Origin of the sequence: Tateyamaria sp. ANG-S1 (assembly GCF_000814025.1) — a bacterium.
Taxonomy (GTDB): Bacteria; Pseudomonadota; Alphaproteobacteria; order Rhodobacterales; family Rhodobacteraceae; genus Tateyamaria.
Map to the genome: position 1 here is coordinate 1 of NZ_JWLL01000022.1, position 41902 is coordinate 41902.

Annotated in this window: 33 protein-coding genes and 1 tRNA gene; 9 read left to right on the forward strand and 25 right to left on the reverse strand. The window is 59.7% G+C overall.

From position 1 onward, the window contains the following. Positions 1-128 precede the first annotated feature (128 nt). Genes fusA through rpsL form a run of 3 tightly spaced genes read right to left on the reverse strand, consistent with a single transcriptional unit; the run spans position 129 to position 3127 of the window. On the reverse strand, positions 129-2246 hold the full coding sequence (gene fusA, locus RA29_RS20885; protein WP_039689752.1) for an elongation factor G: 2118 nt from the start codon (positions 2244-2246) through the stop codon (positions 129-131). Between the two features lie 26 nt (positions 2247-2272). Continuing rightward, positions 2273-2743, reverse strand: coding sequence for a 30S ribosomal protein S7 (gene rpsG, locus RA29_RS20890; RefSeq protein ID WP_039689754.1), 471 nt, complete (start codon positions 2741-2743; stop codon positions 2273-2275). A gap of 12 nt (positions 2744-2755) precedes the next feature. Then, positions 2756-3127, reverse strand: a complete 372-nt coding sequence (gene rpsL, locus RA29_RS20895; protein ID WP_024809820.1) for a 30S ribosomal protein S12 — start codon at positions 3125-3127, stop codon at positions 2756-2758. Positions 3128-3464: 337 nt separating this feature from the next. Between rpsL and RA29_RS20900 the strand changes: the two genes are divergently transcribed. Beyond that, positions 3465-4271 (forward strand): putative rhamnosyl transferase, encoded by an 807-nt coding sequence (locus tag RA29_RS20900; RefSeq protein ID WP_039689757.1) that lies wholly within the window; start codon positions 3465-3467, stop codon positions 4269-4271. Here RA29_RS20900 and RA29_RS20905 read toward each other — a convergent pair. Then, on the reverse strand, positions 4260-5126 hold the full coding sequence (locus tag RA29_RS20905; RefSeq protein WP_039689795.1) for a DMT family transporter: 867 nt from the start codon (positions 5124-5126) through the stop codon (positions 4260-4262). The two genes, RA29_RS20900 and RA29_RS20905, sit on opposite strands and share 12 nt — an antisense overlap. Positions 5127-5265: 139 nt before the next feature. Between RA29_RS20905 and RA29_RS20910 the strand changes: the two genes are divergently transcribed. The 3 genes from RA29_RS20910 (at position 5266) to RA29_RS23720 (ending at position 8635) form a co-directional block, all read left to right on the forward strand. Further along, positions 5266-6531, forward strand: a complete 1266-nt coding sequence (locus tag RA29_RS20910; protein ID WP_039689797.1) for an MFS transporter — start codon at positions 5266-5268, stop codon at positions 6529-6531. A 203-nt stretch (positions 6532-6734) separates the two neighbouring features. Then, positions 6735-7532, forward strand: a complete 798-nt coding sequence (locus RA29_RS20915; RefSeq protein WP_193743613.1) for a tripartite tricarboxylate transporter permease — start codon at positions 6735-6737, stop codon at positions 7530-7532. Positions 7533-7696: 164 nt separating this feature from the next. Beyond that, positions 7697-8635 carry an NAD(P)-dependent oxidoreductase gene (locus tag RA29_RS23720; protein ID WP_193743612.1) on the forward strand — a complete coding sequence of 313 codons (939 nt, stop codon included), beginning with the start codon at positions 7697-7699 and terminating at the stop codon, positions 8633-8635. Here the strand turns inward: RA29_RS23720 and RA29_RS20930 are convergent. Further along, positions 8632-9633 carry a LacI family DNA-binding transcriptional regulator gene (locus RA29_RS20930; RefSeq protein ID WP_052249857.1) on the reverse strand — a complete coding sequence of 334 codons (1002 nt, stop codon included), beginning with the start codon at positions 9631-9633 and terminating at the stop codon, positions 8632-8634. The genes RA29_RS23720 and RA29_RS20930 overlap by 4 nt on opposite strands. Before the next feature lie 116 nt (positions 9634-9749). On the opposite strand from RA29_RS20930, the gene RA29_RS20935 reads away from it, so the two are divergent. From RA29_RS20935 to RA29_RS20950, 4 genes are read left to right on the forward strand one after another with little or no spacing between them, the layout of a single operon-like run. Then, a complete protein-coding gene (locus tag RA29_RS20935; protein WP_039689759.1) occupies positions 9750-12074 on the forward strand; it encodes an aminomethyltransferase family protein in 2325 nt (774 codons plus the stop codon). Further along, positions 12071-13129 carry a betaine/proline/choline family ABC transporter ATP-binding protein gene (locus tag RA29_RS20940; protein WP_241462684.1) on the forward strand — a complete coding sequence of 353 codons (1059 nt, stop codon included), beginning with the start codon at positions 12071-12073 and terminating at the stop codon, positions 13127-13129. The genes RA29_RS20935 and RA29_RS20940 overlap by 4 nt, the downstream gene beginning before the upstream one ends. A 1-nt stretch (position 13130) precedes the next feature. Further along, complete coding sequence (locus tag RA29_RS22205) at positions 13131-14717, forward strand: ABC transporter permease subunit (RefSeq protein ID WP_052249858.1); 1587 nt, start codon at positions 13131-13133, stop codon at positions 14715-14717. Between the two features lie 30 nt (positions 14718-14747). Continuing rightward, positions 14748-15698 carry a glycine betaine ABC transporter substrate-binding protein gene (locus tag RA29_RS20950; RefSeq protein WP_039689761.1) on the forward strand — a complete coding sequence of 317 codons (951 nt, stop codon included), beginning with the start codon at positions 14748-14750 and terminating at the stop codon, positions 15696-15698. Between the two features lie 170 nt (positions 15699-15868). Here the strand turns inward: RA29_RS20950 and RA29_RS20955 are convergent, their stop codons facing one another. The 11 genes from RA29_RS20955 to RA29_RS21005 all read right to left on the reverse strand — a co-directional run bounded on the left by RA29_RS20955 (position 15869) and on the right by RA29_RS21005 (position 33315). Further along, on the reverse strand, positions 15869-17275 hold the full coding sequence (locus tag RA29_RS20955; RefSeq protein ID WP_152613111.1) for a hypothetical protein: 1407 nt from the start codon (positions 17273-17275) through the stop codon (positions 15869-15871). Between the two features lie 665 nt (positions 17276-17940). Further along, positions 17941-22185, reverse strand: a complete 4245-nt coding sequence (gene rpoC, locus RA29_RS20960; protein ID WP_039689765.1) for a DNA-directed RNA polymerase subunit beta' — start codon at positions 22183-22185, stop codon at positions 17941-17943. An 86-nt stretch (positions 22186-22271) separates the two neighbouring features. Next, positions 22272-26408 carry a DNA-directed RNA polymerase subunit beta gene (gene rpoB, locus RA29_RS20965; protein ID WP_039689808.1) on the reverse strand — a complete coding sequence of 1379 codons (4137 nt, stop codon included), beginning with the start codon at positions 26406-26408 and terminating at the stop codon, positions 22272-22274. Between the two features lie 396 nt (positions 26409-26804). Continuing rightward, positions 26805-27182 (reverse strand): 50S ribosomal protein L7/L12, encoded by a 378-nt coding sequence (gene rplL, locus RA29_RS20970; RefSeq protein ID WP_039689767.1) that lies wholly within the window; start codon positions 27180-27182, stop codon positions 26805-26807. A gap of 69 nt (positions 27183-27251) precedes the next feature. Further along, positions 27252-27764 carry a 50S ribosomal protein L10 gene (gene rplJ / locus RA29_RS20975; RefSeq protein ID WP_039689769.1) on the reverse strand — a complete coding sequence of 171 codons (513 nt, stop codon included), beginning with the start codon at positions 27762-27764 and terminating at the stop codon, positions 27252-27254. Positions 27765-28201: 437 nt separating this feature from the next. After that, positions 28202-29125, reverse strand: coding sequence for a hypothetical protein (locus tag RA29_RS20980; protein WP_039689771.1), 924 nt, complete (start codon positions 29123-29125; stop codon positions 28202-28204). A 392-nt stretch (positions 29126-29517) separates the two neighbouring features. Next, complete coding sequence (locus RA29_RS20985; RefSeq protein WP_039689773.1) at positions 29518-30102, reverse strand: hypothetical protein; 585 nt, start codon at positions 30100-30102, stop codon at positions 29518-29520. Positions 30103-30293: 191 nt separating this feature from the next. Next, positions 30294-30992 carry a 50S ribosomal protein L1 gene (gene rplA / locus RA29_RS20990; RefSeq protein WP_039689775.1) on the reverse strand — a complete coding sequence of 233 codons (699 nt, stop codon included), beginning with the start codon at positions 30990-30992 and terminating at the stop codon, positions 30294-30296. Between the two features lies 1 nt (position 30993). Further along, positions 30994-31419, reverse strand: coding sequence for a 50S ribosomal protein L11 (gene rplK, locus RA29_RS20995; protein ID WP_039689777.1), 426 nt, complete (start codon positions 31417-31419; stop codon positions 30994-30996). 179 nt (positions 31420-31598) lie between these two features. Continuing rightward, complete coding sequence (locus RA29_RS22210) at positions 31599-32771, reverse strand: OmpA family protein (RefSeq protein ID WP_052249859.1); 1173 nt, start codon at positions 32769-32771, stop codon at positions 31599-31601. Positions 32772-33111: 340 nt separating this feature from the next. Beyond that, positions 33112-33315, reverse strand: a complete 204-nt coding sequence (locus RA29_RS21005) for a hypothetical protein (RefSeq protein WP_039689779.1) — start codon at positions 33313-33315, stop codon at positions 33112-33114. A gap of 508 nt (positions 33316-33823) precedes the next feature. On the opposite strand from RA29_RS21005, the gene RA29_RS22670 reads away from it, so the two are divergent. Next, complete coding sequence (locus tag RA29_RS22670; protein ID WP_241462685.1) at positions 33824-34483, forward strand: GDSL-type esterase/lipase family protein; 660 nt, start codon at positions 33824-33826, stop codon at positions 34481-34483. A gap of 249 nt (positions 34484-34732) precedes the next feature. On the opposite strand, the gene nusG is transcribed toward RA29_RS22670, so the two are convergent. The 9 genes from nusG to RA29_RS21055 form a co-directional block, all read right to left on the reverse strand. After that, a complete protein-coding gene (nusG, locus tag RA29_RS21015; RefSeq protein WP_039689781.1) occupies positions 34733-35266 on the reverse strand; it encodes a transcription termination/antitermination protein NusG in 534 nt (177 codons plus the stop codon). Positions 35267-35437: 171 nt separating this feature from the next. Then, positions 35438-35635: a preprotein translocase subunit SecE gene (gene secE / locus RA29_RS21020; RefSeq protein ID WP_039689783.1), complete on the reverse strand. Its 198-nt coding sequence runs from the start codon at positions 35633-35635 to the stop codon at positions 35438-35440. Between the two features lie 100 nt (positions 35636-35735). Further along, positions 35736-36422 (reverse strand): hypothetical protein, encoded by a 687-nt coding sequence (locus RA29_RS21025; RefSeq protein WP_039689785.1) that lies wholly within the window; start codon positions 36420-36422, stop codon positions 35736-35738. Between the two features lie 491 nt (positions 36423-36913). Next, positions 36914-37189, reverse strand: coding sequence for an amphi-Trp domain-containing protein (locus RA29_RS21030; protein WP_039689787.1), 276 nt, complete (start codon positions 37187-37189; stop codon positions 36914-36916). 700 nt (positions 37190-37889) lie between these two features. Then, positions 37890-38267 carry a hypothetical protein gene (locus RA29_RS21035; RefSeq protein ID WP_039689789.1) on the reverse strand — a complete coding sequence of 126 codons (378 nt, stop codon included), beginning with the start codon at positions 38265-38267 and terminating at the stop codon, positions 37890-37892. A 70-nt stretch (positions 38268-38337) separates the two neighbouring features. Then, the gene (locus tag RA29_RS21040; RefSeq protein ID WP_039689814.1) at positions 38338-39036 is read right to left on the reverse strand and encodes a hypothetical protein; all 699 of its coding nucleotides are present in this window, start codon (positions 39034-39036) and stop codon (positions 38338-38340) included. 115 nt (positions 39037-39151) lie between these two features. Next, positions 39152-39227: transfer RNA gene (locus RA29_RS21045), tRNA-Trp, on the reverse strand. 49 nt (positions 39228-39276) lie between these two features. Continuing rightward, positions 39277-40515, reverse strand: coding sequence for a CoA transferase (locus tag RA29_RS21050; RefSeq protein WP_039689791.1), 1239 nt, complete (start codon positions 40513-40515; stop codon positions 39277-39279). After that, entirely contained in the window at positions 40512-41351 is an 840-nt protein-coding gene (locus RA29_RS21055; RefSeq protein ID WP_039689793.1) for a MaoC family dehydratase N-terminal domain-containing protein, read from the reverse strand. Before RA29_RS21055 ends, RA29_RS21050 begins: the two co-directional genes overlap by 4 nt. Positions 41352-41902 lie beyond the last annotated feature (551 nt).

Below are 41902 nucleotides of genomic sequence, written 5' to 3' on the forward strand. Positions count from 1 at the left end.
TCAAACTTTTCCTTTGCCATTGCAAAGCTCCTTCTTTGTCTCAAGGGTGGCGGGGTGAACCCCGCCCTACGGTGGGTGGTAGGGCGGGGTTCACCCCGCCTTCCCAGTGGTCGGGAAACCCGACCTTATTAAGCGTATTTCGCCTGGATCTCGTCGCTGATGTTCTGCGGCACGGGATCATAGTGGTCGAACTGCATGGTGAACTGGGCACGGCCCGACGACATCGAACGCAGGGTGTTGATGTAGCCGAACATGTTGGCCAGCGGCACCATTGCGTCGATGGCGATGGCGTTGCCGCGGTTCTCCTGGCCCGACACCTGACCCCGACGCGATGTCAGGTCACCGATGATGCCACCGGTATATTCTTCAGGCGTGATGACCTCGACCTTCATGATGGGCTCCAGAAGCTTGGCGCCGGCTTTCTTCATGCCTTCGCGCATGCCCATACGGGCCGCGATTTCGAAGGCCAGAACGCTGGAGTCCACGTCGTGGAATTTACCGTCGATCAGAGCCACCTTGAAGTCGATGACCGGGAAGCCAGCAAGCGGACCGGAGTCCATGACCGACTGGATGCCCTTTTCAACGCCCGGGATGTATTCCTTGGGCACGGCACCACCAACGATGCGGCTCTCGAAGGAGTAGCCTTCGCCTGCTTCTGTCGGCGAGATGATCATCTTCACCTCGGCAAACTGACCCGAACCACCCGACTGTTTCTTGTGGGTGTAGGTGTGCTCGACCTCGTGACCGATGGTCTCGCGATAGGCCACCTGCGGGGCACCGATGTTGGCTTCGACCTTGAACTCACGCTTCAGGCGATCAACCAGAATGTCGAGGTGCAGTTCGCCCATGCCCTTCATGATGGTCTGACCGGATTCCAGATCAGTTTCCACACGGAAGGACGGGTCTTCTGCCGCCAGACGCGCCAGACCCTGGCTCATCTTCTCCTGGTCGCCCTTGGTTTTGGGCTCAACCGCGATCTCGATCACCGGGTCGGGGAAGGTCATCGTTTCCAGAACAACCGGCTCTTTTTCCGAGCACAGCGTGTCACCGGTGGTGGTGTCCTTCAGACCCGCCAGCGCGATGATGTCGCCTGCAAACGCTTCCTCGATCTCCTCGCGGTTGTTCGAGTGCATCATCATCATACGACCAACGCGCTCTTTCTTGCCTTTGGTCGAGTTCAGCATCGAGCCACCCTTGTTCAGGACGCCCGAGTAGATGCGGGTGAAGGTCAGCGAGCCCACGAAGGGGTCGTTCATGATTTTGAACGCGAGGCCGGAGAACGCCATGTCGTCGTCCGCACGGCGGGCGATGTTACGCTCTTCCGTTTCGTCACCGGGGGCAAAGCCCATGTAGTCAACCACGTCCAGCGGGCTGGGCAGGTAGTCGATCACGGCGTTCAGCAGCGGTTGGACACCTTTGTTCTTGAAGGCCGAGCCACCCAGAACCGGAACGAAGTCCAGCGCCAGCGTGCCCTTGCGCAGCAGCTTGCGCAGCGTGGGAACGTCAGGTTCGTTGCCTTCGAGGTAGGCTTCCATCGCGTCGTCGTCTTGCTCGACGGCGGCTTCGATCATCTTCTCGCGCCACTCGGCGGCCATGTCGGCCAGCTCGGCACGGATGGGTGCCTTGATCCAGGATGCACCCAGATCTTCGCCCTGCCACAGCCACTCTTCCATGGTGACCAGATCAACCAGGCCTTCCAGCTCGGTCTCTGCACCGATCGGGATACCGACGGGCACGGCGCGGGCGCCGGTGCGGTCTTCGATCATGCTCACGCAGTTGAAGAAGTCGGCGCCGATCTTGTCCATCTTGTTGACGAAGACCATGCGCGGCACCTTGTAGCGATCTGCCTGACGCCACACGGTTTCGGTCTGAGGCTCAACACCGGCGTTGGCGTCCAGAACACAGACAGCACCGTCGAGAACCGCCAGCGAACGCTCAACTTCGATGGTGAAGTCCACGTGGCCGGGGGTGTCGATGATATTCAGGCGGTGCTTTTCAGTTTCGGCCGTTTGGCCGTCCTCGGTCCGCTCCCAGAACGTGGTGGTCGCAGCCGACGTGATGGTGATCCCGCGTTCCTGCTCTTGCTCCATCCAGTCCATGGTGGCCGCACCATCGTGCACCTCACCGATGTTGTGGGACTTGCCTGTGTAGTACAGGATGCGTTCCGAACATGTGGTCTTGCCAGCATCGATGTGAGCCATGATGCCGAAGTTGCGGTAGCGGTCGAGCGGATATTCGCGTGCCATGGGGCTGCTTCCTCAGGGTGTCTGGATTACCAACGGTAATGGCTGAACGCTTTGTTGGCGTCGGCCATCTTGTGCGTGTCTTCACGCTTCTTCACGGCAGTACCGCGCGACTGTACGGCGTCGAGCAGTTCACCGGCGAGGCGTTCTTCCATCGTGTTTTCGTTGCGGCCGCGGCTGGCTGTGATCAACCAGCGGATGGCCAGCGCTTCGCGGCGCTCGGGACGCACTTCAACCGGCACCTGGTAGGTGGCACCACCGACGCGGCGCGAACGCACTTCGACGGACGGTTTGATGTTGTCCAGCGCTTCGTGGAACACTTCCACGGGGGCGCGCTTGATCTTGCCTTCAACACGGTCCAGCGCGTTGTAGACGATGCGTTCTGCGGTCGATTTCTTACCATCCAGCATCAGGTTGTTCATGAACTTGGTCAGAACCTTATCGCCATACTTGGCGTCGGGCAGGACTTCGCGTTTCTCGGCGGCGTGACGACGTGACATCTGCTGCTCTCCTTATTTGGGGCGCTTGGCGCCGTATTTCGAACGGCGTTGCTTACGATCTTTGACGCCTTGCGTGTCCAGAACACCGCGCAGGATGTGATAGCGCACACCGGGAAGGTCTTTGACACGGCCGCCGCGGATCAACACAACCGAGTGCTCTTGCAGGTTGTGGCTCTCGCCGGGGATGTAGCTGATGACCTCGAACCCGTTGGTCAGGCGCACCTTGGCAACCTTCCGCATGGCCGAGTTCGGCTTTTTCGGTGTGGTGGTGTACACGCGGGTGCACACGCCACGCTTCTGAGGGTTGCCCTCAAGGTGAAGCGACTTCGAGCGTTTTACTTTGGGCTGCCGCGGCTTGCGGATCAGCTGTTGGATCGTTGGCATTGCAGGTTCTTTCCCCGTCTCATCAACATATGTCGTGCGGGACTGCCCCGCGGTTTCAATCTCATCGCTTGCTGTGCGTCCACAACAGCGCAAAAACCGCAATCGCTCCGGTGGACGGCGCGACGCGGTGGGTTTCCAGAGGATCGGGCCAATGCAGGGGCCGGATCGTGTCCACTTAAGTTTTGATTTCGGTGCCGGGACTGACCCCTTGCCGAGATAGCGGGCGTATAGGGGGAGTCGGGGGTACTGTCAACAGCCACACCCGACTTGCATGGGCCGTATCCGATAGGGCACAGTCCACCGCAATACGAGCAGAAAAACAAGGGGCTTGGCCACCATGCAGATCATCGGGCTCTGCCGCTTTTCCTATCCCGCCATCGGGGGGTTCCAGGTCGGTCACGAAACGACCCGCGAACGCATGGATTACCTCTGGGCCCATGACCGGATCGAAGAGCGGTTTCGCCTGCTCGAAACCATGGCCCTGCCCTGCCTGCGCGCCCAGACGGACGAGGATTTCGACCTCCTGATCCTCATCGGCGATCAGTTCCCCAAGCAGCATCGCGACCGCCTGCACGACCTGACGGCGGGCATGAAACAGGTCAAGATCATCGCCGAACCCCCGGCCCCCAGCCGCGAGATGTCCAAGGCGCTTTTGAACAATGCCCGCCGCGACCCGTCCAAACCCTGCATCCAGTTCCGCCACGATGACGACGACGCCTGCGCCGTCGACTTCATCGAAAAGCTGCGTGAGGCGGCCAAGGATGCCCGCCCCCTGACCAAGAAGCACAAGACCGTCGGGCTCGACTGGAACCAGGGGTACATCGCCGAAGTGGGCGCGCACGGTATCTCGGCCACCCAGATCTACCGCGCCTTCTATGTCTCCGCCCTCGGCATGCACATCCAGGGCGATTGCGCGATGACGATCCACAACTTCATGCACGAACGCATCCCACAATTCATGCCCTGCGTGACGTACTCAGACCGCGACATGTTCGTCCGCACCCACAACGGCTACAACGACAGCCGCCAGAAAAAGGTAAAGGACTGGCCGGTCGAGCCGCTGACACCCAAGCAGGAGCGCCTCTTCCGCAACCGCTTCGCCGTGGACGTGGACGCCGTGAAGCGAATCTTCTCAGCCCCCTGACACCTGCCGCTCGCGATACAGCGTAAAGAGCCCCGTCGCCACGACAATGGCAGCTCCGAGGAGCGTCAGCGACGAGGGCCAGTCGCCAAAAACCAGCCAGCCCAACACCAGCGCCCAGATCAACCCGGTATAGCGGAACGGCGCGATAAAGCTGATCTCACCCACACGCATCACCTGCACCGAAAAGAAGTAACCGCCGATGATAAAGACGGACGCGCCACCGATCAGCAGCGCAAGCCGCAGATCAATCGGCACCCACGCCGACCCGGAACCACTCACGCCAGCAAACAGCGTCACGGTCAGCGCCGCGACAAGGGTCACCGTCATCGACGGCACCTCCTCCGACAACCGCCGCGTCGCCAGATCGCGCACCGTCACGCAAGCCACCGCGATCAACGCATACACCGACCAGACCGAAAACCCCTCCGCCCCTGGGCGCACGATCAGCAGCATACCCATGAAGCCGATCAGAATAGCCGACATACGCCGCCAGCCCAACGGCTCGCGCAGAAACAGCGCAGCCCCCACGGCCACAGTCAAGGGCAACACCTGCAAGATGGCCGTCACATTGGCGAGCGGCATGTTCAAAAGCGCTGTGATAAAGAAATACGCCGCCCCCACCTCGGCCCCCGACCGCACGGCAATCAGACCCCAATCGCGCCGCGCAATGCGAAAGTGAATGGCACCCAGCCAGCGCGCCATCACCACGATCAGAACGGACGAGATCACACCGCGAATGACCAGCAACTGCATAAGCGGCACCGCCCCATCCGTCATCTTGATCAGCGTGTCGTTCAGCGTGAACGACGCCATCGACGCCATCATCAAAAGCGCACCAATCGTGTTGGGAGACATGGGGAAACCAATCCTGAGCTTGCCTGGCGACGCTATCTTCATCGTTTCGCAGTGACCAGAGACACAGGTCGGAATTATTCCTTGACCTCAAGTGGACTTGACCTCGTAGGCCGTGAAAAACTCTGACACGAAAGACCCAATGGCAGACCGCTCCCTCCTCCCCCGTTTCATCGCAGCAAGTGGCATGACCAACCTGGCCGACGGCATCGCCGTCGTGGTCTGGGCCTGGATCGCGTCCCTCCTGACCCGCGATCCCGTGCTGATTGCGCTCATGCCCATCGCCTTGCGCTTGCCGTGGTTCCTCTTTGCGCTGCCTGCGGGCGTGGTGACGGACCGCGTGGACCGGCGTCTTCTGATCCTCGGCATGGATGTCCTGCGCGCCGCCGCCTTTGCCGCGGCGGGGCTCTGTGTATGGCTCTCGATGCCGCTGGCGTCTGCACCCGACGCAGGCACCGCCAACCCGGCATTGTTCTACGCGCTTCTGTCCTGCGCCTTGTTCGTGGGCACGGCAGAGGTGTTTCGCGACAACGCCGCCCAGACAATCCTGCCCGCACTCGTCCCGCACGCGCAGCTCGAACAGGCCAATGGCCGGTTGTGGAGCGTCGAGCTGGTCGGAAACTCCTTGCTCGGTCCCGCGCTCGGCGCCTTCCTGATTGCCGCCGTGCTCTGGACCCCGTTCGCCCTGAACGCCGCCATGTTCGCGCTCGCCGCACTGCTGGTCCTGTCGCTCAGCGGGCCGTTCAAGCCGACACGGACGGAACACGGATCATGGCGCAGCGATCTGGCCGAAGGCTGGCGCTTTCTGCGTGGCCACCCGTTCCTGATGGTGCTGGCGGTGATCACAGGGATCTGGAACCTGCTGCACCAGATGGTCGTCATCGCCCTGATCCTGCACGTACAGGAAAACCTCGGGATCGGGGCACAGGGCTACGGCCTCATCCTCGCTGCGGGAGCGGTCGGGGGCATCGCGGGCGGCATCGTCGCGGCGCGCGTGGTCAAACTGATGGGCCAAAACGCCGCCGCGCAATGGATGACACTCGCCTCTGCCGTGGCCTTTGCCATTATGCCCTTTGCGCCCAACGGCTATGTGCTGGCACTGGTGCTGGCGATGTTCGAATTCACTGGCCTCATCTGGAACACAGTCTCCGTATCCTACCGCCAACGCTCCATCCCTGACGCGCTCTTGGGCCGGGTCAACAGCATCTACCGGCTGCTCGCATGGGGCATGATGCCCATCGGGCTGCTCCTGTCCGGTCTGGTTGTGCGCTGGTCTGAAGGAGTTGTGACCCGCGACCTCGCCCTCATCACGCCTTTCGTCCTTGCGGCGCTGGGGGCCACAGCGCTCACAGCGCTGGCATGGCGCCCTCTGGGCCGGGGGTTCAAACCGATCGGCGCGCCTCAGTAGGCTTAAGTCATTCCGCAGCCAGCGGCAATTCCAGAACGATCGAGGCCCCCCGCGCCCGTTACGACTACCCCTACCTCACCGACGGGCTGAAGCTGGTGATCGTAGGCTTGGGCATCTTCGCCATCCCGGAAATCATCTAACTGCTCCGCCAGGACCGCGCCATTGCCAAGGAACAATCGCTTGGCGGCAGCTGGCTGGACGGCGTGCGCGACTGGTTTGCCAACATCTGGCTGTCGGTGCGCTGCTCGATCATTGGCGTGGTCGTGGGTGTGATCCCCGGCCTTGGCGGCTCCGTTGTCGACTGGATCGCCTACGGTCACTCCGTTCAATCGACCAAGGACAAATCGAACTTCGGCAAGGGCGAAGTGCGCGGCGTGATCGGCCCCGAAAGCTCGAACAACGCCAAGGAAGGCGGCGGGCTGGTCCCCACCCTCCTCTTCGGCATCCCCGGCTCAGGCTCTATGGCGATTTTCATTGGCGCCATCGCCCTTCTGGGCTCCGGCCAGATCGAGGTCGGCCCAGCCATGCTGAAAAACAACCTCGACATCACCTACTCCATCGTGTGGCTCCTCGCGCTGGCCAACGTCGTGGGCACCATCATCTGCATCGCGGCGTCCGGCGGGATCGCCAAGCTCACAACGATCCGCTTCGCGCTCCTCGCCCCGTTCCTGTTCATGATCATCAGCTTCGCCGCCTGCCAGTCCTGCCAGAACCTGATCGATCTTGTCGCCCTTTTTGCCATCGGTTTCCTGAGCATCCTCATGCGCCGCTTCGACTGGTCGCGCCCGGCCTTCCTGATCGGTTTCGTGCTCAGCGATCCGGCCGAAACCTACGCCAACCAGGCCCTGCAAATCGCCCAATCCCGCTTCCGCCGCGGCTTTGAAGAGGGGCTCGATTACATCTTCTCCCCCATCGTGATCGTCCTGATCATCATCACCGTCCTGTCGGTGGTCATCGGCCTGCGCCAATCGAAAAACATCATGGCCGAGGACGACGTGTAGTCCTGCTCCAAACGCGCGCCCTTCCTCTTCCTGATCGCGATCACCGCCTACATCGCCTACGCCTTATACGACGCCGCCTCGATCCCGTCGTTCAGCCGCGACCGCACCTTCCCCATGTTCTTGGCGGGCGTCTGCCTCGCGGGTTGCGCGGTACGATCATCCGCATGATGCTGAGGCCTGAGACCGACACAATCTTCGCCGACCGCGAGCGTGAAATCCCGGAACAAGTCGCCTCGATCCGAGCAGGCCACTGGCAATCCGGCGTCGGGCGCACACTGCGGGGCCGCACACTCGGGCTCTACGGCTACGGACGCATCGCCCAAGCGGTTGCCACCTATGCAAAAGCCATCGGCATGAATGTCCAATGGTGGGCCTCGGACGATGGACGCGCACGGGCACAAGCGGATGGTGAAACGGTCGCCCCTTCACGCAACGCCTTCTTCGCAACCTCCGACATCGTCAGCATCCACGTCCGGCTCAAACCCACCACGCGGGGCATCATCACCGCCGACGACCTTGCCGCCATGACGCCGCGCAGCCTCTTCGTGAACACCTCGCGCGCGGGTCTCGTCGCCCCCGGCGCACTCGAAGCGGAAGTGGCCCACTTCGCATGGCAGACCTTTGACGCCAAGGTGCTGGACCTGCTCTACGGCGAGTACCACTTCCACGACGCGCATTATGTCGAGGCGGACACACTCGACGCCCTGATCCCGATGCTGGACGGGGTCGATCACGCGCAGGCTGCCCAAACGCTCAACGCCTACAACGCCGCCGTGGACGACGGCACGCCCTTCGACCCGACAATCCTCGACGGCAAAGCCACCCAAGGGCTTCCGCTCGCCAAATCGAACTGGGCGCAACGGCTCGAACAGGGGCCTTTCCGCGCCTACCCGGTCACGGGTGGGATCACCTTTACCTATGGCGGGCTCAAGGTGGACCAAACTGGCGCCGTGTTGACGGGCACCAACGCCCCCATCCCCGGCCTCTACGCCTGTGGCGAGCTTGTGGGCAGCGTGTTCTTCAACGGCTACCCCGGCGGCTCAGGCCTGACCTCGGGTGCCGTCTTCGGACGATGCGCAGGCTACGGCGCAGCCTCGATCTAGGTCAGGTCAGCCACCGATCCGCGTTCAATGATCCCCGCCGTCAGCAACTCATTTTGCAGCGGCGCGCCATCCTCAAGATAGGCCACGATCCGCTGCGCCACCATCTCGCCCATGCCCACGGCGGGCAGATCAATGGTGGTCAGCGGCGGCACAATGTCGCGGGACCAATCGAGGTTGTCAAAACCCATGACAGAAATGTCCTGCGGGATGCGCTTACCCGCCTCGGCACAGGCAAAATACGCGCCCAGCGCCAGCACGTCGGTCGAACACAGATAGGCGGTGAAATCCCGCGGATCCTCCAGCGCGGCAGCAACGCACGCCTTGCCGCCCGCCACATCCAATGGCGCCTCGAAAAACGCCAGATGCTCGAACCGGTCGCCCACAGAGGCCGCACCAGAGCGGCGGGAACGGGTCCGGTCGCTTTCGCCCAAGGGCCCATGCACAACAGCCACGCGCCGATGCCCCCGGTCCGCCAGATGCTGCATGGCGCGCTCCGCCAGCAGCGCATTGTCATAGCCAATGGCCGGCCGCGCGCTGCGGTCGTCCCAGGCAGAGGTAAAGACATATGGAACCGCCCGGCGTTCCAGCATCTCCAACAACAGGTCACTGTGATCCAGCCCACTCAGGATCAAGGCGTCAGCCCCCATACCCAACAGCTTGCGGGCCGCGGCCAGTTCCTCTGCCTCGTCCGCCTTCGCGATTGCCATGATCAGGGAGTACCCGCGCTCCCCCAATGTCCGCTCGACGGCGGCAATAAACTTGGCAAAAACCGAATGCTCGATGGTCGGGATGATGGCCGCCACAGCCTTCGACCTGCGGGTAGACAACGCACGCGCCGCCGGGTTCGGCAGGTAATCGAGCCGCGCACAGGCCTCCAGCACCCGCTGCCGTGTCTCGTCGCTCACCTTGCTGCCGCCATTGACCACGCGCGAGATGGTCGCCGTGGACAAGCCCGTTTCGCGGGCAACATCGCGGATACTGACGCCAATCTTGTTCACAAACCGCCCCCTTCCCGTCCCACACTCTTGACCGAAGCGATTCGCGGGTGTTGAAATGTAACCGGTTACACCGCACCTACGTCAATGATGTGGAAACCGAACAGGGAAATAGGCTCGTGTTACAACGAAGCGACAGCATTGCACCGCAGCGGGTGCGCTACCAGGGTCTGAAGGACACGTCGACCCTGCGCCGGGACGTGCGGTATGGACGCATGGAACAGGTCCGCGTGCGGGCCGGATCCGTCATCTCGCTGACCACGACGGACGGCGGATGCGATGTGTGGATCGCCGCGCGGACGGACACCGCGCGCACCTTCGACACCAGCGCGTTCGAGGGCGTGACAACAGCCGGCGACGCCCTGCCAACCACCGGCTACGATGCACGGCCCCTGCACGCCATGGCACAGGGGCGCGACAGCACGCTCGACGCAGCGCGCGGCCTGCACATCTTCGGACCCGAAGATGCACCGGGCGAAACCCATATCGGCAAGGTCACACAGGACGCCGACCTGATTTGCATCCTGCCCGCACAGGACGGCTTCATCGAAACGGGCGCTGGGGGCAGCGTGACGCTGACGATCCAGCCCCCGGCAGGCAACGGCTTTGACCTGGCGCTGCCCGACCCACTCGGACACGTGGTCGATGAATGGCGCGTCAGCCGCGGCACCGCCCACGCCTATACGCTCAAAAAGGGACAATTCGTCCAGATCATCGATGTCGAAGGGCAGCAATGCTCCGACTTCATGGCGATGCGGGCCGATGCACTGGACAGCGGGCTGGAACGCTATATCGACAGCACCGTCTCGCGCACCATGGCGCGCGGCGCCTACCCCACACCCGGCCTGCACGACAAGTTTTTTGATCAGGACATGGTGCCCCTGCTGGCACTGCGCCAGGACACAGTGGGCCGCCACGACACCTTTGCACTGGCCTGCACCGCCCGCGGCTACGAAGAGCGCGGCTTTCCCGGCCACATCAACTGCTCCGACAACATCTCGGGCGCCTTCGCCCCCTACGGCATCGGCAACCGCCGCGCCTGGCCTGCCATCAACTTCTTCTTCAACTCGTGGATCGACTGGCAAGGCCATCATATCGAAGCGGACGAGGCATGGTCCCGCCCCGGCGATCACGTAACCATGCAGGCGCTGACCGACCTCGTCTGCGTCTCAACCGCCTGTCCCGACGACGTGGACCCAATCAATGGATGGAACCCAACAGATGTGCATGTCCGCATCTACGACGAAAACAGCCGGATACAGCACGCCGTCGCATGGCGCGCCAACCCCGAGGACGCAGCGCAAATGACCGCCCATTCCGCCTTCCATCCGCGCATCTCCAAACTGACCAGCAGCTACCAGGTGGCTCGGCAGCTTTGGATGCCCACGCAATACGATGCGACCGGGGCCATCGCCGAATACTGGGCCTGCAAGAACGCGGCCACGCTGCAGGACATGTCGGGCCTGCGCAAATTCGACATCATCGGCCCCGATGCCGAGGAGCTGCTGCAAATCTGCCTGACCCGCAACGCGGCCAAGCTGTCGCAACATCGCGGCTTCTACGCGCTGGTCTGCGACGCGCGCGGGTCGGTGCTGGACGACGGCACGCTCTTTAGGCTCGAAGACACCGCCTTCCGCTGGTGCTGCGGCTCGGACAACTCCGGCCTGCACCTGCGCGAACAGGCAGCCGCCCACGGGTTGAACGTCCGGGTGCTCAGCTACGGCGACAAGATCCAGAACCTCGCCCTTCAGGGGCCCAAATCCCGCGACATCCTGCGCAAGATCGTCTTCACACAGCCCTCGCGCCCGTCGCTCGACAACCTCAAATGGTTCGGCTTCACCATCGCCCGTCTGCACGACCGGGATGGACCGATGTTCATGCTTTGCCGCACTGGCTTCACAGGGGAACTCGGCTACGAAATCTTCTGCGACAGCGCCGACGCGGTCACCATCTGGGACGCACTCATGGAGGCAGGCGCGCCCGACGGGCTGGTGCCCATGGGCGGCAACGCCCTCGAAATGCTGCGGATCGAAGCGGGTCTGATGATCTCAGGCGCCGAGTTCGGGCCAGAGGCGGACGCCTTTGAATCGGGCCTCGGCTTTGCCGTCGATCTGAAAAAGGAAAACTTCATCGGGCGCACCGCCCTTGAACGCAACAACACGGCTCCGCGGCGCAAGCTCGTGGGCCTGCACATGGCCGGCAATGAGGTGCCCGTCCATGGCGATGGCATCTTTGTGGGACGCGAGCAGGTGGGCACCATCACCAGTGCCTGCCACTCCCCCGCACTCGGACATGCAATCTGCATGGCCCGGGTCGCCGTCGAAAACGCCGCACCCGGCACGGAACTGGAAGTGGGCAAACTGGACGGACATATGAAGCGCCTCGGCGCAACGCTTGTCGACCTGCCCTTCCTCGACCCAAAAAGAGAAAAGGCACGCGCTTGAACGACAACAGGGAAGAAGGGGTGGTCGTCACCCGCAACGTTTGGAAAATCTTTGGCAGCCGCGCAGACGAAGCGATGGAAGCCGTACGCAGGGACAACCTGTCCAAGGCCGAGGTGCTGGAACAATTCGGCGCTGTCGTGGGGGTCAAGGATGTCTCGATCTCCGTCGGTGAGGGTGAGATTTTCTGCATCATGGGCCTGTCCGGCTCGGGCAAATCCACCCTCGTGCGGCACATCAACCGCCTGATCGAACCCACGGGCGGCGACATCCTGATCAACGGGGCCAATGTCGGCCAACTCAACGCCGAAGAGCTTCGCGCCATGCGCGCCGACAAGATCGGCATGGTGTTCCAGAACATGGCGCTTCTGCCCCACCGCACGGTGCGCGACAACGTCGCCCTGTCGCTGGAGCTGCGCAATGTCGATGCCTACACCCGTGCGCAAGTGGCCGACCGGGTGATCGAACTGGTCAGCCTGCAAGGCTACGGCGATCGCCTGCCCTCGGAGCTGTCGGGCGGGATGCAGCAGCGCGTGGGCCTCGCCCGCGCCATGGCTGCCGACCCGGACATCCTCTTGATGGACGAACCCTTCTCGGCCCTCGACCCGCTGATCCGGCGCGTGCTTCAGGACGAATTCCTCGACCTGTCGAAATCGATGAACAAGACGACGCTCTTCATCACCCACGACCTGGATGAGGCGATCCGCATGGGCAACCGCATCGCCATCATGAAGGATGGCGAGATCGTGCAGGTCGGCACACCCGAAGACATCGTGACCAAGCCCGCCGACGACTACGTGGCGGACTTCGTGGCTGGCATCTCGAAGCTGAAGCTGCTCTATGCACACACAGTCATGGAACCGCTTGAAGCCTACGAACAACGCAAGGGGCCCATCCCGCAGGCCGAGGCCCCCGTGGCCGAACCCGACGACGACCTCGACAAGCTGATCGCGCTCAGCGTCAACCAGGACCACCCGGTGCTGATCAAGTCGGACGGCAACGTCGTGGGCGTGGTGTCCAAAGATGCAATCCTGCACGGCGTCCAGGGGGAGGCGTAACATGACCGACACAACACCCGATCAAATGGGCGGCGCACCCGCCGCTGCAACGGACGAAACCAAACCCTTCGCCGAATTTGCGGATAAATCCGGCGGCTACTTCGCCGAAACCTTCCTGTCGATCCAAAAGGCCAAGCTGCCCGCCACCCACGTCAACTGGATGGCGGCCATCGCAGGCTTCCCATGGGCCGCGATCCGCGCCAACAAGATGCTGTTCTGGATCGGCTTCCTGATCGACCTCGTGGCAGCGGTCTATCTCATGCAGGTCTGGAAGTTCTCGCGCGCCGCCGAACAGGCCGTCATCGACAACAAGGACTTCCTGGTCGAACGGTTCGAAAACTGGACCACGTCCAGCCTTTGGGCCGCCGTGATCATCTTCATCCTCGGCCGCGTCATCTTCGGCTGGCTGGCTGACCGGCTCTACTTCCGCCAGTACAACACATGGCGCGTCGACCATTCCAAGCCTTCGGGCTGGGACATGAAACGGCTCGTCTGGGCGACACTGATCGTCGCCATGATCGCGCCGCTCATGCTCTACCGCGCCTCGCAATTCCCGCCCGAAGAACGGACCTGCATCAAACAGGCCCGCTCTATCGCCGCGGGCGAAGAGGTCGCGTTCAAGGACCAGTTCGACTGCATGATCATCGGGGAATTCCCCACCATCGTCTGGCTGGAACGGCGCGACACAGTCACCTACCCGCGCGACGACAACGGCGACCGCTTTGTCCGCCGCGAAGCCCCGCGCGAGGGTCTGCCACCGGTCAACCTCAACAGCTACACGGCACAGCTCATCGACGATGGCATCGGCTACCTGACGGCGTTCTATGGCTTCTTCTTCGACGGGATCACGACCTTCCTGCGGTCGATGCTGTCAGCGATCACGGCGGTCTTTGTGGGCACGCCATGGATCATCGCCATGGGGGCCATCATGGCAATCAGTTACACGATGGCCGGGGCCCGAATAACCATATTCGTGGCCGCATCGCTCTGTTACCTCGCCCTCTTCGGCTTCTGGCAAACAGCGATGGACACGATGAGCCTCGTGGTCGCGGCCTCGATCATCTGCATCGTCTTCGGCCTGCCCCTGGGCATCTGGGTCGGCAAATCGAAACGGGGGCAGGCAATCATCACGCCCATCCTCGACATCATGCAGACGATCCCCTCCTTCGTGTACCTGCTGCCTGCGGTCGCCTTCTTCTCCATCGGCAAACCGCCGGGCATCCTGGCGACGGTGATCTTCGCCATGCCGCCCATGGTACGCCTCACGGCGCTCGGCATCCGCCACGTGCCTGAGAACACCAAGGAAGCAGCGCTGGCCTTCGGCGCCAACCCACGGCAGCTATTGATGAAGGTCGAACTGCCCCAGGCCCTGCCGTCTATCATGGCAGGGGTCAACCAGGTGGTGATGATGGCATTGTCCATGGTCGTCGTGGCCGCGCTGATCGGCGCGGGCGGCATGGGCTTTATCGTGACGGAGGCGCTCGCCAACACTCGCACGGGCGCAGGCATCCTGGCAGGCATCGGCATCGCGCTTCTGGCGATGATGATCGACCGCGTTGTCCAGAAGGCCAACACCGTCAAACACTAACCAAGAATGAGTTCAATAAGGGAGACACATATGAAACTCATCACAACCCTCACCGCTGCCGGGGCGCTTTCCGTCGCAGCAGTCGGTGCCTCAGCTCAGGAAAAGGTCGCCATCTCCGACCTCAACTGGACCGGCGCCAAGGCCATCGCCCACGTGATCAAGACAGTGATCGAAGGGCCGCTGAACTCCGAGGCGGAAATCGTCGAAGGCCTGTCCGACCAGGCGATCATCGCCACCGGCATGGACAAGGGCGACGGCTCTGCCGACGTCTGGACCGACATGTGGATGCCCAACCAGCAAGGCCCATGGGACCGCTTCATCGAAGATGCAGGCACAGTGGCGCACAACCAGCCCTACGCCGGCACCCAGCAGATGTATGTGCCCAGCTACATGTCGGACAGGATCACGTCCTTCGAGGACCTGAAAGATCCGGCGATTGCCGCCATGTTCGACAAGGACGGCAACGGCAAGGGTGAATACTGGGCCGGTGACGCCTCGTGGAAATCCACGAAGATCTGGCAGGTCAAGATGAAGTCCTATGGCCTCTCCGAACTGTGGGAGCCGGAAATCATCTCGGATGCGACGTTCAAGGCGCAACTGAAAACGTCCTACGGCAACCAGAAGCCGATCCTGTTCTACTACTGGACGCCGGAATGGATTCACGCCGCCTATGACATCACACCGCTGGCTGAGCCCGAGCACACCGAAGGCTGCCTGAACCTGCAGCTCGACGGCGAAGACTGGCTGGAAGTGTCCGAAGCAGGTTGTAAAACGCCCGACGCGCAGATCTTCGTCAGCTACTCCAAGTCGCTGGAAGAGCGTAACCCGCCCGCGGCCAAGTTCCTCAGCCAGATCCAACTGGACCCCAACACGGTGAACGAGTGGATCCTCGCCATCGGCCGGGATGAGATGGACCCGCAAGACGTGGCCGAAGCATGGGTCGCTGAAAACATGGACATCGTCGAAGGCTGGATCAACTAAATAGCCCCGACCGTTCAACAGACCCGGCGCAAGCACTGGCTTGCGCCGGTTTTTTTGTTGGGGGAGTGCCGCTGTGCGGAGTGAAGCGGATATTTTAGCGTGCAGCCGAACGACCGCTCTGGGCCCAAGGCGACCTAGGGCGCCCACTGGCGCACCCTAAAATACCTTGTTTACACCAAATAGTCGTAACTGTTTATGGTCGGCGGATTATTTACATCGTAATCTGTCATTACGACATCAAGAAGATAGTCGTTCTGCGTGACCTCAGCCGTTTGTGTAACATCGAAATGGTTGGCCTTGCCTGCAGCTGCGTTTGTGATTTTGTAGGAATGCGTGAGCTCCTCGTTATATGTTAAATCACCCTTAACCGCATGCATACCATATGAGATTAAGGTGCCTTTTTCGTAACTGCCGGCTGTGACGGTATGCTCTTGGCGCACTTCGCTCCCGAAAGAAAAAGCAGAAGTGGTTGTGCTACTCTGACCTGTATCAGTGGATTGAGACGCCCCAAGCTTCAGTTCGAGACCAGCGCCAAAGACTTTTCCTGATATACTCACATCTGCGCGCAACTCTACTTTGTTATTAACAGATACTGTTTCCGCGGTTGAAATCGTCTCATCCTTCTTGGCAACCCATGTCGTTTTTGAATCGCCTGCACCCATCAGAAACTTGGCAGATTTGCTCGTTGGTACAAACCCCACGTTTTCCAATTTGGTGCCAGTATGAGACTGAGCTGCAAAGTGAGGGCTAAACCCAAGATACTCATAGGTATCCGCTATACCATCGCCATTAAGATCCAGATTGGCGGTGTTGCTTATTTTCATAGAGGTGCTGTAGTCGATACCGGAGGTTTCTGAATAGGAAATCAATCCTACTTTCGAGTAGAGATTTTGAAGCATTATTTGCCCGCCTTGCCCACTCATTACCTGTCCACCCTGCGCGACAAGCATATCGGTAAACGCATTTTTTTGACTGGCAAGTTCTCTTTGAACATCTTGCATGACCAGGTCGAAGATGTACGCGTAGTTCTTTTCAATCGAACTCGCCTGCCCGTTTCCAAACTCGGTCTGGACTGTGTCATTCGTAACATCAGTCGACAATTGCGCCAAGTACTCTGCGGACGCATTCCCTTCGATCCGGGCTTCGGTCTCAGCCCCGAAATCACCGGCTGAGCTGCGATTGAACGCCTCGTAAAAAGCCGATTCAGCCAATTCCTCAATCAACGTGTCGCGCAGCGCTTGTCCTGTCAGCGCACTGTCCAAAATGATCTTGCCGTCCTCGGTCGCAACACCATTCAATCGTTCACCGTTGAGTGTGCTCAGATTGTCCACAGCTTCAATGTCGGCATCAAAGGCGAGCAGATCGCGCGCCTCTTCAACCGTCGACACATCGGACGCCAAGACCTTGTCGATCTGCATAGCGGCATCGACGAAAGCCTTGTTCTGCGCGTGTGTCAGAGTTGAGGTGTCGATGCCCCGCGCTTGAAGCGCGGCATCAAAGGCGGTTGTCGACGCAATGGGACCAGTTTTGAATTCAAACATATCGTCCGTCTGAAGTGCGAGATCGTGTACGGTCATGGAGACTTCCTTCAAGGATTAACTAAGAAACCGGATTCAACAAAAATGAAACCAGACGTCTCATAATTTTAGTTTTGAGAAATTCTTGAGCAATAGAAGTACTATACGCAGGCGAAGCTCTGCGATCCGAAGCCTGGAACGCGGCGAGATCTTGCGACTGCCAAGTCGTCAACAGAGTAAATTACGTTTCTTTTCAACCTATTGCATGAAATAGGCGCTTGGCTGATAACCGTATTTGACACGTGGCTATTTTGGGCGTTGAGGCCGGCCCGGTCAGCGCACTGAACCAACGCCCGCCATATCAGTAACACCACCGGTCCCACGTTCGGAAACGGATCCGCCGGGCACTGCACCGCGATCCTTACCCAAAAGTTATTCTCCGCGCCAAAGCGTTAACGCAGGCCAAAAGTAAACGTGGTCTAAACAACGACCTGCGCCTCAAAACACGCAGTTTCACAGGCAAAATGTGCAGTTTACGTCAGAGCCCCAAAACCACCCGTTTGATGACACAGCAAAACACGCAGTTTCGCCCCCAAAACCTCGCAGTTTCCCGGAAATTTACCACCCATTAACCACCGCACGCCCCATTAACCCACATCCCCGCAAATGCAAAAACCCCCACCCTTTCGGGCGGGGGTTCTAAATCTTAAACCGAAAGATCGGGATCAGTCGCGGCTGTCTTCCGAATGGTCGATGACCGTGTCGAACACGTCACCACCCACCACATCGTCGGCGGTCGGAGCCGCCAGGGCCGCGGCCGCTTCGGCCTCTTCCCGACGCGCTTCGATAACCACGTTGTCGCGATCCGATGCAATCTTGCGCACAGCCTGTGTCGCACCGCCGGTCCCGGCAGGGATCAGGCGACCCACAATCACGTTCTCTTTTAGACCAACCAGCTTGTCCTTCTTGCCCTGTACCGACGCCTCAGTGAGCACGCGGGTGGTTTCCTGGAAGGACGCAGCCGAGATAAACGACCGGGTCTGCAGCGAAGCCTTTGTAATCCCAAGCAGAATTGGACCACCCTGCGCCGGACGACCACCTTTCGACAGCGCCTTCTCATTGGCCGCGTCGAACTCCTGCTTGTCCACATGCTCGCCTTTCAGCAGCGTGGTGTCGCCCGAGTCCTCAATCTCCCACTTCTGGAGCATCTGACGCACGATGACCTCGATGTGCTTGTCGTTGATCTTCACGCCTTGCAGTCGGTAAACCTCCTGCACCTCGTTGATCATGTAGTCGGCCAAGGCCTCCACACCCATGATGGCAAGGATGTCATGGGGGGCTGGGTTGCCGTCCATGATATAATCACCCTTCTGGATGAAGTCGCCTTCGGCCACCGGAATGTGCTTGCCCTTGGGCACCATGTACTCGACCTTTTCCATGGTCTCGTCGCTGGGCTCAATCGCAATGCGGCGCTTGTTTTTGTAGTCTTTTCCGAACCTTACGTAACCATCGATCTCCGCGATGATCGCGTGATCCTTGGGACGACGGGCTTCGAACAACTCGGCCACACGGGGCAGACCACCGGTGATGTCCTTGGTCTTGGCGCCCTCGCGCGGGATCCGGGCGACAACGTCACCGGCTTCCACGGTCTGGCCATCCTCGACCGACAGAACCGCATCCACGGACATCGGATAGGTCACCGGGTTGCCCGCGTCATTGCGGACCGGCTCGCCATCTTCGCCCACCAGAATGATCTCCGGCTTCAGCTCGTTGCCCTTGGGTGCGGCACGCCAATCGATCACGATTTTCTGTGTCATACCAGTGGCATCGTCGGTCTCGTCGCGCACGGCCAAGCCGCTGACAAGGTCGACATACTTCGCCGTACCCGCCTTCTCCGCGATGATCGGCAGCGTGTAGGGGTCCCATTCGAACAGCTTGTCGCCGCGCTTCACATCCTGACCATCGGTCACGAACAATGCCGTACCGTAGCCCAGCTTGTGGCTGGCGCGCTCGTCGCCGTTCTCGTCCACGATGGCCATCTTCATGTTCCGGCCCATGACCAGAACCTGACCGGCTGCGTTGGTCAGCGTCTGCGGGTTCTCAAAGACGATCTTGCCTTCCTGGCTTGCTTCCAGGAACGACTGTTGACCACCTTGAGCAACCCCACCGATGTGGAAGGTCCGCATCGTCAGCTGGGTACCAGGTTCACCGATGGACTGCGCCGCGATGATGCCGACAGCCTCGCCCGTGTTGACCATGGTGCCGCGGGCCAAGTCACGACCGTAACACATGGTACACACACCCTCTTCGCTTTCGCAGGTCAGGGGCGAGCGGATGCGCATGGACTGAACACCCATCTCTTCGATGGTGTCGGACATGCGCTCGTCGATCAACGTACCAGCGGCCACGATCACCTCGTCAGTGCCCGGCTTCAGAACGTCGTCAGCAGCCACACGGCCCAGCACACGTTCGGCCAGCGATGCAACCACCTCACCGTCATTCACGGCCGCTTCGGCAGTGATGGCGTTTTCGGTGCCGCAGTCGATGTCGCGCACAATGCAGTCCTGCGCCACGTCCACCAGACGACGGGTCAGATAGCCCGAGTTCGCCGTTTTCAGAGCGGTGTCAGACAGACCTTTCCGCGCGCCGTGGGTCGAGTTGAAGTATTCAAGAACGGTCAGACCTTCCTTGAAGTTCGAGATGATCGGCGTCTCGATGATGTCGCCATTCGGCTTCGCCATCAGGCCGCGCATCCCGCCCAGCTGCTTCATCTGCGTGACCGAGCCACGGGCACCGGAGTGCGCCATCATGTAGACCGAGTTCGGCTCCATTTCGGCGCCCGCCTCGTCCGTACGTTCAGCCGAGATCGACCCCATCATGGCGTCGGTGACCTTGTCGTTACACTTCGACCAGGCATCGACGACCTTGTTGTACTTCTCGCCCTGAGTGATCAGGCCGTCCATGTACTGCTGTTCAAAGTCCTTCACCTGCTCGCGGGTGTCGTCGACGATGGTCCACTTGGTGTCGGGGATCAGCATGTCGTCCTTGCCGAACGAGATGCCCGCCTTGAACGCTTCCTTAAAGCCCATGGACATGATCTGGTCGCAGAAGATAACCGACTCTTTCTGACCGCAATACCGGTAGACGGTGTCGATGACCTGCTGCACTTCCTTCTTCCGCAACAGACGGTTGACCAGCTCAAACGGCGCTTTGTTGTTCAGCGGCAGAAGCGCGCCCAACCGGACACGGCCCGGCGTGGTTTCAAAGCGCATCATGACCTCTTGGCCGGTCGCGTCGATCTGCGGGATCCGCGCAGTAACTTTGGCGTGCAGGTGCACTTCACCGGAATCGAGGGCGTGTTGCACTTCCTCGATCGAGCCAAAGACCATGCCTTCGCCCTTCATACCCGCGCGTTCCAGCGTGGTGTAGTACAGGCCCAGGATCATGTCCTGCGACGGAACGATGATCGGCGCGCCGTTCGCAGGCGACAGCACGTTGTTCGTGGACATCATCAGCACGCGCGCTTCCAACTGGGCTTCCAGCGAAAGCGGTACGTGCACAGCCATCTGGTCGCCGTCAAAGTCGGCGTTGAAGGCCGAACAGACCAGCGGGTGCAGCTGGATCGCTTTACCTTCGATCAGCACAGGCTCAAACGCCTGAATGCCCAGACGGTGCAGCGTCGGCGCACGGTTCAGCATGACAGGGTGTTCGCGGATGACCTCATCCAGAATGTCCCAAACCTCGGGACGTTCCTTCTCCACCAGCTTCTTGGCTTGCTTGACGGTCGAGGACAGACCTTTGGCTTCAAGCCGCGAGTAGATGAACGGCTTGAACAGTTCGAGCGCCATCTTCTTCGGCAGACCACATTGGTGCAGCTTCAACTCCGGCCCGGTCACGATGACCGAACGGCCCGAGAAGTCCACGCGCTTACCAAGAAGGTTCTGACGGAAGCGACCCTGCTTACCTTTCAGCATGTCCGACAGCGATTTCAGCGGGCGCTTGTTGGCACCCGTGATCACGCGGCCACGACGGCCGTTGTCGAACAGAGCGTCGACGGATTCCTGCAGCATCCGCTTTTCGTTGCGGACGATGATGTCGGGCGCGCGCAGTTCGATCAGACGCTTCAGACGGTTGTTCCGGTTGATCACCCGGCGGTACAGGTCGTTCAGGTCGGATGTCGCGAAACGGCCACCATCCAGCGGCACCAGCGGGCGCAGTTCCGGCGGGATCACCGGGATCACGGTCAGAACCATCCACTCGGGGCGGTTGCCGGATTCGAGGAAGCTCTCCACCACTTTCAGACGCTTGATGATCTTCTTGGGCTTCAGCTCACCTGTCGCCTCTTTCAGATCGGCACGCAGGTTCTCGGCCTCGGCTTCCAGGTCGATCTGGCTCAGCATCTCGCGGATGGCTTCGGCACCGATATTGGCGGTGAAGGCGTCCATGCCAAACGCATCCTGCGCGTCCATGTACTCTTCTTCCGACAGCATCTGGCCATAGGACAGATCGGTCAGACCCGGCTCGGTCACCACGTAGTTTTCGAAATACAGAACGCGTTCCAGATCACGCAGCGTCATGTCCAGCATCAGACCGATGCGGGAGGGCAGCGATTTCAGGAACCAGATGTGGGCCACGGGGGCCGCCAGTTCGATATGGCCCATCCGCTCGCGGCGGACCTTTTGCAGCGTGACTTCCACACCGCATTTCTCGCAGACAACGCCGCGATACTTCATGCGCTTGTACTTGCCGCACAGGCATTCGTAATCCTTGATCGGGCCAAAGATACGCGCACAGAACAGGCCGTCACGCTCGGGCTTGAACGTCCGGTAGTTGATGGTCTCGGGCTTCTTGATCTCGCCAAACGACCACGAGAGGATGCGTTCGGGCGACGCCAGGCTCACCTTGATCTCATCAAAGACCTTGGGCGGCGTCAGCGGGTTGAACGGGTTGTTTGTCAGTTCCTGGTTCATTCTTTTTCCTCACAAATCAGAGGGTGCGGGGGAGAAGGTGCGCAGTAAATGCGCACCCTACGTAGGGTGTGCCTTTAGGCGCACCGCTACTCTTCTTCCTCCGCATCCAGGAGTTCCATGTTGAGGCCCAGACCGCGGACCTCTTTGACCAGAACGTTGAACGATTCCGGCACGCCGGCTTCGAAATTGTCCTCGCCCTTGACGATGCTCTCATAGACCTTGGTCCGGCCCGCCACGTCGTCCGACTTCACCGTCAGCATCTCTTGCAGGGTGTAGGCGGCGCCGTAGGCTTCCAGGGCCCAGACCTCCATCTCACCAAAGCGCTGACCACCGAACTGCGCCTTACCACCCAGCGGCTGCTGCGTGACGAGGCTGTACGGACCGGTCGAACGGGCGTGGATCTTGTCGTCCACAAGGTGGTGCAGCTTCAGCAGGTACTTGATGCCCACCGTCACCGGACGCGAGAACTGCTCACCAGTCCGCCCATCAAACAAGATCGACTGACCGGACTCGCTGAACCCAGCACGCACCAGCGCGTCGTTCACATCACCTTCCTTGGCGCCGTCAAACACCGGCGTGGCGATCGGCACACCGCGGGTCACGTTGCCCGCCGCCTCGATCAGGTGCTCTTCATCCATCCCGGTGAAGCCCTCATCATAGACGTCGTCGCCATAAGCGATCTTGAGCGCCTCACGCACCGGGGTCAGATCACCCGACCGGCGATACTCCTGCATCGCGTCGTCGATCTGCAGACCCAGACCGCGCGCGGCCCAGCCCATGTGGGTTTCAAGGATTTGCCCCACGTTCATACGCGACGGCACGCCCAGCGGGTTCAGACAGAAATCAACCGGGGTCCCGTCGGCGAGGAACGGCATGTCCTCCATCGGCACCACTTTCGAAATCACACCCTTGTTGCCGTGACGACCAGCCATCTTGTCGCCCGGTTGCAGCTTGCGCTTCACCGCCACGAACACCTTGACCATCTTCATCACGCCCGGGGGCAGATCGTCACCACGGCGGACCTTCTCGACCTTGTCCTCGAAACGGGCATCCAGGGCACGTTTCTGCGCCTCGTACTGCTCGTTCAGGGCCTCGACCACCTGTGCCGATTGCTCGTCTTTCAGGGCAATCTGCCACCACGCGGAACGCGGGAACGCTTCCAGCAGGTCGGCGTCCACGTTCGACCCCGCCTTGACACCTTTCGGCCCCTTGGCGATTTCTTTGCCCAACAGCATGTCGCCCAGACGGGCATAGATGTTGCGGTCCAGAATGGTCAGCTCGTCGTCGCGGTCACGGGCAAGGCGTTCAACTTCCTCACGCTCGATCTGCAGGGCACGTTCGTCCTTCTCCACACCATGGCGGTTGAACACACGCACTTCCACGACGGTGCCAAAGTCACCCGGCTTCACACGCAACGAGGTGTCACGCACGTCCGACGCTTTCTCACCAAAGATGGCGCGCAGCAGCTTCTCTTCCGGCGTCATCGGGCTTTCGCCCTTCGGGGTGATCTTGCCCACCAGAATGTCGCCCGGCTCCACGTCCGCACCGATATACACAATGCCCGCTTCGTCGAGGTTGCGCAGCGCTTCCTCACCGACGTTCGGGATGTCGCGGGTGATCTCTTCCGGACCCAGCTTGGTGTCACGGGCGGCGACTTCAAACTCCTCGATGTGGATCGAGGTAAAGACGTCATCACGCGACACGCGCTCGGAGATCAGGATCGAGTCCTCGTAGTTGTAGCCGTTCCACGGCATGAACGCGACGACCACGTTCTTACCCAGCGCCAGTTCACCCATATCGGTGGACGGACCATCGGCAATGACCTCACCCTTCTGAACCGTGTCACCCACCTTCACCAGCGGACGCTGGTTGATGCAGGTGTTCTGGTTCGACCGCTGGAACTTGCGCATGCGGTAGATGTCCACACCGGCATCGCCCAGCTCAAGGTCATGGGTCGCACGGATCACGATACGGGTGGCGTCCACCTGGTCAATGATACCGGCACGTTTCGCCATGATGGCCGCACCAGAGTCGCGCGCCACAACCTCTTCAATCCCGGTGCCGACCAGCGGCGCCTCGGCTTGCAGAAGCGGCACCGCCTGACGTTGCATGTTCGAGCCCATAAGCGCCCGGTTCGCGTCGTCATTCTCAAGGAACGGGATCAGCGAGGCGGCAACAGACACCAACTGCTTGGGCGACACGTCGATCAGGTCCACCTGATCCACCGGCGACAGGGTGTAGTCCCCGGATTTACGGGTGTTCACCATCTCGTTGCGGAACTTGCCGTCCTCGTCCAGCATCGCGTTGGCCTGCGCCACGGTGTGACGCATTTCCTCGGTCGCGGACATGTAGTGGACTTCGTCGGTCACCTGACCTTCGTTCACCACGCGGTAAGGCGTTTCAATAAAGCCGTACTTGTTCACGCGGGCAAAGGTCGCGAGGCTGTTGATCAGACCGATGTTCGGCCCTTCCGGCGTCTCAATCGGACACATCCGACCATAGTGCGTCGGGTGCACGTCGCGCACCTCAAAGCCTGCGCGCTCACGGGTCAGACCGCCCGGCCCAAGCGCCGACAGACGACGCTTGTGCGTCACTTCGGACAGCGGGTTGGTTTGGTCCATGAACTGCGACAGCTGGGACGAGCCAAAGAACTCGCGCACGGCAGCCGCAGCAGGCTTCGCGTTGATCAGGTCCTGCGGCATCACCGTGTCGATCTCAACGGAGCTCATCCGCTCCTTGATCGCACGCTCCATGCGCAACAGACCCACGCGGTACTGGTTCTCCATCAGCTCGCCAACGGAACGGACACGACGGTTGCCTAGGTGGTCGATGTCGTCGACATCACCCTTGCCGTCACGCAACTCCACCAGCGCCTTGATGCAGGCCACGATGTCCTCTTTGCGCAGGGTGCGCTGCGTGTCTTCGGCATCCAGTGCCAGACGCATGTTCATCTTCACGCGACCAACAGCCGACAGGTCATAGCGCTCGCTGTCAAAGAACAGCGTGTCAAACAGGGCGCTTGCCGCATCCACGGTGGGCGGCTCGCCCGGACGCATCACGCGGTAGATGTCCATGAGCGCGGTTTCGCGGTTCATGTTCTTGTCTTGCGCCAGCGTGTTGCGGATGTACGGACCGACATTGACGTTGTCGATGTCGAGCACCGGAATATCGGTGATGCCCGCGTCGATCAGCTCCTTCACGGTGCCGCCGATCAGATCGCCGTCCTTGTCGTATTCCAGGGTCAGTTCATCACCGGCCTCGACATAGATGGCGCCGTTTTCTTCGTTGATGATATCCTTGGCGACAAACTTGCCGACGATGTTCTCGTAAGGCACCAGCAGGTCGGTGACCGTGCCTTCGTCGATCAGCTTCTTGACCGCGCGCGGCGTGACTTTCTTGCCCGCTTCGGCAATCACTTCGCCGGTCTTGGCATCGACCAGATCGTACGTCGGACGGGTGCCGCGCACACGGTCAGGGAAGAACGGTGTAACCCAGCCCTTGTTCTTCTCCAGCTTGTACTGAACCGTATCGTAATACGCATCCATGATGTCTTCCTGGTCGAGACCCAGGGAATACAGCAGCGTGGTCACCGGCAGCTTGCGGCGACGGTCGATGCGGGCGAACACGATGTCCTTGGCGTCGAACTCGAAGTCCAGCCACGAACCGCGGTACGGAATGATCCGGCAGGCAAACAGCAACTTGCCCGAGGAATGCGTCTTGCCCTTGTCGTGGTCAAAGAACACACCGGGCGAGCGGTGCATCTGGGACACGATCACGCGCTCGGTGCCGTTTACGATAAAGGTACCGTTAGGTGTCATCAGAGGCATATCGCCCATGAACACGTCCTGTTCCTTGATGTCCTTGACGGACTTGGCACCGGTGTCCTCATCGACATCAAACACGATCAGACGCAGGGTGACCTTCAGCGGCGCGCTGTAGGTCATGTCGCGCTGCTGGCACTCTTCCACGTCGTATTTCGGCTTTTCCAGCTCGTACTTGACGTATTCCAGAACGGACGTCTCGTTAAAGTCCTTGATCGGGAACACCGACTGGAACACACCCATGATGCCCTCGCCGTCCATCGGCGTCGGCTCATCACCGGAGTTCAGGAACAGGTCGTAGGAGGATTTCTGCACCTCAATGAGGTTCGGCATGTCCAGCACTTCGCGGATCTTGCCGTAGTATTTACGTAGACGTTTCTGACCAAGGAACGTTTGTGCCATGCGGTTCTCGCACTCCATCTTTGTTCTGGTCGCGCAACGGAAGGGGCATTCCCGGCGCGAGCCTCAAAGATCGAAAAGGTGATCTATCCCTGCGCACCCGCCCAAGATGCGCGCCCGATCACAATCTTTCCTAAAAAGCCGCCGCAGCGGTTCGAACCCAGCGGCTTTTTGCGAAAGATCGGAACATGAAGTGTGTGTTCGGCTGACCCCCATAGATACAAGACGCAAAAAGCCGGGCGCGAATCATCGCTCCCAGCGGAGAGGTTCATTTAGGACGGTATCGGAGAAAGCACAAGGGACAGCCTGCGCCAAACACCCGCTTTTGTCAAATCCCGGCCCCAAAGCAAAAGGGCGCCCCGTCTCCGGAACGCCCCCTGAATTGCGAAATCGCAAGGCTTAGGCCAGCTCGACCTCGGCGCCAGCTGCTTCCAGCTTGCCCTTGATCTCTTCGGCTTCGGCTTTGTCGACGCCTTCCTTGATCTTGCCACCAGCTTCGACCAGGTCCTTGGCTTCTTTCAGGCCCAGACCGGTGATGCCGCGCACTTCCTTGATCACGTTGATCTTGGAGGCGCCTGCGTTTTTCAGGACAACGTCGAATTCCGACTTCTCTTCCTCAGCAGCGCCACCGGCGTCGCCTGCAGGGCCAGCCATCATCACTGCGCCGCCAGCGGCGGGCTCGATGCCGTACTCGTCCTTGAGGATGGTTTTCAGTTCTTGTGCTTCCAGCAGGGTCAGACCCACGATGCTTTCTGCGAGTGCTTTCAGATCAGCCATTGTATCAGCTCTTTCCGTTTACATGTGTTCCAACGTGCAGCGTTTACCGCACGCCAATCAGACAATGCCTCAGGCCGCCTTTTCCTCGATGGTCGAGAGGATGGAGGCGATGTTGCTTGCAGGTGCGCCAATGGCCCCGGCGATGTTCGATGCAGGTGCGCCGATGCAGCCCACGATGGAAGCGATAAGCTCCTCGCGCGAAGGCATCTTCGACACAGCCGTCACACCGGCCCGGTCCAACGCATTCTCACCCATCGCACCACCAAGGATAACGAACTTGTCGTTGCCCTTGGCAAAGTCCTCCGACACCTTGGCGGCTGCCACGGGGTCTTCGGAATAGGTCAGAACGGTCATGCCCGTCAGGTAGTCGGCAATGCTTTCGCAGGGCTTGTCCTGAAGGGCGATCTTGGCGAGCCTGTTTTTGGCAACACGAACCGCAGCATCTGCTTCACGCGCTTTCGCGCGCAGATCCTGCATTTCGGCAACTGTCAGACCGGCGTAGTGGGCAACCACAACGACGCCAGAGCTTTCAAAGATCTGGCCGAGTTCCTCGACCACTTTCTCTTTCTGGGCTCTATCCACAGTTTTCTCCAGTTTATGGGAGGCGAACCCCCCGGCTCAGTTTGCACCGGATCACTCCGGCGGTTTGGTCCTCGAAATGCACGGGTCCAAGACCGCCAGAGGCTCGACGGAGCATCTGGAGAAGTAAGGTCTGTTCCCGCCTCGGGCAGGATTTATGAGCCAAGGCTCACCCACCGTCTCGGACGAAAGCGAGGGGGTTCGAATCAATCGGACACCCTCTGGGTGGGGAGTAGAGGGTTTGGGGGGCGTTGTGAAGGGGGGTTGGGTTTTAATGCCGCCCACTAAAACCGTGATCACAATACCACACCAGAATTACACACTGCGGCTTGTCGCTATGAGTTTTTTATAGCAAACGTATATTCTCGCGAAGCTTCAAAAACCCAATCTTCTTGCAGAATTTATTTTACTACGTTCTGTTTCAAACTCAAAAGTCGCGTTCACGGGACGAAAGGCAGCGCCGCGTAAATAGCATCCGTAGCCTTGTATGTTAGCCACGCAAATATTCCTGCCAAAGCAATACGGTGTCGCAGTGCTTTGTCCTTGTTTTCGGCCAATACGTTTACTGGAAACGCCCACTTCGCATACCCAGTTAGAAAGCGGTAGCCCAAAACCACCATCCCGAGAGCGTAAATGAAAAACGCCCAACGATAGGCTGAGAAATCGCCATCTACCGGCAGCCATTGATCCATGTAAAAGCTAGCAAGTATAAGGCCCGCTGGAAGCGCTATCGTCCACATGCCTACATCATACGCAAACGAACGATGGATTACTGCATACCACGTTTTCCTGTTAAGAAGCTTCGTATCAACCACTCTCTGAACAGCTCGAAAGTAAGTCATGTCTTGCGCGCGTACAGTGACGTTACTGTCGTTTGGTGTTGGATCAGATACGAAAGGGTTGGGATCAAACAACGCAGGCTTGCTGAAATCCAAGAAAATCTCCATTCGATTTTCAGGATCAGTACCATTCGAATGGCGACGCCAAGCAGTCACGTTTGTGAAAAATATTGTCCGAATTTGACTGGGAAGTTTATCACTAGTGAACACTTCAGCGTCCTCACCGTAGAACTGCTGATCCCGTTCACCACGTATTGAAATCGTCAAACAGAACGCATCCTCAAGCAAAAATCTTTTTTGCTTCGCCCATTCATCATCACTCATTTCAGGATCGCGCTGGAGCGTAGAAATCACGTCTTCACCGAATTTGCGGTTAATGGCGCTCAACTCTTCATACACAGCCTTAACGTCGGATAGACTAAGCTTCAATCCGCGGACAGGAATAGTTTCTTCAAACCAACCGAACAATCGCCTTTTCGGCGGAATTGTCATCGCATTTTCTGTATCGACTTCACTTTGCTCCATACCCCTACATATAGTAGCGATACACTTGGATGTCACCAATGGTACAGAAGTGCTTCGTTCCCAGATGCTCCCATCCAGTATTCATTGAACGTAGCATCGCACTAGTTTCAGAATTCTTGTTCACTTATTTCATTGCGGTCGCTTCTCGTCTATTCCGGAATCAAGCCGAAGGCGCCGGACATCGCCAGACCAGCCCCACGGGCTGGCGATACATCTCCACCTGCACCCCGCGCAGCAGTCCGATGACCCCACGACCATAAAGCGCGCCGCATGGCCCCCAAGATCGCCATCCCCCGGTCCGGCGATGTCCGTCTCACCGCGCGCCCATACACCGTAGGGTGGGCATTCTGCCCACCATGCCACATGCAAAAGGTGGGCACCTTGCCCGCCCCCTACTCACACGGCGTCATCACCGCGTGCACGATCGCCGTATGCTCTTCGCCAAACCGCGCGCTCCTCGGGTCAAGCGCGAACATCTGTTCGCTTGCCTCAGGAAAGCGCATGCATGTGAACTTATCAAAGTATTCAAACATCACCCGGTACCAGTCTTCCTCGGGAAAAGACGGATCTGCGACCCGCGAAAAGGCCATCAGTACGCGGCGGTCATACACGTTGGGCATCAGGCACTGCGACAGCGCATACTTGGCCCGCGCCACGTCCAGCGCACCCGGGTCCCGTGCCACCGCAGTCGGCAGGCCAACAAAGGCACCAGTATAATCGGCAAGCGCGATCGCCGCGGCAGTGTATTTGTGAAACGCTTCGTTATGGGCCGGATCAATGTCGCGGTCTCCGGTGATCGGATTGATGGTCATCCAAGCGTCCGGTTTCACGGCAACAAGTGCGGACCATTCCGCCGCACAATGCTGGACCGCAATCTCGATGGGGGTGCGCACGTCTTCTTCGGCCTCTGCCTGGGACAGACCGCTCAGGGTCACGCCCGCAATCAACACTGCCAAAATGCCCAATGGTGCCTTCATATGCCCTCGCTTTCTTGGCGATGGCATAGCGGCAAAGCGTGGCAGGATTTGGGCCGCACATATTACCAAAAGGTAAAACCGCCCTCGTAACCCATTGATCTTGCAAAGGTCACGCAACGTCCCAGCGTGGGACACGAAAAAAGGCGCGCACCCCTCGGCACGCGCCCTTTCAATCTCAAAATCGTCCCCGATTATTCGGTGACGGCGTTCTCCACATCGACGCTCACGCCCGGACCCATGGTCGAGCTCAGCGACACCTTTTTCATATAGGTGCCTTTCGCGCCCGCGGGCTTGGCCTTGGCCACGGCACCCACAAAAGCGCGGATATTTTCGACCAGCTTGGCCTCGTCGAACGATGCCTTGCCCACGCCCGCGTGGACCACACCGGCCTTCTCCGCCTTGAACTGAACCTCACCGCCCTTGGCCGCTTTCACGGCGTCGGCGACGTCCATGGTCACGGTGCCGACCTTGGGGTTCGGCATCAGGTTGCGGGGGCCCAGCACCTTACCCAGACGGCCCACGATGGGCATCATGTCAGGGGTGGCGATGCAGCGGTCGAACTCGATGGTGCCGCCCTGGACGGTTTCCATCAGGTCCTCAGCGCCCACGATGTCCGCACCCGCCGCTTGCGCTTCCTCAGCCTTCGGGCCGCGGGCAAACACAGCGACGCGCACGTCCTTGCCGGTGCCGTTGGGCAGGCCAACCACGCCGCGCACCATCTGGTCCGCGTGGCGGGGGTCGACGCCCAGGTTCATCGAGATCTCAACCGTCTCGTCGAACTTGGCCGAAGCGTTCGCCTTGATCAGGCTCACCGCGTCTTCGACGCTCAGGTTTTCTTTGCCGGCGAAGGCTTCGCGGGCCGCTTTTGTGCGTTTTCCAAGCTTTGCCATCTTACTTCACCTCGATGCCCATGGAGCGGGCGGAGCCCAGGATGATCTGCATCGCGCCGTCGATGTCGTTGGCGTTCAGATCCTTCATCTTCGCTTCGGCAATCTCGCGCACCTGCGCGGCCGTCACCGTACCAACCGTTTCACGCGAGGGGTTGTTGGCGCCGGATTTCACCTTGGCCGCCTTCTTCAGATAGTAAGACGCAGGCGGCGTCTTGATATCCATGGCGAAGGATTTGTCCTGGTAGTAGGTGATCACGGTCGGGCACGGCGCACCGGGCTCCATGTCTGCGGTCTTGGCGTTGAACGCCTTGCAGAATTCCATGATGTTGATGCCGCGCTGACCCAGGGCCGGACCAACCGGCGGGGATGGGTTTGCTTGCCCGGCGGGCACCTGCAATTTCATGGTGCCGGCAAGTTTCTTGGCCATGTGCCAATCTCCTTTTCAAACAGCCTCGGGACGCGCCCCTTGGCCTATGTTGACGTGGTCGTGGTCTGGATCTCGCGAGACCCTCGCCTCCCACGGGGAATGCTGCAAAAGCAACAGGAGCGCCGGTTACAGCGCTCCTGCCAAAAACACAAGAGGGTTTGTCCCCGCGGGGACACATGTCAGCCTTCTTCGAGGATCACGTCGAAGCGGACGCGGCTGCCGGGCAGGCCAGCCTCGTTCAGGGGACGAGAGGGCGCTGCGATAATGATTTCTTCAGCATTTACTCCTCTGCCCACCAGCATGGCCATCAAAGCCTTGGCGCGCAGGAGACCGGTCGAGACGCCCTCGCCCGAACCAACGTCACCGGCGTGATGGCCGATCACACGCAGACGGGCGTGCGGGCATTCCATCGCCATGGTCGCGAGGGTCATCGCCGTATCGATATCGCCGGACCCGAGAGACACCGACCGCGGCGCATAGAACAGTGTGGTGCTGTCGACGGCGCGCTGTAGGGCTGTCACGCAGGTCGCGTTGGCCCAGGGCTTGGGCGCGGCCGCAGGCACCCGGACGGCCACGCGCGTCACCTCTTCCACAAGGGAAAACTCAACGCGGCGGTCATAGTAGGATGCGGGTTCAGGGCCGACGATGCCGGAGGGCTGACGGTCACCCATGCCTTGGGCAAAGAACATGCTGGTGTCGATGCCAGAGGCGCCGATGCGCTTGATGACCTCTTCGGCGCGGGCCTTGCTGAGACGCAGGTTGGCGGCTGGATCACCGGACGGGTCCGAGTGCCCCTCCACCCGGATCTGCACGCCTTGGCAGTTCTGGGCGATCAGACCCAAAAGGCGCCCCTGCTCGATTCCGCTGGAGTCAGCAGTCAGACCACCGCTGGGAAAATAGACGCGGGCCTGATCGGCCATGGTGCGCAGATCGTCGATGCACTGCTGCTGCGCCCCTGCCCCGAACGTGTTGGTGTCAAAGAACGGTGCGACGGGCGCTGTGGCCAGCGACGCGGTGCGCTGCGGCGCAAGTGTCTCGACCGGCTTTTGCACTGGCGCTGCGGCAGCCACAGGTTGTGCTTGGGGCGCGACGGGGGCGACGGCTGTCAGGGATGTCTCTGGCGAAATCTGGCGGGCCACGACCTCTTGATCCACGGGTGCGACAGCGTTGGCGACCTGTGCCGGTGCAGCCTGGGGCGCAACGGGTGCAGGTTGCGGCGCGGTAGCGACCACGGGCTGCGTTTTTGCTGTTTCTTCCTTGCCCCCCAGCTCAAGAAAACCGGACGCTGCAAATACAATTGCTGCAGACGGAACCAGCCATGGGAGGCTGTCCCTCAAATACTTCAGTGCCATAGAATATCCCCCAGATACGCTGCTCGGCTTATGCGTGCACATCTACATGGTGTGCTTGTGTCAACCAGTAGGCGATAATCCGCCGCATTCGTCAACAGGTCTTGGGGATGTTTCTGTGGATAAGTTGGCGATTTGCTTGAGGCGTGGGATGCGCCGCATAACCAGCATCGCCATTGTACCGGATGCGGCACTTCGGACGGATGCTGTCACGAAGGCACCAAACGCCCCTCCGCAACCGGTGGTCATTCGCGGGCTTCGGGTGAGCATCGGCGTGCCCACCCGAGATAGGCGGGGTGCTGTTTCTGAAAATGGCACCCCGACACGCTGTCCTAAACGTCGGTCAAAATAGCAACCGGACGTGAGGCGGCAGGGGGCGTTCAACCTCAATAGGCAGGCCCACGTCCTTTTTCAGATAGGCGGGCAAATCGACGTGCCCGCGCGGAACCGAACGCGCTGTATCGGGGCGCGGTGCCAAGATGGCCGCAAGCCGCAGCACAACACCACGCGACCGGCTGAGGGGAATGTAAAGGGACAAGGTTGGCATTGTTCTCTCCATTGAAAATGGAAAGCCGCCGCATGAGGGAAAACACAAAAAAAGGCCGCTCACGGGGCGGCCTTCAGATTGGAAACCTGTCAGACCGCTTTAACGGGCTACCGCGCCTGATGCGCGAAGCTTTAGGGTCTGCCATGTGATCATAATTGACACGTCCTGAATTAGGGTTTCCAGTTTTGGGGATAGCAGTCAGCTTGGGAGCACTCAACAACCCAGAGTCGCATCGGTCGATTTCCGCCGGTTCGCGCACTCAAGTCGTAACGACCGCTACGACGGTGCGCGTTGGCGGGGCCGGTTCCAAGGTCAGCGCATACAACGCACCCTTTTTCGAGAACGCTTTTCTGTCAAACGATAGCGAGAGACATACCCGCATTGGGCGGCTTCAAGAAAGTGCGTTGGGCAAGACAAAATTCCGTTTTTATCAAGGTCGTTTTCTTCCATCATGCGGACACCAGTCGACCGAGGTGTTTGCGTGGAAGCTGGAAAACGTAAGGAGAGGATGAGCGTGCGTCGTATTTTGTGCTTTGGTGACTCGTTGACGTGGGGTGTTGTCCCCGGAACCAGAAATAGACATGCGGCCGATTGGCGATGGCCCATCGTACTGCGGGACCAACTCTCAGCTGAGGTGCTGGAGGCGGGACTTAACGGGCGCACAACAGCTTACGACTTTCCGGGGCGACCTTACCGGAACGGGGTCGAAACCCTTCCGATGCTCCTGGAGCAGCACGCCCCGCTTGATCTTGTGATCATCATGTTGGGGACAAATGATCTGTTCTCTGTCCCGAACCCCACGGCTGAACATGTTGTGTTTGGCTTGCAACAACTTACTCGCATGGCCCACGCGCCTGCGGCAGAGCCTGGCATGCCGGTTCCGAACATTATGATCGTCACTCCGCCCTTGCCACGCATTGTCCCGAACAGCCCCTACCCCTTTGCAAAAGTAACCTTGCAAATTGAGGCGCAAGCCAAACGCCTGCCAAGCTTGTTGCAAGCCTTTGCCCATGAACATGACTGTGCGTATTTCGATGGTTCCCATCTGATGACTGATGGCTCTGACGGTATTCATCTTGCACAGGATGTATCCCGAAAACTCGGACTGGGAATTGCAGATGCTGTTTTGAACAGTTTGGCCCTGCGTGCCGAGGCAAGTATTTTATAACGTTTGAAATCAGCGGGATGTTCTGTGCCCGGCAACACTGGTCGTTCCTAGCACTGCATTTGCGATGGCCGAGGCCAATGAGCGATCATTATGCCATCAACTGTAATCGACAGTTTCATCCGCGGGCCCGGCCCTCAACCAGTTCTCTTGGGGTGGTAAGCGTACGGACAGGTCGGCAACCTTGGTCGAGGTTTCGCAACGAAAAGGGCGCACCGAAGCGCGCCTTCTTCGTAAGCAAACTGACCAGGGTCAGATCTGTTTTGTGACTTGCGTGTATTCCAGTTCGACCGGTGTTTCGCGGCCGAAGATGGATACCGTGACCTTGAGTCGCTGGTTGTCTTCGTCCACTTCCTCGACCATGCCGTCGAAATCCTCGAACGGGCCGTCGTTGACCTTGACCTTTTCGCCGACCTCGAAGCTGATCATCAGCTTGGGCGCTTCTTCACCTTCCTGGACGCGGTTCAGGATCTGGTTCACTTCGGCGTCGCGCATGGGCATGGGGCGACCCTGAGGGCCCAGAAAGCCGGTGACGCGGTTGATCGAGTTGATCAGGTGATAGCCCTGGTCGGACATTTCCATGTGCACCAGCACGTAGCCGGGCATGAAGCGGCGTTCGGTCGTGACCTTCTTGCCGCGGCGGACTTCGATCACCTCTTCGGTGGGGACCAGCACTTCGTCAATCTGGTCCTCAAGCCCGTTCTCCTCGACCGAGGTGCGAATTTGCTCGGCGATCTTCTTTTCGAAGTTGGAAAGAACGCTGACCGAATACCACCGTTTTGCCATGTCTTTTCCGGCCCCTCGCCCGTTTGGTTCGTCTGGGCGCGGTCTGCGTGAACCGCTGCCCGGAATAAAAAGTGGCGCGGGGCTCGAATCGCCGCGCGCCTGTGTCAGATCAGGTTTGTGAAATACTCTGCACCATTTCAAAGTGCAAGGGGCCGCCGCCCCTGCGGATCGTCAGCCGAAGGTGGTCAGGACCGTCTCAAGCCCCCAGCGGATGATGATGTCGACCAGTGCAAAGAAGACGGCCGTCAGCGCTGACAGGATGAACACCATCACGGTGGTCAGGAACACCTCGCGCCGGGTTGGCCACACCACCTTGGACACTTCCGAGCGGACCTGCTGGATGAACTGAAGTGGGTTTGTGGTGGCCATGGAGCATGTCCTTTGCTACGGATGGACCGCATTTAACGGCAGGCCGGGATGAATTCAAGGCGGGATTGCACCCGCCCTGTTCACGTGTCGGGGATTGTGGTCAGCTTTCCTGCGCCATCCGGTCCAGCCGGTCGCTGACCACCTGCTGATGTTCGATGTCAGCCTGCTGCATGGACTGGAAGTCGGGCATGTAGAGGCTGTCGACCATGCCATCCGGGAAGATATCGAGCACGCTGTCCCAACGATAGGCGAAGGTGTCCAGTTTGCCGCGAAGTTCCGCCGCGCGTGCGGGGTTGCGCGCTTCGATGCGGTCGAGCCAGGCGAGAATACCATGCCACACCCGGTCGGCACCCAGCGTCAGAAACGTGCCCACAACAAGCATCAGGGCGAGCACGGCCCCGATCACGAACCAGTGCGGGCGCACGACGAACAGCAGGGCCATAAGCGCAAGACCGATGTGGCGGGTCGTCGGCTGAAAGGTCCGGACGCGCTGGATAAGTGCGCTTACCGGTCGCAGCAGCCTCGGGAGACCGCGGGGCGATCGCTTTTTACGAGGGCGTGCCTCTTCTTCGACTGCGGCAAGCTCGGGCAGGTCGTCTGCACGGCGACGCGGGGCCGCTTCGGTGGTCCGCTCGACAAAGGCCTGCACTTGCTGCTTTTGCATCGGTGCTTCAGCCACCTTTTCGGGTGCGGTGTCGCCGCCCTCGGTCAGTACCGAGCGGATCATCGACATCGTCTCTTCCTCACTTGCGGTGTGAGATTGACCGGGGATCAGTGTGTAAGTCATCTGGCAGCTTCCTTGCCCCATCACCAATTGGGGCCGTCATTACCGGCCCGGGCAGATCGGGCGTTGATACGGCTCGCGTTGTGCGGATGAGGCGAAGCTAGGGCCGGAATAAGGGAGAGCAGTGTCAGAGATATGGCGAAAACATGGCACTGTCTTTAATGGAGGTTCAATGATTAGCTACGCGCCGGGATTGTTTCTGTGGCGGCGCCGGGTTGCGTAACACCACCCGGACCGGGCCACATGGAGGTCGCATTTCAGTGAATCACTGAAGCAGGCTTGCTGTCGCTAATGCGGGCCTACACGGCAGAGCGAACCCCATCCATGCTGCCCGCTTGATTGCCTTACGCTTGCAGGACAAAGACCCCGAACAGCCTGTTCAGGCCAATGCGGATGGCTCCGAAATGGCCGCGGCGCCTACTTGGAAACCAGTCCGCTGGTCGAGCTACCATGTCCCGAACCACGAGGTGCTGATCTTGAGTGCGCTCGCCGGTCTAGCCCAACTCAACGGATCCTGTTGAGGTATCTCCATCATACCATTTCAACTCGATCTCCAGGCTGTGCTGGATGCCCTTGCTGCGCTTTTCCTCATCTTCGACTTTCAACTCCAGAACGATACGTTCCGGCAGGCTCAGGACGATCTCATCCTGACCTTGTCGAAGAACAACCTGAGCGGCATCAATGCGGTCTGCCAAGTTACGCAGGAAGTCGGCCACATCGCTGCGTGTCTTGGGTTCTTCACTGCTGAACAGCGTGATTTCACGCCCCATTCTCGTCTCCTCGCCCGTCTGTTGACCCACAAAATGAGCCGAGGGTTCCGCCCTCCTCATCTCATTTGAAAATTGGGAGGTGGCGCGTACGTGTTCAAGTCGCGTCCGCCGTGATTGTCGGCAGAGGACGTGTCGCAGGTTTCACGACAGATCGAGAGCGTCCTGCTTCTGCGTCACTGAGGATTCGAGAATGCGAACATGCGAGGACAGCCCGACTTAAGCAAACCCTACGTTGAAGCACGCGAGTATGCACAAAATACCCTGTCAAAAGCGGTCCGATGTTTCGCACGGCGTGTATGATGAGTTTTTGGCAGGGGCAGCAGGGTTCGAACCCGCGACCTACGGTCTTGGAGGCCGTTTAGACGCGTCATTACATACTGTTTTTACACGATAATTTAGCGTGAAACTGTGTGCTGTGTAAAAAACTGTGTAACTTTCGACCTTCTTTGCACCTGTTTTCAAACTCACTTGGACGCTACCCGCACTGAATCTCGCTGTACAGTCGGATACATCCGTTGTTCACAAATGCGTCTTGTTGACACATGCGCCGCAAGCCCCTCCTAACTGCAACGATAGACAACTCTTTCACCCGCTACGCTGGTTTCCGTGTAGTCCACGCTCAAGTCGCGGGCGATGGAGTCATAGTCGAGGTAGAAGCGCAGACGTTCCGGTATCTGGCCAAGTAGGGCGACGGCGGTATCTATACCTGCAAAGCAGGTTCAGCAGATTGACCTTTCGGGGTAGGAGATGGAGGTGAGCTTTCAGCCACCTCTGCAACTTCAAACTTTGGCGCTTCAACTGCTTCGGAAAGTCCTAGCTCGGAATCAAGGGCTTCCATCCGCTTTTCGAGCTGGGCATCTGCCTGCGCGACGCTGGACAGAACGTGATCCTCGACCGCTTCCTTGTTCATTCCCTGCGCTTCAGCTTCGCGTCGCGCATCAATAGCCGTCTGGTCAAGATATCGCTTTTGGGCCGCATCTTCCTGCTTCTTTGCAGCTTCAATCTCTGCTTCAGAAGCTCCGACACCTTCTAAACCCATGCGGATGTTAGTCGCGCGCAAGGCATCAGCTTCCAGCATTCCAGCAAGATCACCGCGTGCCTTGGCCTCGTTGTACTCTGCCTGAAGCTGACGCTGCTTCTCGTGGAACTTAGAAACGTCTACCCGTGTTCGCCATGAACAGGATCTTGTCGTGAAGCTGCTCTGCTAGGTATTTGTTCCGCTCTCCTTTGGCTTGCTTGATGTTGGCGCGCGTTGCTTCGTAGAGCTTTTTGTATTCGTCGGGCGAGAACCAAGCACGGTGAACGATTTTTCCTGATGCTTTGTAGGGCGCGGACACATCGGGGACGTGAGTGATCCAGCCCTGCCTAACTGCTGTTTTGAGAACTTGCCGGAGCGTGACTGTCTCATGGTGCAGTGTGCTTCGGGATGGTGGTTTGCGGTCTTCCGCTACGTTGATGCGTGAAATTCGATAGTCTTGGACGGTGCCACCGTTGATAGACGGTAGCGCCATTTCGCCAAAAAACGGAACCAGATGCATCCGTATTCTACGATAGTGGTCTTGAACCCAACGCGGGTTGCGCTCACCGTTTGTCAAAGCCTCATACTCAGCCATAAACTTTTCGGCTGCATGTTTGAATGTCTTCTCTCCATGGATTTCGCCATCTCTCAGCTTACCCCTGAGAGTGAGATACCAGTCCTCAGCGAAGTCCTTCGCAAGAGACAGGCTGTCTGTCTTCGTTGATGCGCGCCTGTTTCGTCCAGCCAGAAAGCTTGCGCACTGCCATTTAGAGCTGCCCTCGCGGCGATAGATGTGAACTTTACCGCCTAAAATTGTGTGTTTTCCCATAGTTACTCACCACCATGCGTGTCTAAGCCAATTTTGTGTAAGCTTTGTGCAATGACAACTTCCTAGGTGGGGTTGTGCACTGCAAACTTCAACTTACTGATTTTTGGTGAGTTTTTGGCAGGGGCAGCAGGGTTCGAACCCGCGACCTACGGTTTTGGAGACCGTCGCTCTACCAGCTGAGCTATACCCCTATGCGCCGGATTGAATTACGCGGCAGAGGTAAGCTTTGCAAGGGCGAAATCAGGCGGCCGTGCGCGTAGCGCTGTAGCGGTCAGATTGTACAACACCCGCATCGAACAGATGCGCGATTTCGGTGTCCGTCAGCCGCATCACATCACCCAGCACCTCTTCGGTATCTGCGCCAAGGGTCGGAGCCGCCTGTGCCGGGGCGCGGTCATGTGCGCCGAAGCTTGCTGGGTGACGGGGCACCGGGTACGTGCCGATCCCCGGCTGGTGCAAGACGTCGAACATCGGGTTGTCGCTGCCAAGGTCCGGATCATCCGCCAATGCCTCGCGCACTGTGCGGAATTCAGACCATGTCAGGCCCGCTGCGTCGAATTCCGTGCGGAACTCGGACACGCGACGGGACGCAAACCAAGGGCGCAGGATGTCCGTGATCTCGGCCCGGCGCCGCCAGCGCTCGCCCTCGTCCGCGAGCGAGATGCCGTAGCGCCGTTCCATGGCCAGCATGGCCTCTTCGGTTCCTGTGGCTTTGACCAGGCCGCGCCACTGGCGATGGGTCAGGCCGATGACCATGATGCGGTGCCCGTCTGCACACACAAAATCCTGTCCATACGCACCATAGAGCGCATTGCCCGCCTTGATCCGGTCGGTCGGATTGAGTGTCGCATCGCCCAACATGCCGAGATGGCCCATCGTGGCGGCGGCAACATCCTTGAGCGCAAGCTCTACCTTTTGCCCTTCGCCCGTGCGCAGCCTGTGCCGCTCTGCCGCCAGAAGCGTCGAAACACACATGTTGCCCGCAATGAGATCCCAGGCTGGCAAGGCATGAGCGACAGGCTCGTGCGAGCCTTCGGGTCCGGTCATGTGAGGGATGCCGAGGGCCGGATTGACGGTGTAGTCAACCTGTGGGCGCCCGTGACGGTCACCTTTGAGCGTCAGCGTAACGATGTCCTCGCGCAAGGTGCACAATGTGTCGTGGTCCAGCCAGCCATTGACCGGCAGGTTGGTTAGGAACAGCCCCGCGTCCGGACCGGGTGCTGCGACGAGTTGCTGAACGAGCTTCTTGCCATCCGGGTGGCGCGTGTCGACCGCGACCGACTTCTTACCCTTGTTCATCCCTGCCCAAAAGAGGCTTTCTCCTGAGGGTGCGAGAGGCCAGCGGCCAGCATCCAGCCCGCCGCCCAGACGATCAACGCGGATCACCTCTGCCCCCATTTGCGCCAAGGTCATTCCGGCCAGCGGCACTGCAACAAAGGCGGCGTGTTCGACGACACGCATTCCTGACAGGACGGTCATTGTGTACCTCCGAACATGGCTGTGGCGCGCATTCCCTGATGTCCGTTCTGCCCGGTGTAGAGCGACAGGATGCCGTCATCCGTCGTCGTGCAAATATCGACAGGTGCTCCGGCAAACAGCGGATGCACGGCGCGGAAGTCGAAAAACACCGGGGTTTGGCCGGATTGTTCCGTCGCGTGACGCATGAGCAGCGTGGCTTGCAGCGGCCCATGCACAACCAGGCTCGGATATTTTTCCACCTGCTGGGCGTAGTCGAGATCGTAGTGAATGCGATGCGCGTTGAACGTGACAGCCGAGTAGCGGAACAGCAGGGTCGCAGATGCGTCCACCTGTTCGCTCGTGTCGGCGGGCATGGCGCTTTTTTTCGGGGGCGTGAAAGTCTCCGGCATGGGCAGGTAAACAATGTCCTGCCGTTCTTCGATGGCGAGGCCCTGGGGGCCGATGATCGTGTGATCCAGTGTGACAAGCGCCATGGGTCCGGCGGCGGTTGTTTTGGTATCGACCGAGCGGACCGCCGTGTGGCGGTGCAATGTGTCGCCGACCCGGATCGGGGCGTGAAAGCTGAGCGCCCCACCAGCCCACATGCGACGTGGCAGACCAAGGGGCGGCAGGAGGGCCCCGGGTGCAGGATGCCCGTCGGTCCCGAGGTGATCGGTGTGGCCCATAGGCGGGAAGGCTGCCCAATGCCACAAGGGCGGCAGAAGCGCACCGCCACGCGGTGCCGCCTCGTCCGAGCGTCCAATCGTGGCGTGCAGTTTGGCTGCCATCGACATGTCGATACCGCCCACGTCAGAGGTGCTTTTGCCAACCCATGCAGCCGTGTTGATCTGATCCATCAAAAATCCTCCCGTTACAACCAAGGGTGCGCAAGCGCGGAAAAAAATCAATATATTTTAATGACTTAGCGGGATACCGTCGTATACCGTATGAGCACGTTCGCAAGTGCAGCACTGCGAGAAGCCTTGGATTTCAGCGACTTTCGCCGCGTGTTTGCAGGTGCAGAATGACAGCAGCAGTGATCAAGAAAATTCCACAAACAGCCCTATGGAACGCAACTTTGTTGCTTTTTCTGACATCGCGTTTGCGGGCACTGAGACGTAAATCGAATCCAAAAGCCGCTAGGCACCAACTGAGAAACAGGGTGTTTTGGATCGGCAGAGCAGATGGAAATTGACAAGAATGACATGAAAAAGGGCCGTGCGTGATGCGCGGCCCTTTCTGTTTCAATGTCGTGGCGGATCGAGATCCGCCTTACGTGTTGTGAAGTGCAGCAACCGGGTGCTGCGGCTCTGCTCTCGTGACCTTTGCTGTGCAAAGGCACTGTTGCAGGTGCCGCCCACCAGTTGCGGTAAACCGCAACTTACTCAGTGATTTTCGACACCACGCC

Bases quoted from the DNA above. Each gene is read 5' to 3' on its own strand.
- RA29_RS21040 (WP_039689814.1), bottom strand. From the start codon at position 39,036: ATGGGAAAACACACAATTTTAGGCGGTAAAGTTCACATCTATCGCCGC.
- RA29_RS20905 (WP_039689795.1), bottom strand. From the start codon at position 5,126: ATGTCTCCCAACACGATTGGTGCGCTTTTGATGATGGCGTCGATGGCG.
- RA29_RS21055 (WP_039689793.1), bottom strand. From the start codon at position 41,351: ATGGATCAGATCAACACGGCTGCATGGGTTGGCAAAAGCACCTCTGAC.
- rpoC (WP_039689765.1), bottom strand. From the start codon at position 22,185: ATGAACCAGGAACTGACAAACAACCCGTTCAACCCGCTGACGCCGCCC.
- RA29_RS21025 (WP_039689785.1), bottom strand. From the start codon at position 36,422: ATGACTTACACACTGATCCCCGGTCAATCTCACACCGCAAGTGAGGAA.
- RA29_RS20910 (WP_039689797.1), top strand. From the start codon at position 5,266: ATGGCAGACCGCTCCCTCCTCCCCCGTTTCATCGCAGCAAGTGGCATG.
- rpsG (WP_039689754.1), bottom strand. From the start codon at position 2,743: ATGTCACGTCGTCACGCCGCCGAGAAACGCGAAGTCCTGCCCGACGCC.
- RA29_RS21035 (WP_039689789.1), bottom strand. From the start codon at position 38,267: ATGCTGGAAGCTGATGCCTTGCGCGCGACTAACATCCGCATGGGTTTA.
- RA29_RS20955 (WP_152613111.1), bottom strand. From the start codon at position 17,275: ATGACCGTACACGATCTCGCACTTCAGACGGACGATATGTTTGAATTC.
- rplK (WP_039689777.1), bottom strand. From the start codon at position 31,419: ATGGCCAAGAAACTTGCCGGCACCATGAAATTGCAGGTGCCCGCCGGG.
- RA29_RS21050 (WP_039689791.1), bottom strand. From the start codon at position 40,515: ATGACCGTCCTGTCAGGAATGCGTGTCGTCGAACACGCCGCCTTTGTT.
- rpoB (WP_039689808.1), bottom strand. From the start codon at position 26,408: ATGGCACAAACGTTCCTTGGTCAGAAACGTCTACGTAAATACTACGGC.
- rpsL (WP_024809820.1), bottom strand. From the start codon at position 3,127: ATGCCAACGATCCAACAGCTGATCCGCAAGCCGCGGCAGCCCAAAGTA.
- RA29_RS22205 (WP_052249858.1), top strand. From the start codon at position 13,131: ATGACCGACACAACACCCGATCAAATGGGCGGCGCACCCGCCGCTGCA.
- RA29_RS20980 (WP_039689771.1), bottom strand. From the start codon at position 29,125: ATGGAGCAAAGTGAAGTCGATACAGAAAATGCGATGACAATTCCGCCG.
- rplL (WP_039689767.1), bottom strand. From the start codon at position 27,182: ATGGCTGATCTGAAAGCACTCGCAGAAAGCATCGTGGGTCTGACCCTG.
- RA29_RS20985 (WP_039689773.1), bottom strand. From the start codon at position 30,102: ATGAAGGCACCATTGGGCATTTTGGCAGTGTTGATTGCGGGCGTGACC.
- fusA (WP_039689752.1), bottom strand. From the start codon at position 2,246: ATGGCACGCGAATATCCGCTCGACCGCTACCGCAACTTCGGCATCATG.
- RA29_RS23720 (WP_193743612.1), top strand. From the start codon at position 7,697: ATGATGCTGAGGCCTGAGACCGACACAATCTTCGCCGACCGCGAGCGT.
- RA29_RS22210 (WP_052249859.1), bottom strand. From the start codon at position 32,771: ATGGCACTGAAGTATTTGAGGGACAGCCTCCCATGGCTGGTTCCGTCT.
- nusG (WP_039689781.1), bottom strand. From the start codon at position 35,266: ATGGCAAAACGGTGGTATTCGGTCAGCGTTCTTTCCAACTTCGAAAAG.
- RA29_RS20900 (WP_039689757.1), top strand. From the start codon at position 3,465: ATGCAGATCATCGGGCTCTGCCGCTTTTCCTATCCCGCCATCGGGGGG.
- RA29_RS20950 (WP_039689761.1), top strand. From the start codon at position 14,748: ATGAAACTCATCACAACCCTCACCGCTGCCGGGGCGCTTTCCGTCGCA.
- RA29_RS21005 (WP_039689779.1), bottom strand. From the start codon at position 33,315: ATGCCAACCTTGTCCCTTTACATTCCCCTCAGCCGGTCGCGTGGTGTT.
- rplA (WP_039689775.1), bottom strand. From the start codon at position 30,992: ATGGCAAAGCTTGGAAAACGCACAAAAGCGGCCCGCGAAGCCTTCGCC.
- RA29_RS21030 (WP_039689787.1), bottom strand. From the start codon at position 37,189: ATGGGGCGTGAAATCACGCTGTTCAGCAGTGAAGAACCCAAGACACGC.
- RA29_RS22670 (WP_241462685.1), top strand. From the start codon at position 33,824: ATGAGCGTGCGTCGTATTTTGTGCTTTGGTGACTCGTTGACGTGGGGT.
- secE (WP_039689783.1), bottom strand. From the start codon at position 35,635: ATGGCCACCACAAACCCACTTCAGTTCATCCAGCAGGTCCGCTCGGAA.